A 55256-nucleotide genomic window follows, 5' to 3' on the forward strand; every position below is an offset into this window, starting at 1 on the left:
ATACTATTATTACGACCAGCTCGGTTCCGCCTACAGCGACCAGCCCGATCAACCGGCGCTGTGGGAATTGCCCCGCTTCGTCGAAGAAGTTGAACAGGTGCGCAAGGCGCTCGGTTTAAACAGCAGCAACTTTTATATTCTGGGTCACTCGTGGGGTGGCGTGCTCGCTGCCGAATATGCCCTTAAATATGGCAAGAACCTGAAAGGGATGGTCATCTCGAACATGATGATGAGCATTCCTGCTTACAACGCCTACGCCGACAAGGTATTGATGCCGGCGATGGACCAGAAAGCGCTGGCCGAGATCTTGCAAATGGAAAAGGACAACAAGACGGCCGAGCCACGCTATATGGAATTGCTGGCGCCGTATTACGAAAGCCATATCCTGCGCATGCCGCAGGCGCAGTGGCCGGAGCCGGTCAGCCGTGCGTTTGCCAAGATCAACCCGAAAGTCTATGTGCCGCTGCAGGGGCCCAGCGAAATGGGTTCGCACAACTCCAAGCTCGAGCACTGGGACCGGGTCGCCGATTTGCCGAAAATTAGCGTGCCGACGCTGGTCATTGCTGGGCAGTACGACACCATGGAACCGGCGCACATGAAGATGGTGGCGGCGAAGGTGCAGCGCGGGCGCTATCTGCTGTGCCCGAAGGGCGGGCACATGGCCATGTATGACGATCAGGCCGTGTATTTTGGTGGCTTGATCCGCTTTTTGAAGGATGTGGATAGTGGCAAGTTTTAAGGCAGGCAGGCAAAAGCGCTGAGGCTGGGGGGCATTCGGCCAGGCACCTGCGGTGCCAGTCCCCCCTGCGGCCGGCTTCGCTTATTTTTCGGGCGTCAGATCGACGCCGGGAGCGAGCACGATGGGCGACGCCGGCATGGCGTGGGCGCGTGTCCACAAGCCGGCCCAGCCGGGCGGCCAGCCGATTGGCGGCCCTGCATACGGCGGCAAGCCGGCGCGCACGCCGATCACCGGCACGGGCGGCACGTCCTTGAGGCCATCGGCGGTGGCCTTTTCCATGTCCAGACTGTACATATAGCCAGGCAGCAGGTGGCTGCAGACATCCTTGAACCAGGCCGTGTGGTCGTCATCGCGACCGAGTGCCTGCGCCAGGCCCTGCGGATCGAATTTGGCCAGCGCCGTCACCAGTTCATCGGTGCTGGCGCCCGGCGAATCGCCCCAGCCCATCACCGGATTGACGTTGTAGTCGGCGCCCGAACCATACCAGCCTTCGCGCCATGGCCGCTGCATCCACTGGCGCTGGCCGGTGAACAGGTGCCAGCGCCAGTGCAGACCGGACGGCTTGGGCCACGAATACAAATACAACTTCTGGTAGCCCGCTTCGTGCAGCGCCGCCACCATCGCCATCAGGCGCGCGTGCGGCATGCGGTCGGGTGGCGCGCGCCGAAACAGGATCGCTTCGCCATCGGCGTGCTGGACGTCGTCGGTCGACAGGTTCAGATCGAGCGTGCGTTGTTCACTGCCGAAACGGGCGCTGATCCAGCCGGTGAGCAGGTTGACATGGACAATCACCCCATAGCCGCGGTGGCGATGAAAAATGACGGTGCCGGGGGCAAGCGTTTTCATGGGTTATTCAATGGTTGAACGGTAGCGAAGCCAAACTGACAAACAAACTGACAAACAAACTGACGGAGATTTTAGCGCAGTCGGCGGCCAATTCAAGCGCCGCGCACTGTTTCGCTGCGGCCGTTGTTATGATGTGGCCTGCGATTTTTTTGAACTTTTGACACAACCATAAGCGACACCACCATGAGCTTGCGCATCATCGCCACCGGCGGCACTTTCGATAAACACTATGACGAACTGACGGGCACACTCGGTTTTGCCGACAGCCACTTGCCGGCAGCCTTGGCACGCAGCCGCATGACGATCGGCGTCGTCCTCGAACAATTGCCCCTGCTCGATTCCCTCGACATGCAGGACGCCCACCGCCAGCGCGTGCTGGCAGCCTGCCAGGCCGCGGCCGAGCAGGCCATCGTCATCGTCCACGGCACCGACACCATGAAAGAAACGGCGGCCGTGCTGGGCGCCGCCGCCCTCGGCAAGACCATCGTGCTAACCGGCGCCATGATTCCCTACGAAATCGCCAATTCCGATGCGCTGTTCAACCTTGGCTTTGCCGCCGGGGTGGCGCAAACCTTGCCGGCCGGCGTTTATGTCGGCATGAATGGCCAGGTGTTCGCCTGGGACAATGTGACCAAGAACCGCGCAGCCGGCGTCTTTCAACCACTGTAAGCGCCGGCTCCGACGGCATCGGCGTCGTTAGCACGCACTTACTTATTTGCCTTGGTTATGCGTTCGCTTCGCCGCCGAGTGCTTCGACGATGTCGGCCATCAGCTTGGCCAGTTCGCCCGTCATCAGCATCATGTCGTTGTCAAACCGTTCTTCGTCATTGCGGGTCGAGGTGTCTTTTTCGGTGATGACGTCGAGCGGCTTGATGCCCTTGATGGCCAGCGATTCGGTGAGCACAAAAGAAATCTTGTCGTCCCAGGTCATGGCCAGGCGGGTGCACTGCTTGCCGGCGGCGATGTGGCGGCGGATATCGTCCGCTTCCAGCGCGTGCTTGACGTAGCGCACGGCAGCCTTGCTGTCGCCGGTGGCGCGCAATTCGGTGTCCTGGTCGATGGTAAAGCCGACCGGCGCCTCATCCGTTTCCAGCCACGCCGTCATCACCGCGACGGGCGAGCGCTGCACGCGCAGGCTTTCCAGCGGCATCTTGTCGACCGCCTTGAGCAGCAACTTGATGACATCGTCGGCCTTGGCCGGGCTGGCCGCATCGACCACCAGCCAGCCGTTGACGGGATCGATCCAGGTCCACACATTGCTGCGGATGCTGAAGGCACGCGGCAGCAACTCGTCGGCCACGCGTTCTTTCAATTCTTTCATTGCCTTCTTGCCTGGCGCGAAACCCTGGGCTTCTTCCAGCTCGGCTGCCTTGGCCTTGGCGACCTGGTTGATGACCGAACTCGGCAACAGTTTCTTTTCCGTGCCCAGCAGAATCAGCATCTGTTTGTTGACGGTATGCACCAGCTGGCCATTGCCGCGTGGCGAATCCCAGCCCTGGCGCAGCAACTCATTGCTGGTGGCGGGAACAAAACTGCCCGGTTCAAGGGCTTTTTCGAGCTGCTCGGGGGTGAAATTCCACGGTGCCGGCAGGCGGTAAATCTGGAGATTCTTAAACCACATAATTGGTGTCCGATTGATTCAGGATAGGTACATTACTGCAGGAGGAACGCCATTCTACACGCTCGTCGCGGGCAAAAATGACGCGGTGAAAGAGATCAGCCATTTATGCCGGTGAACAGCGACAGCTGCTCCAGACTGGCTTCTTCGCCGAGGCGCACGCCCAGCCCCAGCAGGCGCACCGGCTTGTGGCGCCGCAGATAACCGGTCTCCAGCAGGTGGCCGAACTGCACCAGGTCGGGGGTGGTGCCGAGGCACTCGACGGTAGTTTGCTGAAAATCGCTGAATTTGATTTTGGCAAACAATTTATGGATATGGCGCCCCGCCTCGGCCCGCTCGATGCGGCCGAGCAAGCTGTCGAACAGTTCGGGCAGCAGGGCCAGGCAGGCGGGCAAATCGGGCACATCGACCGTATAGGTTTCTTCGACGCTCACCGATTTGCGTTCGCGCTCGCTCGACACCACGCGCTCGTCGATGCCGCGGCACAAATCGTGCAGGCGCGCGCCAAAGCTGCCGAACTGTTGCTGCAACTCAAGCATGCTCCAGCTGCGCAGGTCGGCACAGGTCTGCACCCCCAGGCCGTTCAATTTGGCCGCCGTCACCTTGCCCACCCCATGCAGTTTTTTGACGGGCAAGGCGGCGACAAAGGCGTCGACCTCGGCCGGGCGCACCAGAAACAGGCCATCGGGCTTGTTCCAGTCGCTGGCGATTTTTGCGACAAATTTGTTCGGGGCAATGCCGGCCGAAGCAGTGATGCCCACCGTATCGAAAATACGCTGGCGGATTTCCTGGGCAATCAGGGTGGCGCTGCCCTTGCAGTGGGACGAACCGGAAACATCGAGATAGGCCTCGTCCAGCGAGAGGGGCTCGACCAGCTCGGTGTAATGGCCATAAATGGCGAGGATCTGGCGTGAAGCCACCCGGTATTTTTCCATATTTGGCCGCACCACCACCAGCTGCGGACACAATTTGAGGGCTTGCGCGGTGGCCATGGCCGAATGGATGCCATAGCGGCGCGCCTCATAGTTGCAGGTGGCCACCACGCCGCGCTGATCGGCACGCCCGCCCACCGCCAGCGGCACTGCGCGCAGGGCAGGATTGTCGCGCATTTCGACCGAAGCATAAAAACAGTCGCAATCGCAATGGATGATTTTTCGGGCCGGGATATTCACGCGGGAAAATAGACTACTGTAAATCTATACAGTATATCAGAGCCTCGCTTGATGAAAGCCCTGGGCGGGGGTGAACTCGCCGGCGGCGCAGCCATCCAACCCAAAGTTGGCAGCCGCAGGGGGACTGGCACGCGGTGCCTGTCCCATATCCGCCCATCCACCACTTTCCGGAGCACCCCATGCCAAGATCCGCCCGCATCGACGTTGCCGGCACCGTCTACCACATCACCTGCCGCGGCGATCGCGGCGAGCCCATCTATCGCGACGACCACGACCGTCGCGGCTGGCTGCGTCTGTTAGGCGAAACCTGCGCGCAGCAGCGCTGGCGCATCCACGCCTTTTGCCAGATGGGCAATCATTTTCATTTGGTCACGAAAACTCTTGCGCCCAGTCTCAGCGCTGGCATGCGCGACTTGAACGGCGCTTATACCCAGCGCTTTAATGCGCGCCATACCACCCGCGGCCACGTTTTCCAGGGGCGACTTCACTGGGAGATCGTGCAACGGCAGTCGCACTTGCTGGAATTGATCCGCTACGTGATTCTCAACCCGGTGCGGGCAGGCTTGGTCGCAACACCTGGAGGCTGGCCGTGGAGCAGCTATGCGATGACGTGCGATGCAGCGCGCTGTCCGCCATGGCTGGAGACGGGGTGGCTGGCGCAGTTAGGCGAGCGGCGCGAAGAAGCGGTGGAAGCGCTCCGGCGCTTTATTGCTGATGGGGTTGATCAACATGGGGACCGGCACAGTGTGCCAGTCGCCCTGCTACAAATGTCGCAGCGCAACTAAAAAAGCCACGGTTCACACCGTGGCTTTCACTACAACGTCGAACGACTTAGCGTCGAACGGCTTAGAAGCTGCCCTTGAACTGCACGCCAAGCACGCGTGGCTCATTGGTAAAGCCGGTCAGGTTGTTGAAGTCGATGCCGCCGGTAACGCGACGGGTGTCGCCAATATTGCGACCGAAGGCAGCCACTTCATACTTGCCATTGCCGAAAATGTAGCCCACGCGCAAGCCCGTTTCGGTCAGCGATTTGCCAGTAAATTCAGCCGCTTCGTAGAGGAAGAAGTTGATCTGGCTGCGGTGCGAGACGTCGACCAGGGTGTACAGCTGGCCGTCGGCCAGGTTCCACTGGTAGCGGGCCGAGGCATTCATGGTGTATTTCGGCGCTTGCGGCAGCGGGTTACCGTCGATGACGACGCGGCCGGCGGCGTTGATCGGATCGGTGATCGTGCACTGCGCGCACTTGTTCACCGACAAAGACGCATCCTTGATCTCGGTGAAGTTGTAGCTGCCACCAGCGGTGACCTTGAAGTCGCTGGTAATAAACGCTTCGAAGTCGACTTCGGCGCCACGGCCTGCGGTCTTGGCGGCGTTGATCAGGCGATTGACGTTCGAATTGCCGCCGACCACGGTCAGCTGCTGGTTTTTGACGGTGAAGTCATAGACGCTGAAGGCGACGCGGCCGCGGCGCTGGAACAGGTCGGCCTTGATACCCGCTTCGTACGAAGTAATGGTTTCGGCATCGGCCACGGTGATCGGCACCGATGCCGAGGCGGCAGCGATACTCGGTGCGCGAAAGCCGGTGGCAACCCGCGCATAAACGTTGACGTCCTGGTTCAGCTTATAGGTGGTGCTCAGGTCCCAGTTGACCTTGTGCTTGCTCTCGTTGACCGAGGCGGCACCGATCTGCGCCACGTTGACGGCCGAAACGGTGTTGAAATCTTTTTCGTCATTGGTGTAACGCAAGCCGCCACGGACCGTCCACAGGTCCGAGATCGCATAGTTGACCGAACCGAAGGCCGCCCAGGCAGTGTTCTTCTGGTGGCTGGCCAGGTGCGAGGTCTGGAGGCCGCTGGTGCTGTCGAAGTTGTCGCTGTAACCGTTGGCATCTTCATTAAAGTAGTACAGGCCAGCCTGGTAGTTCAGCGGGCCGGCATCCTTCGATTCAACGCGCAGTTCCTGGGTGTATTGCTTGACGCCGGAAATGCCGCCTGCGGTTTCTACCTGGAAGGGAATGAAACCAGGACCGGCCAGGGCGCCGCCATCGATGTCACCGCGGCTGAGGTAGCGATTGACCTGTTCAAAACCGCTGATCGAGTACAGCTTGACGGCGCCCAGGTCCCACGACAGACGCACATTGGCGCCGGAGGTTTTGAGGTTCTGGTAGTTTTGCGCGTTCGACACCAGCTTGTCGAGGTCGACGCCGGCGGCGATGTCGTTCGTACCCTTGGTGATCAGGTTGGCGCGGAACAGGCGTGCGCTGCCGCTGGTGATGCGCTGGTGCACGTTGAACAGGGCATTGAAGGTGGTTGACGGCGTGTACAGAAACTGCAGGCGCTCGGCGTGTTCATTGTAGCCATCGAGTTCACCCCGTTTGACGGTGAAACCGGTATCGGCGTAATTGTCGACGTAGTTGTCACGATGCTGGCGCAGGGTCGAGAAGCGCATCGCCCATTCGCTCGACAGGGGCACGTTGACGGCGCCATCGACGTTGACGGTGTTATGCGAGGCGACGCTGGCGTTGTAGTAGCCCTCGATTTTCTTGCTGTTCGGCTTTTCTGATTCCAGCTTGACGACGCCGGCCGGGGTGTTGCGGCCGAACAAGGTGCCCTGCGGACCGCGCAGCACTTCGACGCTGGCGACGTCGAATATCGGGTAACCCTTGAGAATCGGGTTTTCCTGGACCACGTCGTCGTAGATCAGCGAGACCGGTTGCGAGGCGAAGGTGTTGAAATCGGTATTGCCGTAGCCGCGGATGTAAAAGCGCGGGAAGGTACGGCCGTTCGACGACTCGACGTTCAGGCTGGGCACCTTGGCGGCCAGCACGCGGATGTCTTCGCCACCGGAGACGATGGTGTCGAGACGTTCACCTTTAAGGGCGGTGACGGAGACCGGCACTTCCTTGATGTTTTCAGTACGACGCTGGGCCGTCACGGTAACCGACTGCAACTCGGGGGCGCCGGCCTGGGCGCTGGTGGTGGTTTGGGCGAAGGCAGCCGCTGGCAGCAGCGCGCTCAGGGCCAACGCGGCGCCGTGGGCGCGCAACACGCGCTGGTGCATCTTGGACAGCTTGATCATGTGATATTCCGCAAAAATGGTGAAAGGAGGGCAAATCGCCCCCATCGTATTGCAACGTCTGTCTCCGCCATTGTGGGCGCCTGCATCCTGGGGATGTCTGCCGGGGGCACCTCGTAAGAAGCGGGCATTCTCTTCCATTGCGCGTAAATCAAGCAAGGGCCAATTCAACGACCGTATATCGCTTACAACAAACTTGTCTTTTATTTACATTCGTAGGAACGGCGAATTCACAGCAGAAACGCTGGGTGAAAAAAAGCCCTTGCGCGGTGCGCTATTGTTGGATATGATTCGGGCCTCTTCAGACGTGGTGACAAACGTCGGATGCAGTCGAAATTGAAGTGTGCGGGCGCTTAGCTCAGCTGGTAGAGCGGAGCCCTTACAAGGCTTAGGTCGGGAGTTCGAGCCTCTCAGCGCCCACCAAATAACTGCATCATGATCAGCAACACCGATCAGAGTAATACGGAGTGGTAGTTCAGTTGGTTAGAATGCCGGCCTGTCACGTCGGAGGTCGCGGGTTCGAGTCCCGTCCGCTCCGCCAGCATCAAAGGAAAAGCCCCGCCTGTCGGGGCTTTTCCTTTATATACACGGGTCAGAGGACTTCCCCTGCGGAAAGTCCGGCTTGGGACTCGAAGCGATTCGCCTGCCAGCGAAGCGGCGGCCTGCAGGATGCAGGCGAGTCCCGTCCGCTCCGCCAGCATCAAGAGAAAAGCCCCGCTTAACTGAACGGCGCACCTACCTCAGACACCCCCCGCGGCGCTACTCCCCCACACTGACGCGGTTGCGCCCGCCCCGCTTGGACGCATACAGCGCCTGATCAGCCCGCGCCAGCGCGGTGTTGATCGCTTCGGCGCAGTCAATGGCCACCACTCCTATGCTAATGGTCATCGAATAGGCGCCGCTGGCCGTTACCAGCGACGACGCCGCCACACTGGTGCGCAAACGCTCGGCGGCCAGCATGGCGCCGTCCAGGTCGGTCGCGGGCAACACCAGCGCGAATTCTTCGCCGCCGAGGCGCCCCAGGATATCGTCATCGCGCAAGGTGGTGCGGGCGGTGGCCGCGAACAGCGCCAGCGCTTGATCGCCGATGGCATGGCCATGGCAATCGTTGATTTTTTTAAAATGATCAATGTCGATCATCAACAGGGCGAGCGGACGGCCACGCCGCGCGGCGCGTGCACGCTCGGCACGCTCAAAAAATGCCTGGCGATTGAACAAGCCCGTCAGGCAATCAATGGTGGCCAGCCGCACCATGCGCGCATCGTCTTTTTGCTTGCAGAGCAATAGAAAGCCGAAGCCGTTGACGATCATCATCAAATAGCCCACTGCAAAGGTGGCGTTGAGAACGACTCCGCCCGCCAGCAGGTACAGGTGCGGCGCGCTGATCCCGTGCACGGCGTGCGCCGCCAGCACCACGGCAAACACAGCGTTGTTCAGCCCGATCCAGCGCTGCATTACCGATACCCGCCCCCAGTCACGCAGCAAGAGCGCGGCCATGACCAGACTGAAGGCCCCGACCTCGGCCGCCACCAGCCGCAGCAATTGCGCCGGCGGCAGTTGCACTGCAAACATCAAACCGATGGCCGCCAGCGCCAGCACCGTACATGAGCACAACCGCGTACGCCATGCCGGCAATCCCAAAAAGATGCAATATGCCACCAGCTCTATCGCCGTGCCGCCGATCAACAGAGCGTAGCCCATGAGCGGCACGCCGCCCCACTCGATCTCCGGCCGTAGCCAGGCCACCAGGTGGGCGCTGCCCTTGAGCAAACGGGCAGCAGCCCAGGCACGCATTGCCGGATTGCATGCCTGACCGTCCGCATAGCCGGCCATCAGCACGCCCAGGCCGATGTTGCCGATCGCGAGCGCCAGCAAGAGAGTACGGATGTCGATCACTGCAGGTCCTTGGTGATACTGCCGGCGCCACGATGGTGGGGGAGCGCCGGCAATCCATCACGGCCGCGGGGGCAGCCATCGGTGCACGTTACTGCAATTATAATAAATATTACTTTTTAGCACTATAGTAACCGAAAAGAAGCTTGATGACGCAACTCGGTGGCGCTCGCTGACTACGCAAAAAGTTTCAGGTAAAAAAAAACAGCTTCCATGGGGAAGCTGTTTGTATCTCAAGCGGTGCGACTTGCTGGTCGCCTACTTGCGCCCGCTGCGCGCCTTGACAGCGACACTAGCCGCTTTCGGCCGCGTCTTGATGGTCGCAAGAATTGACGGCCGCACCTTCGATTCAGGCGCAATGAATGGCGCCGGCGCCGGCGCCCGCGCGGTGGCGCGCTTGGGTGCGGCGGCGAACTTGTCGAGGGTGCCGGCACCCGAGGTCTGGCGCTTGCGTTCGCCAGCAGCGAGACCGCCGTCTTCCGACGCTTGCCAGCTGGGCACGAGGTGACGGTCGCTGTTACCGATCAATTCGCCGCGGCCCATATTGACCAGGGTTTCGCGCAGGATCGGCCAGTTGGCCGGGTCCTGGTAGCGCAAGAATGCCTTGTGGGCACGTCGCACCTTGCCGCTGCGCGCCGTTTCCACCACTTCCGAATCGGCCGTGACCTTTTTCAGGGGATTCCTGCGCGAGTGGTACATGGTGGTGGCCATCGCCATCGGCGTCGGCATGAAGGTTTGCACCTGGTCGAGCTTGAAATTGTTTTTCTTCAACCACAGCGCCAGGTTCAGCATGTCTTCATCGGTGGTGCCGGGGTGGGCAGCGATGAAGTACGGGATCAGATACTGCTTCTTGCCCGCTTCCAGCGAAAACTTGTCAAACATGGCCTTGAACTCGTCATACGCGCCGATGCCCGGCTTCATCATTTTCGACAGCGTGCCCTCTTCCGTGTGTTCCGGTGCAATTTTCAGCAAGCCGCCCACGTGGTGGGTTACCAGTTCCTTGACGTACTCGGGCGAGCGCACTGCCAGGTCATAACGCAGGCCGGAACTGATCAGCACTTTCTTGATACCCGGAATGGCGCGGGCCTTGCGGTACAGGGAAATCAGCTTGCTGTGGTCGGTGCCCAGATTGACGCAGATGGTCGGAAACACGCACGACAGGCGACGGCACGATTCCTCGATCGTTTTTTCCTTGCACGCCAGCCGGTACATATTGGCGGTGGGGCCGCCCAGGTCGGAAATGGTGCCCGTAAAACCCTTGGTCTTGTCGCGGATATGTTCAATTTCGCGCAGGATCGACGGTTCGCTGCGGCTCTGGATGATGCGCCCTTCGTGCTCGGTAATTGAACAGAAGGTGCAGCCACCAAAGCAGCCGCGCATGATGTTGACGGAAAAACGGATCATGTCCCAGGCGGGAATCTTGGCCTTGCCGTAGCTCGGGTGCGGCGCGCGGGCGTAATTCATGTCGTAGACACCATCCATCTCGTCCATCGCCAGCGGCAGTGGCGGCGGATTGAGCCAGACGTCGCGCTCGCCGTGCGCCTGCACCATGGCGCGCGCATTGCCGGGATTCGATTCGAGGTGGAACACGCGCGAGGCGTGCGCATACATCACGGGGTCATCCTTGACAACGTCGTAAGCGGGCAGGCGCACCACGGTTTTATCGTGCTGTTCCTTGGCCAGCGCCAGCCGCTCTTCGCGGCTCATGATGCGGATCGGCTTGATGACGTCGGGCGCCACCGCATTGTTGTCGGTGGCGCAGGCGGCCTTGTCTTCCTGCGCCATGGCGTAGGGGTTCGGGTGGACGTCGACCTTGCCGGGCACATCGACGCGGCTCGAATTGGCCACCGACCAGTCGGGCGCTGGCAACCAGCCGCTGGGCACCATGAAGGCGGTGCCCCGTAAATCCTTGATGTCGCGGATCGCTTCGCCAGCGGCGAGGCGGTGGGTCAAATCGACCAGGGCGCGCTCGGCATTGCCGAACAACAGCAGATCGGCCTTCGAATCGGGTAGCACCGAACGGCGCACCTTGTCCGACCAGTAATCGTAGTGGGCGATGCGGCGCAGCGAGGCTTCGATCGAACCGATGATGACGGGCACATCCGGAAACGCTTCGCGCGCGCGCTGGGCGTACACGGTGACGGTGCGGTCGGGCCGCTTATTTGGTTCGCCGTTGGCGGTATACGCGTCGTCCGAGCGGATCTTGCGGTCGGCCGTGTAGCGATTGACCATCGAATCCATATTGCCGGCGGTGACGCCGAAATACAGGGTCGGCTTGCCGAGAATGCGGAAGGCGTCGGCCGAGTGCCAGTCGGGCTGGCTGATGATGCCGACTCTAAAACCCTGCGCTTCGAGCAGGCGACCGACCAGTGCCATGCCGAAGCTGGGGTGATCGATATAGGCGTCGCCGGTGACGAGGATGACGTCGCAGGCATCCCAGCCGAGGGCGTCCATTTCGGCGCGCGACATGGGTAAGAAGGGCGCAACAGCGGCGCGGCTAGACCGCTTGGGGACGGTAGCAAACAGATTGATTGGGGAGCTCATTGGGCAGCATTGTACCGGAAAACGCCCGCAATTAACGCCGGCCGGCCCGCCGAATCGGGTCCTGGCCGCCGAAAAAGCGCTTACATTTCAATAGCTTGTGTTGTTAATGCTACAAAATCAGGCAGCCCGGACGGCTAGATGCCCATGCTTGAGAGCATATTGCCCAGTTCGCGCAGGGCCGGTTCGAGGTGCGGATGCTTGACGGCAAAGCGCGCCGACAACTCCTGGCTGCGTTCGGCCAGCCCGTAGGTGGTGCTGGTCGGTTCAAGCGCACCGGCGTCGGGCGCCAGGCGGCGATCGAGCAGGGTCTTGATGTCGCCGTCGAGGCGGTGCAGTAAATCTTTGAGTTCAGGGTCGACTTCGCCCGTGCTGGCGATATCGGCATGCAGGGTTTGAAGGCGCTGTTGCAGCTGATCTGCGTGGTCGTTGGACATGATGGCCTCGTTACTGGGTGGGGGTGGTGAATCGGGTGTCGAGGTACAGCGCTTCGACCTTGTCGCGCGCCCACGGCGTCTTGCGCAAAAATTTCAGGCTCGATTTGATGCTGGGGTCGCTGATAAAACAGTTGATGTCGATGTGCTTGCCCAGCTGCTCCCAGCCGTAATGGTCGACCAGGCGCAGTAAAATCGCTTCCAGGGTGATGCCGTGTAAATCCTGGCTGCTCATGCTGCCCATCCTTGAAGTAGTTCAGAAAAAGTATATACCGCTTTGGCGGCGCTGCACGACACGATCGGCCACCTTGATGGGGGGCCGAGCCGTACGGGCCCGCCCCCATCGGTGAGCAAGTGTTTATTGTGTCGTCAAACCGCGCCGCTCGAGCAGCGGTCCAATGATGGCATCGCGGCCGCGGAAGCCGTGGAACATTTGCATGGCATCCATGGTGCCGCCGCGCGAGAGCAGCATCTTGCGGAAATAATCGCCATTCTTGCGCTGCAAGCCGCCGTTTTCCTTGAACCATTCGACGGTATCGGCGTCGAGCTTTTCGGCCCACAGGTAGCCGTAGTAGCCGGCCGAGTAGCCGTTCGAAAACACGTGGGAAAAGTAGCTGCTGCGATAGCGCGGCGGTACTGGCGCGAAATCGAGGCCCGCCTCTTTCAAGGCATTGGCTTCAAAGGCGACGACGTCGGTGGGGATTTGCGACGGGCTCAACTGGTGCCAGCGCTGGTCGATCAGCGACGCCTCGATGTACTCGGTGGTGATGAAGCCCTGATTAAATTTCTTGGCGGCGATAACCTTGTCCAGCAGATCCTTGGGGATGGCGGCGCCAGTCTTGTAGTGGCGCGCGTAGTTGCCCAGTATTTCCGGCCAGACGGCCCACATCTCATTAACCTGCGAGGGGAACTCGACGAAATCGCGCGGCACGTTGGTGCCGGAAAAACGCGGGTAGGTGACGTTCGAGAACATGCCGTGCAGGGCGTGGCCGAATTCATGGAAAGCCGTCTTGACTTCGTCGTAGGTCAGCAGGGTCGGTTCGCCCGCCGGTGGCTTGGGAATATTCAAATGATTCGCCACCACCGAGCGCGTGCCCAGCAGGCTCGACTGCGAGACGTATTCATTCATCCAGGCACCGCCCCGTTTATTACTGCGGGCGTACATATCGGCCAGGAAGATGGCCAGCTGTTTGCCGTTGGCATCGTAGACGTCGAACACGCGCACGTCGGGGTTGTACACCGGCAAGTCTTTGCGTTCCTTGAAGGTGATGCCGTACAACTTGGTGGCCGCGTAAAACACGCCATTGGTCAAGACGCTGTTCAATTCAAAGTAGGGCTTGAGCTGGTTTTCGTCAAAATTGAACTGGGCGGCCCGCACCTTGCTCGAATACAGGTCCCAGTCGGCAGCACCGACCTGGAAGCCGCCCTTGCCGGCATCGATGACTTTCTGGATTTCGGCCGCTTCCTTGCGGGCGTTGGCCACGGCCGGCTTGCCCAGCTCGGCGAGCAGGCCGTTGACGGCGGCGGTGGTCTTGGCGGTCTGGTCGTCGAGCGAGTAGGCGGCGTAGTTGGGGTAGCCCAGCAGCACAGCCTTGTCAGCGCGCAGCTTGGCCAGGCGCAGCACATTGTTGCGGTTATCGAATTCACCGCCGCGGCTGCCACGCGCGAGCGACAGCGCCATCAAGCGTTCGCGTACGGCGCGGTTGCTCAATTCCGCCAGCGGCGCCTGGCCGGTGGTGTTGCCGACAGCGACCACGAACTTGCCATCAATGCCCCGTTTTTTGCCTTCGGCGGCAGCGGCGTCGATGGCTGCCTCGCTCATACCGGCCAGCTCGGCGCGGCTGTCGACCACCAGTGCCGAGGCATTCTGTTCTTTCATGACGTTTTGGGTGAAGGCCGACTGCAGGGCGGCGATTTCGCCATTGAGCGCCTTCAGTTGCTCCTTGTCGGCGGCCGACAGCTTGGCGCCGGCGCGTTCAAAATCCTTGTTGTAGCGCTCGAGTAGATACAGCGCTTCGGCATTCAGGCGCAGGCTGGCGCGCTTGTCGTAAAGCGCTTTGACGCGCGCGTACAGTGCGGCGTTGAGGTAGATGGCGTCGTTGTGGGCGGCCAGCTTGGGCGACATGGCGGTGTCGATGGCGTCGAGCTGGTCGTTGGTATTGGTCGCCTGCAAATTGGAAAACGTTGCCGATACCCGCGCCAGCAGCTGGCCCGAGCGTTCCATCGCCACCACCGTGTTATCAAAGGTGGCGATCTTGCGGTTGTTGGCGATGCCATCGATCTCGCGCAACTGTTCGCGCATGCCGGCATCGAAGGCGGGGGTGAAATCGGCATCCTTGATCTTGTCGAAAGCCGGATAGTGGAGCGGCAGTGCGCTCTCTTTGGCGAAGGGGTTCGACGCCGGCAGCGGCGCGGCGATGGCGGCGACGGACGCGACGGGCGCGGCAATGGCAAGGTGGGGCATGGCAGCAGCGACAGCGACAGCGACGATCAGCAGGTGGGGACGGTTCATGGCATCTTTCACAGGCGAATTGGCCCGGGCCGCCGGGTCGGCAGCCAGGCATCAGCGCCCGATCATAGCAGCGCGCCGCACGCGCGTCGATGGCTGCAGGGTAGCGGGCGCACCGGCTGATGTCTGGTCCGTGTCAAGCGGGATCGTGCAATCTCCGCTCGATGCGGCGGTCCGGCACCAGCCACATGATGGCGACGACGACGTACAGCAGAAAGCCGATCAGCGGCAGGGGCAGCGACAGGGCGATGCCGGCGATATACAGCGCGATCGACAGCCAGCCTTTGCGGTCCATGCCGATGGCGTCGGCGAGCGCGCGGTTGGCCGGCTGGTGGCGGGTGAGCACGCGGGCGAGGATGAGGTAAGCAACCGCGCACATGAGTAGTATCGCGCCGTAGGCCGCCACCGGCGCCGCGGCGAACTGGTGTTCACCCATCCAGGCGCTGACAAAGGGAATCAGCGACAGCCAGAATAGCAGGTGCAGATTGGCCCACAGGGTGGCACCGCTGATGGTGTGTACCAGGTGCAGCATGTGGTGGTGGTTGTTCCAGTAGATGCCGACATAGATAAAACTGAGGACGTAGCTGCCGAACACCGGCAGCAGCGGGATGAGGTCGTCGAACGCGGCGCCGTGCGGCACTTTCAGTTCGAGCACCATGATGGTGATGATGATGGCGATGACACCGTCGCTGAAGGCTTCGAGCCTGCTTTTTCCCATTATTCACCTTCCGATTGAGGCAACCATACGGCAATTTTGGCACAGCGACACGCTAACATGTGGCATTTTCTCCGAAGCATAATTTGGTTGGAAGCAAGATTGCCCACCAATATCAAAGCGAGTATGGAACTCCCGCCATTACAGCGAAGGAGAACCAGCATGCCCTTTCGATACCTTGGAGACTTACGCGCTCTTGATGGACACGAACTGTTCGGCAGGGGTGAATGCGTGGATATCATGAAGGCGCTGGTGCCGGGGTTAATCGGCGTCAGCACTCAACGGTGGAAGGCAGGGGCGATGGTAAAAGATTTGCCGAGCTTAGCGCGTGGAACGGCCATCGCTACCTTCACTAATGGTCTATCCCCAGCGCGAACACGGGTCAACACGCCGCCATATTCGTCGCACACGCCAGCGCAGGCAACTGGGTCGTCGATCAGTACCGCGCTTTGCATAAGGTGAAGCTTCGTCACATGGACGTGCCGCGTGAGCGGGCGCAGCGCCCGGATGGGCCCTGGCCAACTTCGAGCCGCAACCCGTTAGCTTTCGCCGTGATTGAATTATGACCGCCACACGACTAGTCCCCCTGATAGCCGTGGTCTGGGCCGCTGCCGGGGCCTTTGCCGCTGATATGACGGCACAGTGTCCCGGGATTATCCCCGTAACTACCATCAAGCCCGACAAGGCCGTGGCGGGGTGGACCACTGTGGTGCCGGGACCGATGCATCTACGGGGTGCTGGAATGCTGTCGGGTGCTCCTGAAACGAAGCGGTATCTGGTTCCCGACAAGGATGCAAAGGGAATCCAGACCTACCGAGTTGCCAGGGGCGACGGCGAACGCTGGGTTTGGTGCGACTACGGCGCGGTGGAACTGGCCCGAAAGCTCGATGACAGTGCCACCAGCTGCGTCGTTACCACGAAGATCAAGACGGCGGAACGGTTCGTCTCGGCTGTGGTGGCATGCAAATAGATGCCGCTATAAAAAGTAACGTCGCCACCGTCGTTCACAGCCCCAGCTGTCCGCCACACCGGGCCGAGCCGTTTCTGCCCATGCGCGCTAGCAGCCTGTCGGGCTTAGGGAGTCAGAGCGAGAAAATAGCTGGGCGAGGACAGATTTTGACGATTTCGCAGTGTCAATAGCGAGCTATTGACCGAGAAAGCGGCGCAATATGGCCCGTCCCAGGTATTTTTGCAGCTGACGATCCTAAGTCCGACAGGCTGCTAGTGCTTGCCAGCGGCAACATCACGCACAGCAGTGCCCAGTACCCTCACCGCATCTTCTTCGCTGATCGCAGCGAGTGCCTGATCGATCACCAGCGAGCGATCAAGGGGCCGGTGTAATGCATGCGCCGTAAGAAGATTGCGTATCGCATAGTACGCAAACAGTGCCGCAATCAGTGCCACAAACAGTGCCTTCTCCGGCAGCGCGACCTCGTCATCCTGCAGGGCCGCCAATGGCTCGCGATACAGGGCATCGAATGCTTGACCGTCCTGACCCGATTGCACCACGCCTACGGCGGCGCCGTCTTTCTTCGCTGCTATTAAAATGCCAATCGGCAACAAGTAGGGGATGCGCTCACACAACTAAGACGATGCAAATGGCGCCGGCCTGATCACGCGGACGGCAGCGCCACAGCGTCAATAATGGGGCGGCACCTCATGCGCCCCCGCCCCCGGCGTCGTTTGCGCCGCATTGCGCATGTGTTCGGCGAGCGCATTGACCATCGATTCGAGGTGGTCGATGCGACGGGTCTGCTGGTAGACCACGTCATTGAGGGCGTCGACCAGGTCTTCCTGGTGGGCCAGCTTGATTTCAATGGCCATAAAACGCTCGTCTGTACTCATGCGACTCTCCAGCAAAAACCGCCATTATGCGCGATCGCCCGCTGTCGCTGCGCTGTTGCTTAATTGCTACTTATGCGAGGCAGCGCACGGACTGTAAAAAATTTCCACTGCAGAATGTGCCCATGGAAATTATATCGAGCTCTTCCGGCCCCATTCCGCCGGATTATTCAGGCAGCGCCTCGGCGGCGACACCGCAACCGGGCCGGCCCGACTATTTGACGGCCCAGAAGGTGGAAGTGGGCATTATTTTGCAAGCCATGCTGGGTACCCAGGCGGCCGTCGAATACATGGCCAGCAATGCCATTAATCACGGCGTGGCCGCGCGCGTGCTCAACCAGCCGGAGAAGCGGCGCGGTCGCCACGACCAGCACGGCGTGCGCGTCTAAGGTTTAGTTTACCGGCGGCAGCGGTTTCGAGGTCGCCAGCAAGGCTTTCAGACTGGCCAGCCTGTCCTTCGGCGAAATGATTTCTGTCTCCATGGGCGCCGCGTTGCCGACGTCGAGCGCCATTTCCTTGATGAAGCGCGAGGGGTCGCAATGGACTTGCTCGCCCGCGCGCTTTCGCTGCTTGCACCAGGTGATCTGCAAGGTGCGCTGGGCCCGGGTGATGCCGACGTACATCAGCCTTCTCTCTTCCTGCACGCGGGCACCGATGGTTTCGACCGAGGCGTCGGGATCGCCCTTGTGCGGCAAGATGCCCTCTTCGACGCCAACCAGAAATACATGTGGAAATTCGAGACCCTTGGAGGCGTGCAGGGTCGACATGCGCACCGCGTCCGGCTCTTCGTCCTTGCCTTCCAACATCGTCATCAGGGCCACCATCTGGGTCAGTTCCAGCAGGTTTTTTTCGTCTCCCGACTTGTCCTTGCCACCGCAACCGCGCTCCTTGAGCCAGTTGGTAAATTCCATCACGTTTTGCCACTTGCTGGCGGCGGCGCGGTCGTCGAACATATCGTACAGATACGACTCGTAACTGATTTCTTTCATCATGTCGTCGAGCACGGCGGCGGCATTCTCGCCGCTGCCGGACGGTCCCGGCCGGCTGGCGCGCGATTCAAGGTTGTTGATGAAATTGCAGAATTCACGCAGGGGAATCAGCTGACGATCGGCCAGTTTCGCTTCGATCCCGCCCTTCAAGGCCGCCTCGAACAGCGAGCAGTTCCACTGTTTGGAAAAGGCCCCCAGCACTTCCAGCGTGGCCATGCCGACACCGCGCTTCGGCGTGGTGACGGCGCGAATAAACGCCGGGTCGTCGCCCTCGTTGGCGATCAGGCGCAGGTAACTGATGATGTCCTTGATTTCGGCCTTGTCGAAAAAACTTTGGCCGCCAGAAATCGTGTAGGGGATGCGCTCGCGCCGCAGCGACTGTTCGATCACGCGCGCCTGGTGGTTGCCGCGATACAAAATGGCGTAATCGGACCACTTGTTTTTGCGTTGAAAGCGGTCGGCCGAAATCATGATGGCGATTTGCTCGGCTTCCTGGTCGTCGTTCTGCATGCCCAGCACGCGGATGGGTTCGCCCAGGCCGTGCTCGGACCACAGCTTTTTGTCGAAAATCTTCGGGTTGTTGCCAATCACCGCATTGGCCGCCTGCAAGATGCGGGTGGTCGAGCGGTAATTTTGTTCCAGCTTGATCACTTTCAGGTCGGGAAAATCGAGGCCCAGCGTTTTCAGATTTTCCACCGAAGCGCCGCGCCAGGCATAAATGGCCTGGTCGTCGTCGCCGACCGCGGTGAACATGGGCTTTTTGTTAATCCCGGTGACCAGCAGCTTGACCAGCTCGTACTGGCAGGTATTGGTGTCCTGGTATTCGTCCATCAGCAAATAGCGCAGGCGGCGCTGCCACTTGTCGCGGATCGGATCGTTGTTTCTAAATAATTCGACAGGCAGGCGGATCAAATCGTCGAAATCGACCGCCTGGTAAGCCGACAGGGTCGCCACATAACTGCGAAACACCCGCGCAGCCTGCGCTTCATCTTCGTCGACGGCGTTGCGAATGGCGTCATCGGGCTCGACCAGGCCGTTCTTCCACAGCGAGATCGCATTCTGGATGCGGCGGATCAGCTGCTTGTCGGTGGTGATCGCCAGGTCCTGCACCAGGCCAAAGCAGTCATCGCTGTCCATGATGGAAAAGCGGTCTTTCAGGCCGACGCCGGCTGCTTCCTGGCGCAGGATTTTCACCCCCAGCGAGTGGAAGGTCGACACCGTCAGCTGCTTGGCCTGGCGCGGCTGCTTGAGCAGCTTGGCGATGCGCTCCTGCATTTCCAGGGCCGCCTTGTTGGTAAACGTCAGCGCGGCGATGGTACGCGGGTCGTAGCCGCGGTCTTCCACCAGGTGGGCGATCTTTTGCGTGATGACGCGGGTTTTGCCCGAGCCGGCACCGGCCAGCACCAGGCAGGGGCCGTCGAGGTAGATCACGGCTTCGCTCTGGGGAACGTTCAGGCCGAACTGGGGTGCGGAGGACATCGGGGCGCGCTTTGCAGGAAGTCAGCCGGTCATTGTACAGCGCGCCTGGCCGTGGTTTTCGCCAGCGCGATTTACCCGCGGGCCCAGCGCTTGCGTTACCATTCGCCCCTGACGCCGGCACCGATACGAGACTTCCCCATGAAATTTGAACACCTGATTGAAATTAACGATCCCCTCAACCCGCTGATCGACAGCCTGACCCGCGAGCAGCTGTGGCGCGGACTGGTGCTGCACGCGCAGTCGCCCAAGCTGTTCGTCGCCCACCTCGACGACTGCGCAATCAGCGCGCAAACGGCGGACGGCTTTCAGCGGCGCCGCCGCTTCGGCCAGTTAAGCATCGACGACCAGGTGTTTTTGACGCCGCTCGAAGAAGTGCGCTACGAAGTCCATGCACAGGGCGAGATCAGCGCGTCGAGCCTGCGGGTGACCATCGAGGCGCCCGCCGAACAGCTGCTGTTCGTGCGTTTCAGGTACGACGACGGGCACGACGCTGCCACCGACCAGGCCAACGCCATGTACGACGAATTTAAAAAATCGGCCTACCAGGAAGCCGATATCGATGCCATCCGCATCGTGCGCGAGCTGGCGGCGGCTGGACGGCTCGACACCAGCTACCTCAATTAGGCAGCCATCAGGTACCGGCAGCGACGCTGGGCGCGGCGATGTCGGCGGCGTCCCTGGCCAGCTCCGCGTGCAGGTGGCGCAGGGCCGTGCGCAAGCCCTCTTCCACCACCGGGTGATAAAAGGGCATCTCGAGCATCTGGTCGACCGTCATGCGGGCCTGGCAGGCCCACCCCAGCAGGTGGCCGATATGCTCGGCGCGCGGCCCCACCATTTCGGCGCCAATAAACCGCCCGGTGCCATATTCGCCGTACACCCGCAGCATGCCGTGATTTTGCAGCATGACGCGGCTGCGCCCCTGGTTTTCGAACGACACCATGCCGAGCGCAAAGCGCGGCTTGCCGGTGGCGCACAAGGTGCGATAACTGGCCCCCACCGTCATGATCTGCGGTTCGGTGAACGCCACCGTCAACGGCGCGCGGCGCAAGCCCGGGCGCACGTCCGGATAGCGGCCGGCATTGTCGCCGGCGATGCGGCCCTGGTCGGCCGCTTCGGCCAGCAACGGCAGTTCGTCATCGGCGTCACCGGCGATGAAGATATGGCTGTCGCCGCACTGCATGGTGCAGCGGTCGAACACCGGCACCCCTTCGGCATCGAGCGCCAGGCCTGTCGTTTCGATGCCGATGTCGTTGACGTTGGGGGTGCGGCCGGCGGCCACCAAAATCGTCTCGAACTGCTCGACCAGCTCGGCCTCGTCTTCTCCCATACCGGCGGCGGCGCGCGTGGTCAGTGCCACACCGCCCGTCGCCAGCGGGGCGACGCCAACGATGCGCTGGTTAAAACGCACATCGAGGCGATCGCCAAACACGGTTTTGGCGTCGGCCAGCACGATGGGATCGGTCAGCTGCGCGAGATTGCCGCCGCGCGCATAAAAACGCACGCGCACGCCCAGCCGCGCCATCGCCTGGCCCAGTTCAAGGCCAATCACGCCGGTGCCGATGACGGCCATCGAGGCCGGCAGATCGTCCAGTTCAAAGATATCGTCGCTGCTGATGATGGCGGCGCCGCCGCCATCGAGCAGGGGCAGGCGGGTGGGAGTCGAACCGGTGGCGATGACGAAGCGGTCGGCGCGGACGATGGTGTGATCGTCGACCTGCAACGCGCGCGGCCCGGTGAACCTGGCGTGGCCGCGCAGCTTGTCGGCATCGGCGATGGCGTCGACGCTATCGATGACGAAGCCGACGAAGCGGTCGCGCTCGCGCCGCACGCGCGCCATCACGGCGGGACCGTCGATGCGCTTGACGCCCGCATGGACGCCGAAGGCGGGCGCCAGCTCGAGCATGTGGGCAGCGTCGGCGGCGGCGATCAGCAATTTGCTGGGCATGCAGCCGACGCGCGCGCAGGTGGTGCCGTACGGTCCCCGTTCGATCAGCAGGGCGCGCTGGCCATGCGAGACGGCAGCGCGGTAGGCCGACAGGCCGGCGGTGCCGGTGCCGATGATGGCGACGTCAACGTCGATGGTGCGCATGGTGGTTCCTGTGGTGAAGGCCGCGATGTCGCATTCTAGCGCGCCGGCAGTCTAGATATCGAGCGGATCGACTTCGAGCGACCATTTGACCCGGCTTTTCATCTCGCGCAGCAAAGCCAGCCACTGCTTCAGAAACGCCTGCAGCGCCGGCCGCGAGGGCGATTCGACCAGCAGCTGGGCGCGGTCGACGTTGTGCACGCGCGTCATGGTCATCGGGATCGGATCGTTGATGGTGATGGCCGGATCGGCCAGGCAGTCGCGCGCCTGCTGCAAAAAATCGATGGCGGTGGCCAGCTCGGGCGCCTCGGCGCGCAATAGCGCCTGGTACATATACGGCGGCAGCGCGGCCTGGCGGCGTTCGCTCAGCAGGCTGTCGGCAAAACGGTCGTAATCGTGGTTGACCACCGCCCCGTACAGCGGGTGGCTGGCGTAGCGGGTCTGGATCAGCACTTCGCTGGGACTGCCCCCTTCGAGGCGGGCGGCGCGGCCGGCGCGGCCGGCCACCTGCATCAACTGGGCGAACAGGCGCTCGCTGGCGCGGTAATCCTGCGAGAACAGGGCGGTATCGGGATTGAGAATGCCGACCAGGGTCAGTTTTTTAAAATCGTGGCCCTTCGCCACCATCTGGGTGCCGATCAGGATATCGACGTCGCCGCGGTGCACGCTGTCGAACGCTTCCTGGGCGCTGCCCTTCCTGCGGGTGGAATCGGCATCGATGCGCAGGATGCGCGCCGCGGGGAACAGCAGCTGTAACCCTTCTTCGACACGCTGGGTGCCGCGTCCCAGCGGCGCGATATCGACATTGCCGCAGGTGGGGCAGTTGCGCGGGATGCGCAGCTCCAGGCTGCAGTGGTGGCAGCGCAGCCGGTGCTCCGGCTTGTGCAGCACCATGAACGAGGTGCAGCGGGTGCATTCGCTGATCCAGCCGCACGCTTCGCAGGTAATCACCGGAGAGTAGCCGCGCCGGTTCAAAAACAGCAGTGACTGTTCGCCGCGATCGAGGCGCTGGCGCAGCGCTGCCACCAGGTGCGAGGTCAGGCCATCTTTCGGTTTGTCGCGTTCCATGTCGAGCACTTTGACGCGTGGCAGTACGGCGTCGCGCACGGCGCGCTGGCGCAGTTCGAGCTTGCGGTAGCGCCCCGAGCCGGCGTGGTGCCAGCTCTCGAGCGATGGCGTGGCCGAACCGAGCACAATGGGAATGGCCAGCTGGCGCGCGCGCCACACGGCCAGGTCGCGCGCCGAATAGCGCAGCCCTTCCTGCTGTTTATACGAAGGGTCGTGCTCTTCATCGATGACGATCAGGCGCAACTGCGGCAGCGACGCCAGAATCGCCAGGCGGGTGCCGAGGATGATGCGCGCGCGGCCCTGGTGTGCGGCCAGCCAGTGCAGCATGCGCTCGCCCTCGGCCAGGCTGCTGTGCAGGGTGGCCAGCAGCAGGCCGGGAAAGCGTGCCCGGATATTGCCTTCCAGTTGCGGCGTCAGGTTGATTTCCGGGACCAGGATGAGGATCTGGGCCTCCGGCTCGCGCGCCAGCACAGCGGCGCAGGCTTGCAGATACACCTCGGTCTTGCCGCTGCCGGTGACGCCGTACAGCAGCAGCGGGGTAAAGCCGATGGCGCCGCCGATGGCGTCGGCGGCCGCCTGCTGCTCGGCGTTGAGGGGCGGCGCCGCAAACGGCGTGGTGTCGGCGACGTCGACATTCTTGGCCAGCTTCTTGATGGCGCGGTCGAGCGCCACCGTGCTCGACAGGCGCAGATTTTTCGGCAGCCCGGGCAGCGCCACTTCGCCCAGCGGACGCTGATAGTAATCGGCGGCGAAGGCGGCCAGCGCCAGCCACGCCGGCGACAGCGGCCCGAGCTGGCTGCGCACGGCCAGCGCGTCCTTGAGTTTGGCGGCAGGGACGGCGCTGTGCTGGCCGATGCCGACGATCAGCCCGACCACTTCGCGGCGGCCAAACGGCACCAGCACCAGCTGGCCGACCAGCGCTTCGGTGGCGGACTCGCACGGCCAGCGGTAATCGAAGCAGCTCGACAGGGGCGTGTCGAGCGCAACGGTGAGAATGCAAAATGGCATCAACGCTGGCCCGCGCCGCCGGCACCGTGCTCGGGTGTGGACAACTTTGTGGACAAAGCGCTGATGGTACCAAAGGAAAGTTTGTTGTTAATCAATGCAGGACACCCAGCAGCCAAAGTCAAAGAAAATTTAATGAATGAAATCAATCACTTGAAAAAAAGGCTTCAGAAAACAGTTTCGTCACTCTGTCAAGTTCGCTTTGTGCATAACTCGGCGGTTGGCGACGCCTGGTCCGTGCAGCAAGCGGTGTTTAATATCATGCGATGCAACATGGAGTTAATGTAAACCCTCACCATTTACGCTAAGTCCCAGTAAACCAAGGGGTTTCCGTATTTATCCACATCGCCTGTGGATAACTTTGTGGACAATACTGGAAAAACCCTGTTTTCCCTATGAGAGTGAAGCAGTGAATCATCCATTTCCCGAAGGAAAATATTTTTTATACTGTTTAAAATCAGTGACTTATAAAAAAATTGGCTGAAACAAACTATCCACATACGAAAAAACTGCTTGACGGACAATTTGTGAATAAGTGTGATTGTCTGGCCATCCGGACGGCGCCCAGGGCGCCTCCGGCGCTGTCCTAGACAGCCCGCTGGGCGCGGCTGAAGCGGTGCACCGCCTCGATCATGGCGCTGACCGACTCGGGCGGCGTGAATTGTGAAATACCGTGACCGAGATTAAATACGTGGCCGCCGCCGGCGGCCGGCGTGCCGTAACACATGAGGGCGCGTTCGACTTCGACGCGGATCTGCTCGGGCGAAGCGAACAGGATGGCTGGATCGAGATTGCCCTGCAGGGCGACCTTGTCGCCGACCAGCGCGCGCGCCTGGCCGAGGTTGACCGTCCAGTCAAGGCCAACGGCATCGGCGCCGATGGCGGCGATCTGCTCGAGCCACAGGCCGCCGCCCTTGGTGAATACCACTGCCGGCACCCGCACGCCATCCTTGTCGCGCTTGAGCTGGTCCATCACCTGGCGCATGTAAGCGAGCGAAAACGTCTGGTAAGCGCCATCGGCCAGCGCGCCGCCCCATGAATCGAAGATCATCACGGCCTGGGCGCCGGCATCGATTTGCGCATTGAGGTAAGCGGCCACGGCGCGCGCATTGATCGACAGGATGTGGTGCATCAGGTCGGGCCGGCTGTAGGCCATTTTCTTGATCGTGTGCCATTCCTTCGAGCCGGCCCCTTCGACCATATAGCAGGCCAGCGTCCACGGGCTGCCGGAAAAACCGATCAATGGCACCCGACCGCCGAGCGCATGGCGAATCTGCGTGACTGCCTTGAAGACGTAATCGAGCGAGTCCAGATCGGGCGCGCGCAGTTTGAGCACCGCTTCTTCGCTGCGCAGGGGACGCTCGAATTTCGGCCCCTCGCCATCGGCAAAGTACAGGCCCAGGCCCATGGCGTCAGGCACCGTGAGGATGTCGGAGAACAGGATGGCGGCATCGAGCGGATAGCGGTCGACCGGCTGCAGCGTCACTTCGGTGGCGTAATCAGGGTTTTTCGCCAGGCCGAGGAAAGAGCCGGCGCGCGCGCGGGTGGCGCGGTACTCGGGCAAATAGCGGCCCGCCTGGCGCATCAGCCAGACCGGCGTGTAGTCGGTGGGCTGGCGCAGCAGCGCGCGCAGGAAGGTGTCGTTGGAAAGCGTGGCAAATGGGGACATGGCAGGCGGCGGGAAGCGGGACGAAGCCGCTATTATGGCACTGTCCGGGTGCGCGGCGACGGTTCTGCCGGTGCCCCGTGCGCGCTGGCGAAGGCAGTGTCAAACGTGGCATACTCGGCGTTTTACCGCCTGCCTTCGCCGCCCGCCGCCATGACATCATCGTCCCTTCCCCAGCCTGCCCAACCGGGCGCCTGGCCGTCGCCCATCAGCGCCGCCAGCGTCGCCGCCGGCGCCACCCCGCTGTCACAGACGGCCATCGATGGCGTGGACGTCTACTGGCTCGCTGGCCGTGCCGGCGAAGGCGGCCGCAACACCCTGCTGCGCCAGCGCGGCGCCGATGGCGCTGCGATCACTGAACTGACGCCGGCCGGCGCCACGCCCTTCAATGTGCGCAGCCGCGTCCATGAATATGGCGGCGGTGCGCTGCTGGTCGATGGCGGCCTGGTGGTGTTTTCCCATTTCGCCGACAACCGCCTGTATGTGCTGCGCGATGGCCAGCCGGCGCAGCCGCTGGGCGAGGCCGGCAGCCGCCGCTATGCCGATTTTGTCCTCGACCGCGCGCGCGCGCGCCTGATCAGCGTGGTCGAAGACCATGCCGGCGCTGGCGAACCAGCCAACACGCTGTGCGCCATCGGCCTCGATGGCCGGCACACGGTCCTCATGAGCGGCAGCGATTTTTACGCCGCTCCGCGCCTGTCTGCCGACGGCAGCCAGCTGGCCTGGCTCAGCTGGATGCATCCACGCATGCCGTGGCAGGGCAGCGAACTGTGGCTGGCCGAGATCGACGCCGCTGGCAAGCTTGCCAACGCCCGCCTGGTGGCCGGCGGCAGCGATGAAGCGATCTGCCAGCCCGAATGGTCGCCCGCCGGCGTGCTGCATTTTGTCTCAGACCGCAGCGGCTGGTGGAATCTGTACCGCTTCGATGGCCGCGCTAGCGTCGCGCTGTGCCCGCGCGAGGCCGAATTCGGCGCCCCGCAATGGACCTTTGGGAATGCCATGTACGGCTTTCGCAGCGAGCACGAGATCGTCTGCACGTATATCGAGAACGGCATCAGTTACCTGGCGCAGCTGTCGGTCAGCGATGGCCGCCTGCACCCTATCGCCACCGTCTACCAGGACATCCGCGAATTGCGGGTCGCTGGCGACAGCGTCGTCTTCCTCGGTGGCGCGCCCACCATTGCCACCGAGCTGGTGCGCATGGACCTGGCAAGCGCCAACAGCGCCGTGCTGGCCACCTCGATGGCGGCGCTGCCGGCAGGCGCCAGCCGCGCCGATCTGTCGGTGCCGCACAGCGTCAGTTATCCAACCAGCGGCGCTCGCACTGCGCACGCCTTTTATTATCCGCCGCAAAACGCCCGCTACCAGGCGCCGGCCGGCGTCAAGCCGCCGCTGATGGTGATCGGCCACGGCGGCCCCACCAGCATGGCCACCAACACCTTAAAACTGGCAACGCAGTACTGGACCAGCCGCGGCTTCGCCGTCCTCGATGTCAACTACGGCGGCAGCAGCGGCTTTGGCCGCGCCTACCGCGACGCCCTGCACGGCCAGTGGGGCGTGGTCGACGTCGATGACTGCGTCGCCGGCGCCCGCTACCTGGCAGCGCAAGCGCTGGTCGATGGCGACCGCCTGGTGATCCGCGGTGGCAGCGCCGGCGGCCTGACGGTGCTGTGCGCGCTGGCCTTCCACGATGTTTTCAAGGCCGGCGCCAGCTATTATGGCGTGTCCGACCTGGCCGGCCTGGACGCCGATTCGCACAAATTCGAATCGCACTACACCGATTACCTGATCGCTGCCCAACCGGCGGCGCAGGCGCTGTACCTGGCGCGCTCGCCGATCCACCATGCCGATAAACTGCGCAGCCCAATGATCTTCTTCCAGGGGCTCGACGACAAGGTGGTGCCGCCGTCACAATCGGAAGTGATGGTCGACGCCCTGCGGCGCGCCGGCGTGCCGGTCGCTTACCTGACCTTCGCTGGCGAAGGCCATGGCTTTCGCCAGCGCGACACCATCGTGCGCACGCTGGAAGCGGAACTGTATTTTTATCTGCGTATTTTTGGCGTCACCCCGGCCGAACCGCTGGCGGTGGTCGCCATCGACAACCTGGCGCCGCCCGTATGACGGCAGGCAGTTCACAGGCGCGCCATGCCGCGCTGTCGGAGTCGCAACAACTGATATGCGCCCTGCTGGCACTGGCCGGCGAGCCGATGGGCAAGAGCCGCATCACCCTGCACTTTGCCGAGATGGGCATCGTCATCCCCGCCCTCACCCTCGACGGCGACCTCGCCCTGCTGCGCCAGATGGCGCTGATCAGCGAAGTGATCGGCCGCGGCTTTACGCTGGCGGCCGACGCCGTCTGGCCGGCGATCCGCGCGGCGCTCGCTGCCGACATGCTGCCGGCGCTGCGTCACTCGTACCAGAGAATCCTGCCACTGCGCACCAACTGGGAGGGTAATGTGGTGCTGCGCAGTTACCGCCAGGGCGTGGCGCTGCTGCGCATGGCCTTGGTCGGTGGCGATGACGCCAGCACGGTCACGCCGCTGCTAGAGGCGTGCCTGGCCTGCCACGAAGCGGGCTACTTGCACCCGCTGGTCGACATCGCCGGCGCGCCGTTCGAGCCCGAGCTGATCGAGCACATCCACCCGTCGGTGCGCGACGACGTCGTCGCCGTGCTGCTCGCGCACAGCCAGCACGAGCCGGCCCACGCGCGCGCGATCCGCGCCTGCGCCGAAGCGCTGGCGGCGCAGGCACGCGCCTCGATGCTGCTGCGGGTGGCGCTGACCGCCAACCTGATCGTCTGCGGCCGCCTTGATGACGCCAGCGCGCTGCTGGGCGCACTGGACGCCTCCTACGGCGTCATGTTCGACGCTGCCATTTCGCTGCTGCGTGGCGACGACGCCGCCGCCCTCGTCAAGTTTGAAGAAGCGCTTAAGCTGCGCCGCCGCGAGAGCGGCAAACGCAAGGCGATTTTTAGTGGGCTGGCTGGCCACCTGTACGTCGTCGCTCTGCTCAAGAGCGGCGCGCCGCACCACCTGAAACAGGCCGAGGCCTACCTGGAGATCGCCAACCGCGCCGGCCAAAGCCATGACAGCGCCGTCTATCAACAATTGAGCATGCTGCGGCAGATCCGCGCCGGCACCGTCGACCCCGACGTGCTGCCCACGCGCGCGTGGGAAAAGCAGATGCAGCCGGCGCTGTTTCGCGCCCTGCTGCACTGGTGGCTGGGAGCGCCGCTGACGGACAAGCGCGCGCAGCTCGAGCAGCTGTGCGAGGCGGCCAGCGAAGCGGGCTTCGACCTGATCGCCGCCCAGCTGGGCGCCCTGCTGGGCCATTTGAACGGCGCCGGCGCCGTCGCCCATGAGCAGCAGGCGATCACCCTGCGCCAGCGCCACCGCATCACCGACATGACGAGCTGGTTCGCGCGCGAAGAAGCGTGGCAGCGCCAGCTCAATGCCTTGATCAACCTGCAGCCCGCGGTCAATGTGGAAACGGTGCGCGAGTCGCGCCTGGTGTGGCTGATCGGCTATGCCGCCGACTGGGGCATCAACAGCATCGAGCCGCGCGAACAAAAGCGCGACAGCCAGGGTGGCTGGAGCCGCGGCCGCGCGGTCTCGCTGAAACGGCTGGCCGACGAAGCGGCGCAGATGGATTTTTTGACGGCTCAGGATGTGACGGTGATCGGCGCCATCGAAGGCTTCAAATACTATAGCCAGAGCGGCAGCCGCTATGAACTCGATACCGACAAGGCGGTGGCAGCATTGATCGGCCACCCGCTGCTGTTCTGGGTCGATGCCGCCGGCACCCGCGTCGAACTGCTGCCGGGCGAGCCGGAACTGCTGGTCAAGGCCAGTGCCGGCCAGGTCACCATTACCCTGCGCCCGTCCACCGTCGGCGCAGACGATGTATGCATCAGCCGCGAAGGACCGAACCGCCTGCGCGTGGTGCGGCTCACCGCCGAGCACCGCCGCGTCGGCGCCATCATCGGCAATGGCCTGGTAGTGCCGCTGGCGGCCGAGAAGCAGGTACTCAAGGCGATCAGCGCCATTTCCGCGATCGTCACCGTGCAGTCGGACATCGGCGGCAGCGATGGCGACCTCGAACAGGTGGTGGCTGACGCCCGTTTGCACGTGCACTTGCTGCCCTACCAGCAGGGTTTGCGCATGCAGGTGCTGGTGCGGCCGCTGCCCGGTGCCGGCGCCTATTACGCCCCCGGCAGCGGCGCTGACAGCGTGATCGCCGACCTCAATGGCGTGCGGGTCGAAGCCAAGCGCGACCTGAACGCCGAGCGCGACGCCGAGCGCACCCTGATCGGCGCCTGCCACAGCCTCGACGACGCCGAGGCCGAACATGGCGAATGGCTGCTCGGCCAACCGATTGCCTGCCTCGAACTGCTGACCGAACTGCAGGAGGTCGACCCCGCCAAGGTGCTGGTGGCGTGGCCTGAAGGCGAATCGTTCAGGGTCAGCAAAAAAGTCGAGGCGAGCGCGCTGCGCCTGTCGATCAAGCGCGACAAGGACTGGTTCGCCGCCGATGGCGAAGTGCAGATCGATGAGGCGCGCATCGTCGATTTGCGCGCCCTGCTCGACATGCTGCGCAGCAGCCGCGGGCGCTTTGTCGAGCTGGGCAACAACCAGTTCATGGCGCTGTCGAGCGAACTGCACCGCCGCCTGATGGAACTGGGCGCGTATGGCGAAGCGACCGCCGACGGCGTACGGGTGCACCCGCTGGCCAGCTTCGTGCTGGAAGAACTGGCGCACGACGCTGGCGCGGTGCAGGCCGACCGGCAGTGGCAGGCGCATTTAAAACGGCTGGCGTCGAGCACCGCCTTGACGCCGGCGCTGCCCTCGACCCTGCGCGCCGAGTTACGCGACTATCAGCTCGAAGGCTACCAGTGGCTGGCGCGGCTGGCCCACTGGGGCGTCGGCGCCTGCCTGGCCGACGACATGGGTCTCGGTAAAACGGTGCAGACGCTGGCGCTGCTGCTGCTGCGCGCACCGAACGGCCCGGCGCTGGTGGTGGCGCCCACTTCGGTGTGCATGAACTGGATGGCGGAAGCGGAAAAATTCGCCCCGACCCTGCGCATCAAACTGTTTGGCGGCGGCGGCGCCGGCGAGCGCACCGCCCTGCTGGACGGCGTCGAAGCGTTCGACCTCGTCATCGTCAGCTACGGCTTGCTGCAGCTGGCGGCGGCGCAGTTTGCCAAGGTGCGCTGGCACAGCGTGGTGCTCGACGAAGCGCAGGCGATCAAGAACACCGCCACCAAGCGCTCGCAGGCCGTGATGGCGCTGCAGGCCGATTTCAAGATGGTCGCTACCGGCACCCCGCTGGAAAATCACTTGGGCGAATTGTGGAACCTGTTCAGGTTTATCAATCCAGGCTTGCTGGGCAGTGCCGACCAGTTCAATTTGCGCTTTGCGGGACCGATCGAAAAAGCCCAGGACAAGCGCGCCGAACAGGGTGCGCGCACGCGTTTAAAACGCCTGATCCAGCCTTTTATTTTGCGACGGACCAAGGCGCAGGTACTGGCCGAGCTGCCGCCGCGCACCGAGATCGTGCTGCCGGTCGATCTGACGGCGCCCGAGACGGCGCTGTACGAATCGCTGCGGCGCGATGCGCTGGCGCGGCTGGCCGCGCTGGAACAGCCGCAACAGCAAAAATCGATCGAGATCCTCGCCGAGATGATGAAGCTGCGGCGCGCCTGCTGCAATCCGAACCTGGTGGCGCCCGAACTGCAGCTGGAAAGCGCCAAGCTCACTGCATTTGCCCGCCTGGTCGACGAGCTGCTGGAAAACCGCCACAAGGTGCTGGTGTTCAGCCAGTTCGTCGATCACCTGACCCTGATCCGCCGCCACCTCGATGAACAGGGCATCCGTTACCAGTACCTCGATGGCTCGACCCCGATGGCCGAGCGCAAGCGGCGGGTCGACGCCTTCCAGGGCGGCGATGGCGACCTGTTCCTCATCAGTCTGAAAGCGGGCGGTGTCGGCATCAATTTGACGGCGGCCGATTACGTCATCCACATGGACCCGTGGTGGAATCCGGCAGTGGAAGACCAGGCCTCCGACCGCGCCCACCGCATGGGCCAGTTGCGGCCGGTGACCATCTACCGGCTGGTGGCGCGCCACACCATCGAGGAAGGCATCGTCGAACTGCACAAGCACAAGCGCGATCTGGCCGACAGCCTGCTCGAAGGGGCCGACCTGGCGGCGCGCCTGTCGCCCACGGACATGCTGCGCATGCTCGAACAGGGACTGGCGTCATGAGCACGCTGGAACAGGCCGGTACGGCGCAGGTGGTCGGCTATAAATCGTGGCTGGCCTACAGCGTCACGCTGGTGCTGGCGGCGCTGCTGTTTTTCGTCGCCGTGCCGCTGGCCTTTCGCTGGGGCGATCTGGCGGCCGCGCTGGTGCTGGCGCTGGCGGCGCTGCTGGTGGCGTATCGCCTGGCCAGCAGCCGCAGCGTGGTGCTGTATTACGACGATGCCGGCATCTGGGTCTATCGGGGGGTGCTGCCATGGCGGCGGCGCGTGCTCGGTCTGCCATGGGGCGAGGTGGGTCAAGCGTCGTTCGAAGCGGGCTTCTGGAGCTGGGTGACGCGCTCGTGGACGGTGCAGGTCAGCCACCGCCACAGTCGCGTCAATGTGATTTTTCTGACCCATATTGGCGGCGGCAAGCGCGCCGTGGCGACGCTCAATGGCCGTCACCAGCAATGGCTGCAGACCCACGGTCAAGCTGACGATGCGCCGCTGGCAGGCAGGTGAGTCCCGCAGTGCGCCCCCAATGCGCCCCCAATGCGTCCAATTGTTACCATCGCGCGCAAGCGCTGCGATTGGTGCTAACCTGACGGCCGTCGCCCGCCTGGGCGGCGCGTATTGACAATCACGAGGTCACACAGAATGAACAAAAAGGTCGGCAGCAGGAAGCTGTGCACCAGCCAATTCGCGCTGGCACTGGTGCTGGCGGCGTTCGCGCTGACACCAGCGGCGGCCAAGCCGAAGCAAGCCACGGCCCACGGCAGCCACCCGGTGGCCAAGGGCGCCAAGGCAGCCAAATCACATACGGGCAAACTGGCCAAGGGGGCAAAAGGTATAAATGGTATAAAGGGTATAAAAAGTGCCAAGGGTGCCAAGGCTGCAACGGTGGCGCCCGCGGTGGCCGCTGCTGCTGCGCCGCTGGCCATTGCCATCACCAGCACGGCCGGCGAAAAACGTTCGGACCGCACGCTCGACTACAACGCCCAACAGTTCCTCAATGGCTTGTGGAAGCTCGATCCGGAAGCGGCGATCAGCGTCGGCAAATTCGATGGCGCCGCCGCCATGTCGATTCCAAACGCCGCCCTGCGCGCCCAGCAGCTCAGTTTTGCCGACGACTGGCTGGCCAGATTCGGCAAGATCGATGCGCGCGCGCTGTCGCCGCGCCAGCGCACCGACCTGGCGCTGTTGATCAACAAGGTACGCGCCGACAAATTCGCCCTGACTTCGCTGCGCGAATGGGAATGGAATCCATCGCTCTACAATATCGCCGAGCCGCTCGACCTGATCCTGTCGACCGATTATGCCGCCAAACCGCAGCGCCTGCGCACCCTGCTCAAGCGGCTGGCGCTGGTGCCGGCGTATTACCAGGCGGCCCAGGCCAGCATCGTCAACCCCACCCGCGAGCACACCGCGCTGGCGATTGCCCAGGCGCCCGGCACCCTGGTGGTGCTGGCCGATCTGGGCAAAGCAGCGCAAGAATCGATCTTGACGCCGCAGGAGAAGGCGATTTTTGAGCAGCGCATCGCCAACGCCGGCAGCGCCCTGCTGGGCTATGTCGACTTCCTCAGCACGCTCGACAAACAGCAGCAGACCAGCCGCAGCGCCCGCTCGTTCCGCCTTGGCAAAGAGCTGTACGACGCCAAGTTCGCCTACGACATCGGTTCGGCCAGCAGCGCCGAACAGACTTACCAGAAGGCATTGACGGCGCGTGAAGAACTGTTGACGCGCATGAGCGGCCTGGCCGACGAGCTGTGGACCAAGACCATGGGCAGCGCCGCCCGGCCGGCCGACCGCTACGCCAAAATCGGCATGGTGATCGACAAGCTGTCGCTCAATCACGTCGCCCGTGAAAATTTCGTCGCCGAGATCGGCCGCCAGATCCCCGTGCTGCAAGCCTGGGTCAGTTCGCACGACCTGCTCACGCTGGACCCGCGCCGCCCTCTCGAAGTGCGCGAGACGCCGTTGTATAAGCGCGGTATCGCCGGCGCCAGCATCGACGCCCCCGGCCCGTATCGTCCGCAAGACCGCACCTGGTACAACGTCACCCCGCTGACAGCGATGACGGCGGCCGAGGCCGAGAGCAGCCTGCGCGAGTACAACAACTGGATGCTACAGATTCTCAATATCCATGAGGCGGTGCCGGGCCATTACGCCCAGCTGGTGTATGCCAACAAGTCGCCGTCGCTGGTCAAGTCACTGTTTGGCAATGGCGCCATGGTCGAAGGCTGGGCCGTCTACGCCGAGCGCATGATGCTCGAATCGGGCTATGGCGAGAATGCAGCGGAAATGTGGCTGATGTACTGCAAGTGGAATCTGCGCAGCGTCACCAATACCATTCTCGATTACAGCGTGCACGTCAATGGCATGACGCAGCCGCAGGCGCTCGACCTGCTGGTGCGCCAGGCGTTTCAGACACCGGCCGAAGCGAATGAAAAATGGCGCCGCGTGCAACTGTCATCGGTGCAGCTGACCAGCTATTTCAGCGGCTACAGCGACATCATGGAATTGCGCGAGCAGCGAAAGCAGGCGCTGGGAGCGGCCTTCAACCTGAAGCAGTTTCACGAGCAGTTTCTCAGCTATGGCAATGCGCCGGTGAAGACGATTCGCGAGTTGATGCAGTAAATCGGGCGTGCCTGCGCCGTTCGGTCAGGCAAACCTGGGACTGGCCCCCCGCTGCAGGGGCTCGGCCCCATTTGTCCTGCACTGAACTGCATAGCAAGCTTGCGCAAATGTTACACTCGGTCGACCATGGGCGCGCACCTCGCACGCCGTTTCAACCAGGACGACCCCGATGTCTCAAACAGCACCCGTCAAAGCCAACTCTCCCGGCACCGTCCTCTTCGCCAGCCTGATCGGCACCACCATCGAGTTCTTCGACTTTTATATTTACGCGACCGCCGCCGTGCTGGTCTTTCCCAAGCTGTTCTTTCCGGCATCCGACGCCGCCGCTGCCACCTTGCAGTCGCTGGCCACCTTTGCGCTGGCCTTCCTGGCGCGGCCGATCGGCTCGGCCGTGTTCGGCCACTTCGGCGACCGCGTCGGCCGCAAGGCGACGCTGGTGGCAGCGCTGCTGACGATGGGCGTGTCGACCGTCGTCATCGGCATGCTGCCCACCTATGCGGCCATCGGCATGCTCGCGCCCCTGCTGCTGGCGCTGTGCCGCTTCGGCCAGGGACTCGGCCTCGGTGGCGAATGGGGCGGCGCGGTGCTGCTGGCGACCGAAAACGCGCCACCGGGCAAGCGTGCCTGGTATGGCATGTTTCCGCAACTGGGGGCGCCGATCGGCTTCTTCCTCTCGGGCGGCACTTTTTTGCTGCTCACCCAGGTGCTCACCGAAGCGGAGTTTTTTGCGTACGGCTGGCGCATCCCTTTCCTGTCGAGCGCGTTACTCGTCATCGTCGGCATGGTGGTGCGCCTAAAATTGACGGAAACGCCCGATTTTGCCCGCGTGCTGGCGAAGAACGAGCGCGTCAAGATCCCGGTTGTCACCGTGCTGCGCGATCACACCCGCGTGCTGGTACTGGGCACCCTGATCGCCCTGGCCACCTTCGTGCTGTTTTATTTGATGACCGTATTTACCCTCAGCTGGGGCACCAGCAAGCTGGGTTTTTCGCGCAAGGATTTTCTTGAGCTGCAGCTGTTCGCCGTGCTGTTTTTCGGTCTGACCATTCCCCTGTCGGCAGTGCTGGCCGACAAAAACGGCAGCCGCGCCACCATGATCTGGGTGTCGGCGGCGATTGCCGTGTTCGGCCTGGTTCTGGCGCCCCTGTTCGGCTCCGGCAGCACCTATACGGTGGCGTTGTTCCTGGCGCTGGGCCTGGGCCTGATGGGCATGACCTACGGTCCGCTGGGCACCCTGCTGTCCGAACTGTTCCCGGCCGAGGTGCGCTATACCGGCGCTTCGCTGACGTTTAATCTGGCCGGCATCCTCGGCGCCTCGCTGGCGCCGTATGCAGCCACCTGGCTGGCGACCCATTATGGCCTGGCATACGTCGGCTACTATCTGAGTGCGGCTGCGCTGATCAGCCTGGTCGCGCTGCTGCTGACCAGGAACACGCTCTAACCATCGCGCCATCGATGAACAAGGCCAGCTCGCGAGCTGGCCTTGTTCATTGATGCACCCTGCAGTGGCAGGATTACTTCGGCATCAGCACGCTGTCGATGACGTTGATCACGCCGTTCGACTGGTAGACATCATAGGTGCTGATGCTGGCGTGGCCCCCCATTTCATCGGTGATGGCGATGTTGTGCATGCCATTCATCATGAAGCTCAGTTTGCCGCCAGCGACGGTCGCCAGTTCGGCCTTGCCGCCACCCTTCTTGATGGCGTTCGACAGTGCCATGAAGTCGTATTTGCCGGCCACCACGTGGTAGGTCAGGATCTTGGTGAGCGTCGGCTTGCTTTCCGGCTTGACCAGGGTGTCGACGGTGCCGGCCGGCAGTTTGGCGAAGGCCGCATTGGTGGGCGCGAACACGGTGAACGGGCCCTTGCCCTTGAGGGTATCGACCAGGCCGGCGGCCTTGACAGCCGCGACCAGGGTGGTGTGATCGGCCGAATTGACGGCATTGTCGACGATGTCGCGCGAGGCCATCATGGCCTGGCCGCCGACCATGACGTCAGCGGCGAAAGTAAATGGGGCGGCCATCAGGGCGCCGGCGACGAATGCTGCAGAAATGATGCGTTTCATGTGGATCCTTGATTAAAGTAAGCAATGATTGTCAGTGTCACAGGAAGATATACGGCGCAGCCGGCCGCGCGGATTCAATTATTTGACAATTGATTGTGTGCAGCCGATGGTGCGCCGCCGATGGCCATGTGCATCCGCGCACAGCGGGCGTGCTGGCGCGCACCTCGAACTGGGCCGTTGTGTGGACTAGAATCAAGACGTTACTTTTTGTGATCTTTTGATTGTTCCTCACGGCGCCCCCAGAGCGAAAAGCCAGCGGCGCTGCTTTTACCCCCCTATAACGGAGACACCGTCATGACCCCTTCCATTCAAGCCGCAGCCCGCCAGTTCACTGGCGCCCTGCTGCTACTGTCGGCCTGCGCAAGCGCCCACGCCCAGCTGCAAGCCGGCCCCGGCGCCTGGAGCGCGCAACAAACCTGGGACGCCGACAGCGTCAACGGCGGCAGCCTGACCGGTTACTTTTATTGGCCGGCCAGCCAGCCACTGCTGGCCGGCAAGCGCGCGCTGGTGCTGGCGCTGCACGGCTGCACGCAAACGGCCACGGCCGACGTCATCGACACCGGTGGCGGCTTTAACTGGAAGACGGCGGCCGACCAGTATGGCGCCGTGGTACTGGCGCCGAATGCCACCGGCAATGTCTATTCGAACCATTGCTGGGACTATGCCAGTACCAACCACAACCGCACGTCCGGCCACGACGCCATCTTGATCAAGCTGATCAACCGATTTCTGGCCGATCCCAAATACGCCATCGATCCCAAGCAGATTTATGTGGCCGGCCTGTCGTCGGGCGGCGGCGAGACCATGGCGCTGGCCTGCCTGGCGCCCGATATTTTTGCCGGCGTCGGCATCAATGCCGGGCCGCCCCCGGGCACCACCACGGCGCAAATTGGCTTTGTGCCGTCCGGCTACACGGCAACCACGGCGGCGAACAATTGCAAGGCGCTGGCCGGCACCAATCAGGCGCAGTTCGCCACCCAGATCGCCGGCGTGGTGTGGGGCACCACCGATTACACCGTGGCCCAGGCGTATGGACCGATGGATGCAGCGGCCATGCGGCTGGCGTACGGCGGCAGCTTTACCCAGCAGGCGGCGGTGACGGTGCCGACCGGCGGCAGCGACATCCGCTACAAGGATGCCAACGGCAAGCTGCGTACCTCGGAGATGACCATCACCGGCATGGCGCACGCATGGCCGGCCGGCAGCGGCGGCCAGAACACCAATTATGTCGACGCCAGCCACGTCAACTATCCGGCCTTTATCATGGATTTCTGGTTCAAGAACAATCTGCGGGTGGCTGCCGTGGCGGCGCCGACGGTGAGCGCCTGCGCCGCCAGCGTGGCCGGCAGCACCGCCACCATCAGCGCCAGCGGCCAGGACAGCGCCGGGACAATCTCCAGCTACCAGGTGGTGTTGACGGGAGCGACGGCCGTCAATGATGCCGCCGCCGGCGCCGGCAGCAGCTTGAGCAAGGCGTACGCGCTGGCCAATGGCTATTACACGGGCACCGTCAGCGCCAGCGACAGCGGCACCGGACAAACCTCGGCCCCCTGCGCCATCGGCCAGTTCCTGGTCGGCACCGCGCCCGTCCTCCAGCCACCGGCAACACTGACGGCCGGTACGATTACTGCCAGCAGCATCGCGCTGTCATGGTCGGCAGCGAGCAACGCCACTGGCTACAACGTCTATCGCAATGGCAGCAAGCTCACGGCAACGCCGCTGACCGCCACCAGCTACCTCGCCAGCGCACTGGCAGCCAGCACCAGCTACAACTTCCAGGTGTCGTCGACCGGCGCCAGCGGCGAGAGCGCCCTGTCGGGCGTGCTGACGGCCACCACCGCGAACGGTTTTGTTTGTACGGCAAGCACGGCGAGCAACTACGCCCACGTGCAGGCCGGACGCGCGCATGACAGCGGCGGCTATGCACTGGCCAATGGTTCCAATCAAAACATGGGACTCGACAACCTGTTTTATACGGCCACGCTGGCGCAGACGGCGGCCGGGTATTTTGTGATTGGTAACTGCCCCTGAACCGAGCCGCTTCAGTTAGGCACACATGGAACGGGCACCTTTTCGGTGCCCGTTCCATTTCTCCTTCACTGGACGCCATGCGCGACAGCGCCGTTTTTATTGGGCACGTGAACCGCTGGCTTGAGCCGACACAAGCTGATGCGAGGCGCCATGGCTACGATTGGTGGTCATCAAAATCAGACCGCATTTCACCACGCTCTCCACGCCAAAGGACGTTGTCATGAAAGTCACTCACCTCCCGCTCGTGCTGCTCCCCCTGTTATTGCATGGCTGCGCCAACATGACACCCACCATCGGCGACAGCAGCGCCAAGACCATCGCCACCGGCGCCGCTGGTGGCGCCACTGCCACCAATGCGAATGCCCAGCTCGAGCGCTGCAGCCAGACCCTGGGCACCTTGACCATCGTCGAACAGGCCAACCAGCCGTGGCTCTACCAGTTCACCCAGGAATACCACATGCAAAGCACGGTGCCCCTGCTGCGCCTGATTATTCAGCAGTCGAACTGTTTTGCCGTGGTCGAACGGGGCCGTGCCTTGAACAACATGAAAGGGGAACGCGAATTGATGGCAGCGGGAGAATTGCGCAAGACCAGCAACCTGGGCAAGGGCCAGATGGTAGCGGCCGATTACACCGTCACCCCCTCGATCAGCTTTAGCGCACGCGGCACTGGCGGCATCGGCGCGCTGGTGGGCGGCATGCTCGGCGCGGTCGGTTCGGCAATCGGCGGCTCGATCAAGTCGAACGAAGCGTCGACCATGCTGCTGCTCACCGACAACCGCTCCGGCTTGCAGCTGGCGGCGGCCGAAGGCAGCGCCAAGAACTGGGATTACGGCGCCGTCGGCGCCCTGTTCGGTGGCGGCGTTGCCGCCGGCAGCGGCTACAGCAATACGCCGCAGGGCAAGGTGCTGAACGCTTCTTTCATGGATTCATACAACCAGCTGGTGCGGGCAGTGCGCAACTACCAGGCCCAGTCAGTCGAAGGGGGCCTGGGCAACGGCGGCCTGCTCAACACCAACTAGGCGTAGGCATTCGGCAAGCGCGATCAGGCCGCTTCTTCCGGCGTCCTAGTCGCCCGGGCAAAGGCGGGCGCGGCCAGCAGGCCCAGTTCAAACAGCAGGCACATGGGAATGGCCAGCGACAGCTGGCTGACGACGTCGGGCGGCGTCACCACGGCGGCAATCACAAACGCCCCGACCACCGCGTAGGGGCGGATTTCCTTGAGCTTTTCGACGCTGACGATGTTCATCCGTACCAGGATCACCACCACCACGGGCACCTCGAAGGTGGCGCCAAAGGCCAGGCACATTGACATGACGAAATCGAGGTAATTTTCGATATCGGGCATGACGGCGATCGAGCTGGGCGCGAAGTTGCTGATAAAACTGAACACGCGGCCAAACACAAAGAAATAGCAAAACGCCACGCCGCCGATGAACAGCAGCGACGACGACACCACCAGCGGCAGCACCAGCTTTTTTTCGTGGGCATACAGGCCGGGGGCGACGAACGCCCACACCTGGTAAAACACCCACGGCAGCGAAATGATAAACGCGATCAACAGCGTCACCTTCATCGGCACCAGGAACGGCGCGATGACGCCGGTGGCGATCATTTTGGCGCCCACCGGCAGCGAAGCGATCATCGGACTGGCGATGAAATCATAGATGGCGGCAGGTCCCGGCCAGAAGAACAGGCCGGCGCAAACGATGGCCACGCCGATGACGGCCTTGATCAGGCGGTCGCGCAGTTCAAACAGGTGGGAGATGAAGGTTTCTTCGCCCTCGGCTTTGTCGGTCATTAGAAGAAGCTGGATGAGGTGGAAGCGGTGGTGGCGCGCGGGCGGTATTTTTTGACCCGTGCGGCGCCCGACATGAGGTGCATCTTGCCGCCGTTGCGTTGCTTGTACCAGCCGGGAATGGCCGAGTTGCGCGTCAGTTTCTTGCGGCGGAAGTCGCGCGCCTTGCGCTCGAGGTCGGCAACGCTGGCGGTGGGATTGCCAAACGTCGCCGGGTGCCCGCGCCAGGCCGCCTCGACATCGTCGACCGATGAGTGAATGGTACTTTGGACTTCAGTGCGGATCGCTTCGGCCGTATCGACGACTTCCTTGCGCAGACTGCGCAATTCTTCCAGTTCGATTTCGCGGCTCACTTCCGACTTGATGTCGTGCAGATAACGCTGGGCGCGGCCGTACAGGGTCCCGGCCATCCGCGCCACCTTGGGCAGCTTTTCGGGACCGATGACGATCAGCGCGACGACGCCGATGATGGCGATTTTAGAAAGACCGAGATCGATCATGGAGGGGCCGGTTCAGCCGATCCGGCCTGCAGGCACAGCACTGCAGGCGGCATCGTCAGAATTTCGACTTTTCCTTCGCTTCAACGTCGATGGTCGACTTGTCAGCAGCAACCTGGCTCACCGGTGCCGCCGCCGTCTTGTCTTCTTCGCCCTTGACGCCATCCTTGAAGCCCTTGACGGCCTTGCCGACGTCTGCACCCATATTGCCCAGCTTTTTGGTGCCGAACAGCAAAACTACCACCAACAGCACGATGACCCAGTGCCAGATACTCATTGAACCCATGTTGTTCTCCTTGCCGGCGCGAACGCCTTGAATTCGTGGAAATGTACAGGCGCAGTATATGCGATAGCCGCGATGTGCGCCTTAGCCTTATTAACGCTGACCAGCCCAGGGTTTGGGCCCGCCGATCACGTGTACATGCAGATGGTACACCTCCTGCCCGCCATCCGGCCCACTGTTGATGAGGGTCTTGTAACCGCCGCTGGCACCGTCCGCCCCGTGCTGCACGGCGCAGCCATGCTCAGCGGCAAGTTTCGGCGCCAGCGCCAGCAGCCGGCCCAGCATGGCCGTGTGTGCTGGCGTGCAATCGGACAGCGTCGCCACGTGCACCTTGGGGATCAACAGCAGGTGCACCGGTGCAGCCGGGTTGATGTCCTTGAAGGCGAGCAATTCGTCGTCTTCATAGACCACGCTGGCGGGGATTTTTTTGGCAGCAATTTTACAAAAGAGGCAATTGTCCACAAAGCGTCCTGAAAAAAGATTAAGCGTCGCTGCGCGACTGTTTTTCGGCGATGCCGGAGACGCCTTCGCGGCGCGCCAATTCATCGAGTACCTGCTGCGGCGTCAGATTGAACTGGGCCAGCAGCACCATCGAGTGGAACCACAGGTCGGCCACCTCGTAGAGCAGCTTGGAGGGATCGGCGCCGGCGCGCACATCCTTGGCGGCCATCACCGTTTCGGTGGCTTCTTCGCCGATCTTTTTGAGGATGGCGTCATCGCCCCTGGCCAGCAATTTGGCCACGTAAGAGGTGGCGGGGTCGCCGCCGTTGGCAGCTTTGCGCGACTCGATCACGGCCGCCACGCGTTGCAGGGTCACGCTCATGGTTGGTTCTTTTTCGGATTGCTGTAGATGGTGGCTGGATCGACCAGCACCGGCTCGACACTATGCCAGTCGCCGCTGGCGGCGTCGCCGTCGAAGCGTTGAAAAAAGCACGAGTGACGGCCCGTATGGCAGGCAATGCCGCCGGTCTGGGCGATTTTCAAGAGGATGACGTCTTCGTCGCAGTCGAGGCGAATTTCCAGCACCTTCTGGGTGTGGCCCGATTCTTCGCCCTTGTGCCACAGCTTTTTGCGCGAGCGCGACCAGTACACCGCTTCGCCCAGCTCGACCGTTTTGGCGAGCGCTTCGCGGTTCATCCAGGCGAACATCAAGACGTCGCCCGTGCTCGCTTCCTGGGCGATCACCGGCACCAGGCCGTGTTCGTCCCAGGCGACTTTTTTGAGCCACTTGGCGTTGGTGACAGAGGCCGCATGGGCGGGTGCGGTCGCCATTGCGTTTGTTGATGGGTTCGATGAAGTCATGGTCAATCCAGGCGCATGGGAATGCCTTGCGCGGCCATGAAGCGCTTGGCTTCTTCAACCGTGTGCTGGCCATAGTGAAAAATACTGGCGGCGAGGACGGCGTCCGCGCGGCCCAGCTTGATGCCGTCGGCCAGGTCTTGCAGGCTGCCGACGCCACCCGAGGCGATGACGGGAATGCCAACGGCGTCCGACACCGCGCGCGTCAGGCCGAGGTCGAAACCGGACCTGGTGCCGTCGCGGTCCATGCTGGTGAGCAGGATCTCGCCGGCGCCCAGCCGTTCCATGTTTTGCGCCCAGGCGACGGCGTCGAGGCCAGTGGCGTTGCGGCCACCGTGGGTGAACACTTGCCACTGGCCGTCGGCGACGCGCTTGGCGTCGATCGCCACCACGATGCACTGCGAGCCGTGCTTTTGCGAAGCGTCGAACACCAGCTGCGGGTTGGTGACCGCCGAGGTATTCATGCTGACCTTGTCGGCGCCGGCGTTGAGCAGGCGGCGCACGTCTTCGACGCGGCGCACGCCGCCGCCGACGGTCAGCGGAATGAACACGGTCGAGGCAACCGCTTCGATGATGTGCAGGATCAGGTCGCGGTCGTCGGACGACGCCGTGATGTCGAGAAAGGTGATTTCGTCGGCGCCCTGGCCGTCGTAGCGGCGGGCGATTTCAACCGGGTCGCCGGCGTCGCGCAGCTCGGTGAAATTGACGCCCTTGACGACGCGGCCACCGGTGACATCGAGGCAGGGAATGATGCGTTTGGCGAGCATGATAGGGCCCGGCTCAGGCCGCGCCGCCTTTCAGCAATGCGGCGCCCAGTGCAACGGTCAATTCATCAGCGCGCAGCTGGGCCGAGGTCAGATCGATGGTCCCTTCATAGATCGAGCGGCCGCAGATGACCCCTTCGATGCCTTCGTCCTGCACCGCGCACAGCGCTTCGACGTCGGCCAGGTTATGCAGGCCACCGGAGGCGATCACGGCAATCTTGACCGCTTGCGCCAGCTTGACGGTCGCTTCGATGTTGACGCCCCCCATCATGCCGTCGCGGCCGATGTCGGTGTAGACGATCGATTCGACGCCATACGCTTCGAATTTTTTGGCCAGGTCGATCACTTCGTGGCCGCTCATCTTGCTCCAGCCATCGGTGGCGACCTTGCCATCCTTGGCGTCGAGGCCGACGATAATGTGGCCGGGAAAGGCGCCGCAGGCATCGTGCAGGAAGCCGGGATTTTTGACGGCGGCGGTGCCGACGATGATGTAGCTGATGCCGTTGTCGAGGTAGCGCTCGATGGTGTCGAGGTCACGGATGCCGCCGCCGAGCTGCACGGGGATGGCATCGATGCCATTGTCGTCGGCGTACTCCTGCACCACTTGCAGGATCGATTTGATGGCCGCTTCGTTCTTCGGCTTGCCGGCAAAGGCGCCGTTGAGATCGACCAGGTGCAGGCGGCGCGCGCCTTTCTTGAGCCAGTGCAGCGCCATGTCGGCAGGATCTTCGGAGAAGACCGTGGCAAGGTTCATGTCGCCTTGTTGAAGACGCACGCAGTGACCGTCTTTGAGGTCGATGGCAGGAATGAGCAGCATGATAGTGGGCGTAAGTTGAACTGATTAGGGACGTAAATAAGGACGTAAATAAGGACGCAAATAAGGACGCAAACAAGACGACCGGCTTATGGATTCCAGTGTACGAAATTCTGGTACAGGCGCAGGCCCGCGGTCGCGCTTTTTTCCGGGTGAAACTGGGTGGCGACGATGTTTTCGCGCGCCACGGCGCAGCAAAAGGCGGAGCCGTAATCGGTCTCGCCGATGGCGTCTTCGCCATCGATGGGCTGGGCAAAATAACTGTGGACGAAATAAAAATAGGCGTCTTCGGCGATGCCATCCCAGATCGGGTGGCTGCGCACCTGGTGCACGCGGTTCCAGCCCATCTGCGGCACCTTGAAGCGCGAACCGTCCTGCTGCAGCATGCCATCGAGGCGGAATTTTACAACGCGGCCCGGCAGCAGGCCCAGGCCCGCCGTATCGGCTTCCTCGCTGCGGTCGAACAGCATTTGCTCGCCCACGCAGACGCCCATCAGCGGCTTGTTTTTGGAGGCGCGCAGCAGCGCTTCTTCGACACCCGACTCGCGCAGGCTCTGCATGCAGTCGCGCATGGCGCCCTGCCCCGGCAGCACGATGCGGTCGGCGCTGTCGATGTCGCGCGGGTCGCCGGAAATAAGGACATTCGCTTCGGGCGCCACCGCGCGCAGCGCTTGCGCCACCGATCGCAGATTGCCCATGCCGTAGTCGACTACAACGATTTTTTTCATGGTCGTGCTTACAGGCTGCCCTTGGTCGACGGAATCACACCGGCCGAGCGGGGATCGAGCTCGGTGGCCATGCGCAGCGCGCGGCCAAACGCTTTAAAGACGGTTTCGCACTGGTGGTGGGCATTCTCGCCACGCAGATTATCGATGTGCATCGATACCAGCGCGTGGTTGACAAACCCCTGGAAAAATTCGTGGGCCAGGTCGACATCGAAATTGCCGATCATGGCGCGCTTCCATGGCACATGCATTTCCAGCCCCGGGCGACCGGAAAAATCGATGACCACGCGCGAGAGCGCTTCATCGAGCGGCACGTAAGCGTGACCGTAGCGGCGGATGCCCTTCTTGTCGCCGATCGCCTTGGCGAACGCCATGCCGAGGGTGATGCCGGTGTCTTCGACCGAGTGGTGGGCGTCGATGTGCAGGTCACCAATGCACTCGACGTCGAGGTCGATCAAGCCGTGACGGGCGATCTGGTCGAGCATGTGGTCGAGGAAGGGCACGCCGGTGTTGAGCTTTTGCTGGCCGGTGCCGTCCAGATTGATGGCGACGCGAATCTTGGTCTCGTTGGTGTTGCGGATGATTTCGGCGGTGCGGTTCATGATGTCAATGCTTCAGTGAGGGCGGCAAGAAAGGCGGTATTTTCTTCTGGGGTACTGACCGTCACGCGGATGCAGTGTGCCAGCAGTGGATGCATTTTACCGAGATTTTTGACCAACACCTTAGCACTGGCCAGTTTGGCCGTGACGGCGTCCGCATCGGCGACCCGGAACAGCAGGAAATTGGCACTCGATTCGAACACCTGGACCCCCGGCAGCGCGGCCAGCGCGGCCGACAGGGTGGTGCGGGCGCCATTGAGGGTGTCGGCCTGGGCATCGAGAATATCGATGTGCTCGAGGGCGAATTCGGCCGCCACCTGGGTGAGCACATTGATGTTGTACGGCGGGCGCACCTTATCGAACTGCGCCAGCAGCGCCGGCGCTGCCGACATATAGCCAAGGCGGATACCGGCCAGCCCCAGTTTCGACAGCGTGCGCATGACGATCAGGTTGGGAAATTCCGGCAGGTGTTCCATGAAACTGGTCTGGGCAAACGGCTCGTACGCTTCATCGACCACCGCCAGCCCCTTGTCGCCCAGCAGGTCGATCAGCTCGGCCATATCGGCGGCGTCGTACAGATTGCCGGTCGGGTTGTTCGGATAGGCCAGGTACAGCACGCTCGGCTGGTGGCTGGCAATCGCCGCCCGCATGGCTGGCATGTCGAGAGCAAAGTCGGCCGTCAGCGGCACGCCAATGAACTCCATGCCGGCGAACTGGGCCGAGCGCTGGTACATGACGAAGGCCGGCACCGGGGCGAGCACCACCGAGCGCGCGCCCTGGCGGTCCTGGCTGGCGGTGGCCATGTCGATGATGGAAATGAGTTCGTCGGAGCCGTTGCCGAGGATGACGTCATAGCCTTCCGGTACACCGAGTTCTGCGCAGATGGCCGCTTTCAAGGTGGCGTAGGCAGGCAGCGGATAGCGGTTGAGGGCGGCGGCGGCAAGGCGCTGGCCCAGTTCGGCGTGCAGTGCGGGCGGCAGCTGGTACGGGTTTTCCATGGCGTCGAGCTTGATGTAGCCGCTCGAATCGGGCACGTTATAGCTGCTGACGGCGCGCACGTCGGCGCGGATGGTGTTGGCGATGAGGCGGTCGAGGGAGGTCATGGGGTCTTCACAAGTTGGTCGTCGGCGGCGGCGCTGGCAGTGGTTCTGGCGGTCCGCTTGAGCGCTTTTTTCTGGGCGATGGTGTCGGCGATCGGCGTCGTCAGGCGCTGTTCGATGATGGCGCAATAGTCGGCATTGAGTTCGAAACCGGCGAAATGGCGGCCGGTGCGGCGCGCCGCCAGGGCGGTGGTGCCGCTGCCCATGAACGGGTCGAGCACGATGCCGCCCGGCGGGCACGAGGCTTTCACCATCCGTTCGATGATTTCCAGGGGCTTCTGGGTGGGGTGCTCGGCGCGTTCGGGATGCTCGCGGTGCAGGCGCGAGACGCTCCACAGGTCTTTCGGGTTGTAGCCCAGTTCGAGCCACTTGGCGCCGACGAAAATGGCGCGGCTGCGGGCCTTCTTGGTGACGGCGTCGTACGGCACGCGGACGGCGTCGAGATCAAAATAATAGTCTTTGCGGCGGACGAAAAAACCGATGGTGTCGTGCACCGAACTGAAACTGCGCACGCTGCCGCCCATCGAGGGTACGCGGCGGTCCCAGATGATCTCGTTCATCATCGTCAATCGCTGCTTGAGCATGACGAAAATCTCGGGCGAGTAGCGCCAGGTGGCGAAGATATACAGGCTGCCATTGTCTTTCAGCTTGGGCAGTGCCAGGTCGATCCAGCGCGCCGTCCAGTCGAGGAAATCGGCTTCGCTCTGCTGGTCGGAGGCGTTGCCGTAGTCCTTGCCCAGGTTGTACGGTGGATCGGTGACGATCAGGTCGACCGCGCCATCGGGAATGCGAGACAGGCCGGTCAAGGCATCTTCGCAAAACACGCGGTCGAGCCACTCGTTCATGGTTGCTGCTGCATGCGCAATTCGGCGCTGCGCGCGTGCGCCTGCAAGCCTTCGCCATAGGCCAGTTCGGCGGCGACCGCGCCCAGCGTTTGCGCGCCGGCTTCGGAGACGAACAGCACCGACGAGCGCTTTTGAAAATCGTAGACGCCCAGCGGCGACGAAAAGCGCGCCGTGCGCGACGTTGGCAGCACGTGGTTGGGACCGCAGCAATAATCGCCCAGCGACTCGGACGAAAAGCGCCCCAAAAACATGGCGCCGGCGTGACGGATTTTATCGGCCCACTGCTGCGGCTCGAGCGCCGAGATTTCCAGGTGCTCGGCGGCGATGGCGTTGGCAATCGCGCACGCCTCACTCATGTCGCGGACCTTGATCAGGGCGCCGCGGTCGGTCAGCGAGGTGCGAATGGTGCTTTGACGCGGCATGGTCGGCAACAGCCGATCGATGCTGGCCTGGACGCGCCCGATGTAGGCGGCGTCAGGACAGAGCATGATGGCCTGGGCCAGCTCGTCGTGCTCGGCCTGCGAAAACAGGTCCATCGCCACCCAGTCGGGATCGGTGCTGCCGTCGCAGACGATCAGAATTTCGGAAGGGCCGGCGATCATGTCGATGCCGACCGTGCCGAACACGCGGCGCTTGGCGGCGGCCACATAGGCATTGCCGGGGCCGACGATCTTGTCGACGGCGGCAATCGTCTCGGTGCCATAGGCGAGCGCGGCGACCGCCTGGGCGCCGCCGATAGTGATCACGCGGGTAACGCCGGCAATCGCGGCAGCCGCCAGCACCATGGCATTTTTGACGCCATCAGGGGTCGGCACCACCATGATGATCTCGGCGACGCCGGCCACCTTGGCGGGAATGGCGTTCATCAGCACCGACGATGGGTACGCCGCCTTGCCACCGGGGACGTAGATGCCGACGCGGTCGAGCGGCGTGATGCGCTGGCCCAGCACGGTGCCATCCGGCTCGGTATACGTAAATCCTTTGAGTTCGTCGCGCTGGCGCTCGTGGAACACGCGGATCCGTTCGGCGGCCGTGTGCAGGGCGGCGCGCTGGGCGGGCGGCAGCGAATCGAGGGCGGCATCGAGTTCGGCCTGGCCAATATCAAAAGCGGCCATGCTGGCAGCGCCACCGGGAATGCGGTCGAAGCGGTTGGTGTACTCGAGCACGGCAGCGTCGCCGCGCCGCTTGACGTCGGCCAGGATGGTGGTGACCGCCCCTTCGATGGCGTCGTCGGTGGCCGTTTCAAAAGCCAGCAGTGCGGACAGGGTGGCGTCGAAACCGGCGGCGCTCGAATCGAGGGTGCGGATCTGGACGGGAGAAATCGGCATGTCGCTCATGGCATCAGGCATTCAGTAAAGAAGCGCGTTCGAAGGCAGCCAGGATCGGCTGCAAGCGGGCGCGCTTGAGTTTTAAGGCGGCCTGGTTGACCACCAGGCGCGAGGAGATCTGCATGATCTCTTCGACTTCCACCAGGTTGTTGGCACGCAGGGTGCTGCCGGTGGAGACGACGTCGACGATGGCATCGGACAGTCCCACCAGCGGCGCCAGCTCCATCGAGCCGTACAGTTTGATCAGGTCGACGTGCACACCCTTGGCGGCAAAGTGTTCGCGCGCGGTTTGCACGAACTTGGTGGCCACGCGCAGGCGCGCGCCCTGGCGCACGGCGGTGGCGTAATCAAAACCGGCGTGCACCGCCACTGACATGCGGCAACGGGCGATGTTCAAATCGATCGGCTGGTAGAGCCCTTCGCCGCCGTGTTCGAGCAACACATCCTTGCCGGCCACGCCGAAGTCGGCGGCGCCATACTGCACATAGGTGGGGACGTCGGAGGCGCGCACGATGATCACCCGCACATCGGGGTCATTGGTGGCCAGGATCAGCTTGCGCGAGGTTTCCGGATTGTCGAGCACCTCGATACCGGCGGCGCGCAGCAGCGGCAGGGTGTCGTCATAAATGCGCCCTTTCGACAGGGCCAGGATCAGCTGGCCCGTGGCCGGCGTGGCAAATGCGCTGGGATTCATGGCGTCCTTCACGACTTGATGCGGACGATATCGGCGCCCACCTGCGACAGCTTGTCTTCCATGCGGTCGTAGCCACGGTCGAGGTGGTAGATGCGGTCGATGATGGTGGTGCCTTCGGCCGCCATGGCCGCGATCACCAGCGACGCCGAGGCCCGCAGGTCGGTGGCCATCACCGGCGCACCGTGCAGGGCAGGCACGCCGGTGACGGTGGCCACCTTGCCATCGGTGCGGATGGCCGCGCCCAGGCGATTGAGTTCCTGCACGTGCATGAAACGGTTCTCGAAAATGTTTTCGGCGATGCGGCTGGCGCCATCGGCGATGGCATTGACGGCCATGAACTGCGCCTGCATATCGGTGGGAAAACCGGGATACTCGGTGGTCGAAAAACTCACTGGACGGGGACGCCCGTGCATGACGGCGCGGATGGTGCCGGCGCCGATCGTCATCTGCAGGCCCAGTTCGCGCAGCTTGACCAGCGCGGCGTCGAGAATGTCGGTGCGGGTGTTGGTGAGCACAATGTCGCCACCGGTGGCGGCCACCGCGCACAGGAAGGTGGCCGCTTCGATGCGGTCGGAAATGACCGCGTGTTTGGCGCCATGCAGAGAGGCGACGCCCTGGATCACCAGCCGGCCACTACCAATACCGTCGATCTTCGCGCCCATCGCCACCAGCAGGTGGGCCAGATCCGTCACTTCCGGTTCCTGGGCAGCGTTTTCGAGGATGGTCTCGCCTTCGGCCAGGGTGGCTGCCATCAACAGATTTTCGGTGCCGGTGACGGTGATCATGTCGGTGCGGATGCTGGCACCTTTTAATTTCGGGCAGCTCGCATAGATGTAGCCGCCATCGATACGAATGGTGGCGCCGAGCGCTTCCAGACCCTTGATGTGCTGGTCGACGGGGCGCGAGCCGATGGCGCAGCCACCGGGCAGCGACACCTTCGCTTCGCCGAAGCGGGCCAGCAGCGGACCGAGCACCAGGATCGAGGCGCGCATGGTTTTTACCAGTTCATACGGCGCTTCCAGGTGATCGATGGCGCTGCCGTTGAGGGTGACGTTTTCGCCATCCTGCTGCACCGCCAGGCCGGTCTTGGCCAGCAGTTTCAACATGGTCTTGACGTCGTGCAGGCGCGGCACATTGCTCAGTTCGAGGTCGCCGCTGGTCAGCAAGCCGGCGCACAGGATGGGCAAAGCGGCGTTCTTGGCGCCGGAAATCACGATGTTGCCGTCGAGGCGTTTTCCGCCGACAATTTTGAGCTGGTCCATGGCTTATCCTTGGTATTCGTCAGGCGTCAGGGTTTTCATCGACAGGGCGTGGATTTCTTCGCGCATGCGGTCGCCCAGCGCCGCGTACACCAGCTGGTGGCGCTGGATCAGGCGTTTGCCGACGAAGGCGTCGGAGACGATCACGGCAGTAAAGTGCTGGCCGTCACCATCGACTTCGAGGTGGGTGCAAGCCAGGCCGGCGGTGATATAGCTGTGAATCAGTTCAGGTGTGGTTGCCACAATCGTTGTCCTTGAAAGTTTTTTGTTTTTATGTGAATCGATAGAAAAGCCGGCGCTCAATGGCGCAGGTTGTAGCCGCGCCGCAGCAGGTTGACGGCAACGCTGGCCAGCACCACAAAAAACACACTGACCACGGCCAGGCTGGTCCACGGCGCAATGTCGGACTGGCCGAAAAAGCCGTAGCGAAAACCGTCGATCATGTAAAAGAAGGGATTGACGTGCGACACCGCCAGCCAGAATGGCGGCAGCGATTTAATCGAATAAAACACGCCAGCGAGAAAGGTGGCCGGCATGATCAGGAAATTCTGGAACATGGCCAGCTGGTCGAATTTTTCCGCCCACACGCCGGCGATCACGCCCATGGTGCCGAGAATGGCGGCGCCCAGCACGGCAAACACGATGATCCACAGGGGCGCCACAAAACTCAAGTGGGCGAACCAGGCGGTGATGACAAACACGCCGGCACCGACAGCCAGACCGCGCACCACCGAGGCGAGCACATAGGCCGAAATGATTTCCCAGTGCGACAGCGGCGGCAGCAGGATGAACACCAGGTTGCCGGTGATCTTCGACTGAATCAGCGACGACGAGGCATTGGCGAAGGCGTTTTGCAGCACGCTCATCATCACCAGGCCGGGAATCAGGAAGGCGGTATAGCTCACGCCCGGATAGACTTCGAGTTTGCCTTCGAGAACGTGGCCAAAAATCAGCAGATACAGCATGGCCGTCAGGATGGGGGCGGCGACGGTTTGCGTCGCTACTTTCCAGAAGCGCAAGGTTTCTTTATAAAACAGGGTCTGGAACCCCACCGAAAACATGTTCACAGCGAACCTCCATCCATGATCTGCAAGAAGATATCTTCCAGATCGGCTTGTTGCAACTGCATTTCGTCGATCACCACGCCGCCTTCGCGCAGGCGGGCCAGGATCTGTTCGACTTCGGCATACTCGTTGACCCGCAAGCTGACCTTGTTGCCGTCGCTGGAGGCATCCGACACCAGGTGGCGCAAGTCGTCCGGCAACACGCCGCTGCCGATGTGGACGATCAGCTGCGAACCGGAAATCCGGCGAATCAGGGACTTCATGGTGTCGAGCGCCACCACCTTGCCGCCGCGTAGCATGGCGACGCGGTTGCACATCGCTTGTGCTTCTTCCAGGTAGTGGGTGGTCAGCACCACCGTGTGGCCTTCGCGGTTCAGCCGTGAAATGAACTTCCACAAGCCCTGGCGCAGTTCGACGTCGACGCCGGCGGTCGGTTCGTCGAGCACGATCACCGGCGGCTTGTGCACCAGGGCCTGGGCCACCAGCACGCGCCGCTTCATGCCGCCCGACAAGGCGCGCATATTGGCGTCGGCCTTGCCGGTCAGATCGAGGTTTTCCATCACCTCGTCGATCCACTTGTCATTGTTTTTCAGGCCAAAATAACCGGACTGCAAGCGCAAGGTTTCACGGACGGTAAAAAACGGGTCGAACACCAGTTCCTGCGGCACCACGCCGAGGTTCTTGCGGGCATTTCTGAAATCGCTGACGACGTCATGGCCATGCACCGTGATACTGCCGGCGTCGGGCCGGATCAGGCCGGCGATGGTGGAAATGAGCGTGGTTTTGCCGGCGCCGTTGGGGCCGAGCAAGCCGAAAAATTCGCCCTGCTCGATGGTCAGGGAGACGCCACCCAAGGCTTTTAAGGCCTTGTAGTTTTTTTCGACCTGATTGATCTGGATCGCTGCTGTCATGCGGTTTTTCTGGTTGCGTTTTTACAGGGGGAACTGGCAATTATAGGGGAAATCGGCAGTCGGGCTTGCAGCAGCGGGGGGCTGCATGAAGATGGGGCCGCTTCCGAAGGAAAACGGCCCGGTATGGCAGGGTCAATGGTGGTGCAGATTGGCCGGGGAGGCCATCGGGGTGCCGGCAGAGTCGCTCAGCAGGTGATCGACGCCGTACAGGGTCAGCAGGCTTTTCAGGCTGACCGGCAGGTTCACGAAAGACAGGGCCTTGCCGCTGGCCCGACCTGCGCGCAGCAAGGCCAGCAACACCACCACGCCGGACGAATCGGACGACTTGAGGAAGGCCAGGTCGAACACGGTCTGGCCACCACGAATGGCGGCCAGACCGCGCTCGAGCGCCGACGCCGCCGTGGCGAAGGTCAGGTTCTCGAGCGCAGACTGGGCAGTATTGTCAGTCATGGGCTTATTTGCCTGGTGCCTTGAGGGGCTTGTTGGCCAGCTCTTTGTTGCGGTCCGCCAGCTTTTTGATCAAGCCATCGATGCCGCCCTTGCTGATCTCGGTGGAAAAGGTGCCGCGGTAGGTTTCCACCAGCCACGCGCCGAGCACATTGATGTCAAAAATTTTCCAGCCCGAATCACCCTTCGACAAGCGGTAATTCAGCTGAATCGGCTCGCCGCGCTGGACGTTGACCACCGATTTGACTTCCACTTCGGTATCGGCCGGGTCGGCGCGCAGGGGCTTGAATTCCACCGTTTCGTTCTTGATCTGCGACAGGGCACCCGAGTAGGTGTGGATCAGCAACTGGCGGAACTCATTCGACAGCGCGGTTTTTTGCTCGGGGGTGGCGTCACGCCAGTAGCGGCCGGCGGCCAGCGCCGTCATGCGCTGAAAATCGACGTACGGCAAAATCTTGGCATCGACCAGGGCAGTGACCTTGTTGATGTTGCCGGCCTGGATATCCTTGTCGGTCTTGGCAGTGTTGATGACGTCGTTGCTGATGCGCTTGACGAGCACGTCCGGCGCTTCGGCGGGGGCGGCCACGGCAAAGGCGGTGAACGCCAGGGTGCTCACGGCGATAAATTGTTTGATCAGTTTCATAAACCCTCTTCGGTAGTTACAGGTAAGTCAGTTGTCATGGAGCAGCAACGGTGTGCACGCACATGCGGCCAGCCGCGCCAATGACAAGGCCGACATATTATTTCTTTGTTTCCGGGCTCGTTTCCGGGCTTGCGGCGGGGGCCGGCGTCGACGTCGCAGCCGGCGTTGGTCCCGGATCATCCGGGTAGGCCGACTTGATGCTGCCGGCGGCCGGCGCCGCGCCGCCGGTCGGACCCGGATCGTCCGGATACGCCGACTTGATGCTGCCACCGGCTGGCACGCTGCCCGCTGCCGGTTCTTTGTTGAGCAACTGCATCAAGCGGGCCTTGCCGCCGCCATCCTGGATGCGGCTTTCGCGGCGCTGCAGGAAGCCGTCGCGGATGAATTCGTAGCGGTCGAGCGCAGCGTCTTCCATCAGGTTGGAGGCGTCGAGCACGGCGGCGCGCTGGTCGACCGCGCGCAGGGCGATGCCGCTGTTGCGGATGTACACCGGCTCCTTGTAGCCCAAGGGGTCGCCCTTGAAGTCGAGCGGCAGGGCGGCGGTGTCGCGCACCGTCGATGGTCCCAGCAGCGGCAACATCAGGTAGGGGCCGGACTTTACGCCCCAGGCGCCCAGGGTCTGGCCAAAGTCTTCATTGTGCTTTTGCAGGCCGACATCGGAACCGATATCAATCACGCCCAGCAAACCGAGGGTCGAATTGAGGCCGAAGCGGGCGAAGTCGGTCAAGCCGTCCTTGCCCTTGCCTTGCAGCAGGTTGTTAGTGCCGGTCCACAGATCAGCCAGGTTACCAAAGAAATTGTTGACACCCGTTTGCACCACGGATGGCAACACCTTCTTGTAGGCGGTGGCGGCTGGCTTGAGGGCGACCCGGTCGACCGTGTCGTTGAAGGTGAACATCTTGCGATTGAACGACTCGTAGGGGTCGCGCGGGTTGGGACCGGTGGCGCAGCCCGACAGCAGCGCGCTGGCGGCCACGGCCACCAGCACGGCGCTGCTGCGCAGGCGAGAAAATGCGGGTAAGCGGGGAGAAAGCGTCATCATTTAGCGGTGTCCTTTCCGTCCGCGGCCTTGCTGTATATAAACTGATTAATCAAGTCTTCCAGCACCGTGGCCGACTGGGTGCTGTTGATGCGGTCGCCCGGCGCCAGATTGACCATGTCGCCGCCCGGCACGATGCCGATGTACTGCTCGCCCAGCAAACCGGCGGTCAGAATTTTCAGCGAACTGTCTTTCGGAAACTGGTGACTGGCATCCATCTCGAGTGTGACCATGGCTTGAAAGCTTTTGTTATCGAAGCGGATATCGCCAACCCGTCCCACCACCACGCCAGCACTCTTGACCGGTGCCTGCGGTTTGAGGCCGCCGATATTGTCAAATTTGCCCGTGATGGCATACGTTTTGCTCAGCGACAAGGTGCTCATATTACCCGCCTTGAGGGCGAGGAACAGCAAGGCAGCCAAGCCCAACAGAACGAACAAGCCAACCCAGACGTCGATAGTTTTACGATGCATAATTTATACTCACTCTAATTGTTTCG

Annotated in this window: 53 protein-coding genes, 2 tRNA genes and 1 pseudogene (1 of these 56 only partly in view); 17 read left to right on the top strand and 39 right to left on the bottom strand. The window is 62.7% G+C overall.

Annotated features, from left to right (window positions below; translation table 11 throughout):
- Positions 1 to 739 carry the 3' portion of a proline iminopeptidase-family hydrolase gene (locus tag ACP7BZ_RS13195; protein WP_426113819.1) on the top strand. The gene continues 287 nt to the left of window position 1, outside the view, so the window shows 739 of its 1026 coding nt (coding positions 288-1026); the start codon falls outside the window, past its left edge; its stop codon occupies positions 737 to 739.
- 81 nt (positions 740 to 820) lie between these two features.
- Here ACP7BZ_RS13195 and ACP7BZ_RS13200 read toward each other — a convergent pair whose 3' ends face one another.
- Positions 821 to 1585, bottom strand: a complete 765-nt coding sequence (locus ACP7BZ_RS13200; RefSeq protein WP_426113821.1) for an L-asparaginase — start codon at positions 1583 to 1585, stop codon at positions 821 to 823.
- A 183-nt stretch (positions 1586 to 1768) separates the two neighbouring features.
- Here ACP7BZ_RS13200 and ACP7BZ_RS13205 point away from each other — a divergent pair, with 183 nt between their 5' ends.
- The gene (locus ACP7BZ_RS13205; protein ID WP_426113823.1) at positions 1769 to 2254 is read left to right on the top strand and encodes an asparaginase domain-containing protein; all 486 of its coding nucleotides are present in this window, start codon (positions 1769 to 1771) and stop codon (positions 2252 to 2254) included.
- Positions 2255 to 2309: 55 nt separating this feature from the next.
- Here the strand turns inward: ACP7BZ_RS13205 and ACP7BZ_RS13210 are convergent, their stop codons facing one another.
- Together ACP7BZ_RS13210 and dinB are read right to left on the bottom strand one after the other, a co-directional pair.
- A complete protein-coding gene (locus ACP7BZ_RS13210) occupies positions 2310 to 3206 on the bottom strand; it encodes a recombination-associated protein RdgC (RefSeq protein ID WP_426113825.1) in 897 nt (298 codons plus the stop codon).
- A 95-nt stretch (positions 3207 to 3301) separates the two neighbouring features.
- Positions 3302 to 4369 (bottom strand): DNA polymerase IV, encoded by a 1068-nt coding sequence (gene dinB / locus ACP7BZ_RS13215; protein WP_426114273.1) that lies wholly within the window; start codon positions 4367 to 4369, stop codon positions 3302 to 3304.
- A 185-nt stretch (positions 4370 to 4554) separates the two neighbouring features.
- Here dinB and ACP7BZ_RS13220 point away from each other — a divergent pair, with 185 nt between their 5' ends.
- Positions 4555 to 5160, top strand: a complete 606-nt coding sequence (locus tag ACP7BZ_RS13220; RefSeq protein ID WP_426113827.1) for a transposase — start codon at positions 4555 to 4557, stop codon at positions 5158 to 5160.
- Between the two features lie 61 nt (positions 5161 to 5221).
- Here ACP7BZ_RS13220 and ACP7BZ_RS13225 read toward each other — a convergent pair whose 3' ends face one another.
- Positions 5222 to 7453, bottom strand: a complete 2232-nt coding sequence (locus tag ACP7BZ_RS13225) for a TonB-dependent receptor (protein WP_426113829.1) — start codon at positions 7451 to 7453, stop codon at positions 5222 to 5224.
- Between the two features lie 344 nt (positions 7454 to 7797).
- Here ACP7BZ_RS13225 and ACP7BZ_RS13230 point away from each other — a divergent pair.
- A tRNA-Val gene (locus ACP7BZ_RS13230) sits at positions 7798 to 7873 on the top strand.
- A 41-nt stretch (positions 7874 to 7914) separates the two neighbouring features.
- Positions 7915 to 7991 (top strand) — tRNA-Asp (locus tag ACP7BZ_RS13235).
- Between the two features lie 218 nt (positions 7992 to 8209).
- Here the strand turns inward: ACP7BZ_RS13235 and ACP7BZ_RS13240 are convergent.
- From ACP7BZ_RS13240 to ACP7BZ_RS13265, 6 genes are all read right to left on the bottom strand, one after another.
- Entirely contained in the window at positions 8210 to 9346 is a 1137-nt protein-coding gene (locus tag ACP7BZ_RS13240) for a GGDEF domain-containing protein (protein WP_426113831.1), read from the bottom strand.
- A gap of 255 nt (positions 9347 to 9601) precedes the next feature.
- A complete protein-coding gene (locus tag ACP7BZ_RS13245) occupies positions 9602 to 11812 on the bottom strand; it encodes a YgiQ family radical SAM protein (RefSeq protein ID WP_426113833.1) in 2211 nt (736 codons plus the stop codon).
- Positions 11813 to 12021: 209 nt separating this feature from the next.
- Positions 12022 to 12321: a DUF4404 family protein gene (locus ACP7BZ_RS13250; protein ID WP_426113835.1), complete on the bottom strand. Its 300-nt coding sequence runs from the start codon at positions 12319 to 12321 to the stop codon at positions 12022 to 12024.
- A 10-nt stretch (positions 12322 to 12331) separates the two neighbouring features.
- On the bottom strand, positions 12332 to 12553 hold the full coding sequence (locus tag ACP7BZ_RS13255; RefSeq protein ID WP_426113837.1) for a VF530 family DNA-binding protein: 222 nt from the start codon (positions 12551 to 12553) through the stop codon (positions 12332 to 12334).
- 123 nt (positions 12554 to 12676) lie between these two features.
- A complete protein-coding gene (locus ACP7BZ_RS13260) occupies positions 12677 to 14830 on the bottom strand; it encodes a M3 family metallopeptidase (protein ID WP_426113839.1) in 2154 nt (717 codons plus the stop codon).
- Between the two features lie 133 nt (positions 14831 to 14963).
- Positions 14964 to 15545 (bottom strand): TMEM175 family protein, encoded by a 582-nt coding sequence (locus ACP7BZ_RS13265; RefSeq protein WP_426113841.1) that lies wholly within the window; start codon positions 15543 to 15545, stop codon positions 14964 to 14966.
- A gap of 159 nt (positions 15546 to 15704) precedes the next feature.
- Between ACP7BZ_RS13265 and ACP7BZ_RS13270 the strand changes: the two are divergent.
- Together ACP7BZ_RS13270 and ACP7BZ_RS13275 are read left to right on the top strand one after the other, a co-directional pair.
- Positions 15705 to 16108 (top strand): annotated as a pseudogene (locus ACP7BZ_RS13270) (BPSL0067 family protein).
- Positions 16105 to 16512: an STY0301 family protein gene (locus ACP7BZ_RS13275; protein WP_426113843.1), complete on the top strand. Its 408-nt coding sequence runs from the start codon at positions 16105 to 16107 to the stop codon at positions 16510 to 16512. Before ACP7BZ_RS13270 ends, ACP7BZ_RS13275 begins: the two are co-directional and overlap by 4 nt.
- A 251-nt stretch (positions 16513 to 16763) precedes the next feature.
- Here ACP7BZ_RS13275 and ACP7BZ_RS13280 read toward each other — a convergent pair whose 3' ends face one another.
- Together ACP7BZ_RS13280 and ACP7BZ_RS13285 are read right to left on the bottom strand one after the other, a co-directional pair.
- Positions 16764 to 17105 carry a hypothetical protein gene (locus ACP7BZ_RS13280; RefSeq protein WP_426113845.1) on the bottom strand — a complete coding sequence of 114 codons (342 nt, stop codon included), beginning with the start codon at positions 17103 to 17105 and terminating at the stop codon, positions 16764 to 16766.
- A 75-nt stretch (positions 17106 to 17180) separates the two neighbouring features.
- Positions 17181 to 17387 (bottom strand): SlyX family protein, encoded by a 207-nt coding sequence (locus ACP7BZ_RS13285; protein ID WP_426113847.1) that lies wholly within the window; start codon positions 17385 to 17387, stop codon positions 17181 to 17183.
- 122 nt (positions 17388 to 17509) lie between these two features.
- Between ACP7BZ_RS13285 and ACP7BZ_RS13290 the strand changes: the two genes are divergently transcribed.
- The gene (locus ACP7BZ_RS13290) at positions 17510 to 17773 is read left to right on the top strand and encodes a hypothetical protein (RefSeq protein ID WP_426113849.1); all 264 of its coding nucleotides are present in this window, start codon (positions 17510 to 17512) and stop codon (positions 17771 to 17773) included.
- A gap of 3 nt (positions 17774 to 17776) precedes the next feature.
- Here the strand turns inward: ACP7BZ_RS13290 and ACP7BZ_RS13295 are convergent, their stop codons facing one another.
- The gene (locus ACP7BZ_RS13295) at positions 17777 to 19852 is read right to left on the bottom strand and encodes a UvrD-helicase domain-containing protein (protein ID WP_426113851.1); all 2076 of its coding nucleotides are present in this window, start codon (positions 19850 to 19852) and stop codon (positions 17777 to 17779) included.
- Between the two features lie 138 nt (positions 19853 to 19990).
- On the opposite strand from ACP7BZ_RS13295, the gene ACP7BZ_RS13300 reads away from it, so the two are divergent.
- Entirely contained in the window at positions 19991 to 20476 is a 486-nt protein-coding gene (locus ACP7BZ_RS13300) for an AtaL-like protein (protein ID WP_426113853.1), read from the top strand.
- Between the two features lie 7 nt (positions 20477 to 20483).
- On the opposite strand, the gene ACP7BZ_RS13305 is transcribed toward ACP7BZ_RS13300, so the two are convergent.
- Both ACP7BZ_RS13305 and ACP7BZ_RS13310 read right to left on the bottom strand, forming a co-directional pair.
- Positions 20484 to 21941 carry a dihydrolipoyl dehydrogenase gene (locus ACP7BZ_RS13305; RefSeq protein WP_426113855.1) on the bottom strand — a complete coding sequence of 486 codons (1458 nt, stop codon included), beginning with the start codon at positions 21939 to 21941 and terminating at the stop codon, positions 20484 to 20486.
- Between the two features lie 51 nt (positions 21942 to 21992).
- A complete protein-coding gene (locus ACP7BZ_RS13310) occupies positions 21993 to 24014 on the bottom strand; it encodes a primosomal protein N' (protein ID WP_426113857.1) in 2022 nt (673 codons plus the stop codon).
- A gap of 48 nt (positions 24015 to 24062) precedes the next feature.
- On the opposite strand from ACP7BZ_RS13310, the gene ACP7BZ_RS13315 reads away from it, so the two are divergent.
- Entirely contained in the window at positions 24063 to 24299 is a 237-nt protein-coding gene (locus tag ACP7BZ_RS13315) for a hypothetical protein (protein ID WP_426113858.1), read from the top strand.
- Between the two features lie 298 nt (positions 24300 to 24597).
- On the opposite strand, the gene hemE is transcribed toward ACP7BZ_RS13315, so the two are convergent.
- On the bottom strand, positions 24598 to 25680 hold the full coding sequence (gene hemE, locus ACP7BZ_RS13320) for a uroporphyrinogen decarboxylase (RefSeq protein ID WP_426113860.1): 1083 nt from the start codon (positions 25678 to 25680) through the stop codon (positions 24598 to 24600).
- Between the two features lie 150 nt (positions 25681 to 25830).
- On the opposite strand from hemE, the gene ACP7BZ_RS13325 reads away from it, so the two are divergent.
- The 5 genes from ACP7BZ_RS13325 (at position 25831) to ACP7BZ_RS13345 (ending at position 35993) form a co-directional block, all read left to right on the top strand.
- Positions 25831 to 27798, top strand: coding sequence for a prolyl oligopeptidase family serine peptidase (locus tag ACP7BZ_RS13325; protein WP_426113862.1), 1968 nt, complete (start codon positions 25831 to 25833; stop codon positions 27796 to 27798).
- Positions 27795 to 31940 carry an SNF2-related protein gene (locus ACP7BZ_RS13330; protein WP_426113864.1) on the top strand — a complete coding sequence of 1382 codons (4146 nt, stop codon included), beginning with the start codon at positions 27795 to 27797 and terminating at the stop codon, positions 31938 to 31940. The genes ACP7BZ_RS13325 and ACP7BZ_RS13330 overlap by 4 nt, the downstream gene beginning before the upstream one ends.
- Positions 31937 to 32437 carry a hypothetical protein gene (locus tag ACP7BZ_RS13335; protein ID WP_426113866.1) on the top strand — a complete coding sequence of 167 codons (501 nt, stop codon included), beginning with the start codon at positions 31937 to 31939 and terminating at the stop codon, positions 32435 to 32437. The genes ACP7BZ_RS13330 and ACP7BZ_RS13335 overlap by 4 nt, the downstream gene beginning before the upstream one ends.
- A 135-nt stretch (positions 32438 to 32572) precedes the next feature.
- Positions 32573 to 34552 (top strand): DUF885 domain-containing protein, encoded by a 1980-nt coding sequence (locus tag ACP7BZ_RS13340; protein ID WP_426113868.1) that lies wholly within the window; start codon positions 32573 to 32575, stop codon positions 34550 to 34552.
- Positions 34553 to 34721: 169 nt separating this feature from the next.
- Positions 34722 to 35993, top strand: a complete 1272-nt coding sequence (locus ACP7BZ_RS13345) for an MFS transporter (protein ID WP_426113870.1) — start codon at positions 34722 to 34724, stop codon at positions 35991 to 35993.
- 73 nt (positions 35994 to 36066) lie between these two features.
- Here the strand turns inward: ACP7BZ_RS13345 and ACP7BZ_RS13350 are convergent, their stop codons facing one another.
- Positions 36067 to 36618 (bottom strand): fasciclin domain-containing protein, encoded by a 552-nt coding sequence (locus ACP7BZ_RS13350; RefSeq protein ID WP_426113871.1) that lies wholly within the window; start codon positions 36616 to 36618, stop codon positions 36067 to 36069.
- 294 nt (positions 36619 to 36912) lie between these two features.
- Between ACP7BZ_RS13350 and ACP7BZ_RS13355 the strand changes: the two genes are divergently transcribed.
- Entirely contained in the window at positions 36913 to 38649 is a 1737-nt protein-coding gene (locus ACP7BZ_RS13355) for an extracellular catalytic domain type 1 short-chain-length polyhydroxyalkanoate depolymerase (protein WP_426113873.1), read from the top strand.
- 220 nt (positions 38650 to 38869) lie between these two features.
- Positions 38870 to 39670, top strand: a complete 801-nt coding sequence (locus ACP7BZ_RS13360) for a CsgG/HfaB family protein (protein ID WP_426113875.1) — start codon at positions 38870 to 38872, stop codon at positions 39668 to 39670.
- Positions 39671 to 39693: 23 nt separating this feature from the next.
- Here ACP7BZ_RS13360 and tatC read toward each other — a convergent pair whose 3' ends face one another.
- From tatC to mlaD, 22 genes are all read right to left on the bottom strand, one after another.
- Positions 39694 to 40449, bottom strand: a complete 756-nt coding sequence (gene tatC / locus ACP7BZ_RS13365; protein WP_426113877.1) for a twin-arginine translocase subunit TatC — start codon at positions 40447 to 40449, stop codon at positions 39694 to 39696.
- Positions 40449 to 40946: a Sec-independent protein translocase protein TatB gene (tatB, locus tag ACP7BZ_RS13370; RefSeq protein ID WP_426113879.1), complete on the bottom strand. Its 498-nt coding sequence runs from the start codon at positions 40944 to 40946 to the stop codon at positions 40449 to 40451. The genes tatC and tatB overlap by 1 nt, the downstream gene beginning before the upstream one ends.
- A 55-nt stretch (positions 40947 to 41001) precedes the next feature.
- Positions 41002 to 41229 carry a Sec-independent protein translocase subunit TatA gene (gene tatA, locus ACP7BZ_RS13375; protein ID WP_426113881.1) on the bottom strand — a complete coding sequence of 76 codons (228 nt, stop codon included), beginning with the start codon at positions 41227 to 41229 and terminating at the stop codon, positions 41002 to 41004.
- A 90-nt stretch (positions 41230 to 41319) separates the two neighbouring features.
- Complete coding sequence (locus tag ACP7BZ_RS13380; RefSeq protein WP_426113882.1) at positions 41320 to 41688, bottom strand: histidine triad nucleotide-binding protein; 369 nt, start codon at positions 41686 to 41688, stop codon at positions 41320 to 41322.
- 19 nt (positions 41689 to 41707) lie between these two features.
- Complete coding sequence (locus ACP7BZ_RS13385) at positions 41708 to 42049, bottom strand: phosphoribosyl-ATP diphosphatase (RefSeq protein ID WP_426113884.1); 342 nt, start codon at positions 42047 to 42049, stop codon at positions 41708 to 41710.
- Positions 42046 to 42498, bottom strand: coding sequence for a phosphoribosyl-AMP cyclohydrolase (hisI, locus tag ACP7BZ_RS13390; RefSeq protein ID WP_426113886.1), 453 nt, complete (start codon positions 42496 to 42498; stop codon positions 42046 to 42048). Before hisI ends, ACP7BZ_RS13385 begins: the two co-directional genes overlap by 4 nt.
- Positions 42499 to 42530: 32 nt before the next feature.
- A complete protein-coding gene (gene hisF / locus ACP7BZ_RS13395; protein ID WP_426113888.1) occupies positions 42531 to 43292 on the bottom strand; it encodes an imidazole glycerol phosphate synthase subunit HisF in 762 nt (253 codons plus the stop codon).
- A 13-nt stretch (positions 43293 to 43305) separates the two neighbouring features.
- Entirely contained in the window at positions 43306 to 44106 is an 801-nt protein-coding gene (gene hisA, locus ACP7BZ_RS13400) for a 1-(5-phosphoribosyl)-5-[(5-phosphoribosylamino)methylideneamino]imidazole-4-carboxamide isomerase (RefSeq protein WP_426113890.1), read from the bottom strand.
- A gap of 86 nt (positions 44107 to 44192) precedes the next feature.
- A complete protein-coding gene (gene hisH / locus ACP7BZ_RS13405; protein WP_426113892.1) occupies positions 44193 to 44831 on the bottom strand; it encodes an imidazole glycerol phosphate synthase subunit HisH in 639 nt (212 codons plus the stop codon).
- Between the two features lie 8 nt (positions 44832 to 44839).
- Complete coding sequence (gene hisB / locus ACP7BZ_RS13410) at positions 44840 to 45430, bottom strand: imidazoleglycerol-phosphate dehydratase HisB (protein ID WP_426113894.1); 591 nt, start codon at positions 45428 to 45430, stop codon at positions 44840 to 44842.
- Positions 45427 to 46530 (bottom strand): histidinol-phosphate transaminase, encoded by a 1104-nt coding sequence (hisC, locus tag ACP7BZ_RS13415; protein ID WP_426113896.1) that lies wholly within the window; start codon positions 46528 to 46530, stop codon positions 45427 to 45429. The genes hisB and hisC overlap by 4 nt, the downstream gene beginning before the upstream one ends.
- Positions 46527 to 47372, bottom strand: coding sequence for a DNA-methyltransferase (locus ACP7BZ_RS13420; protein WP_426113898.1), 846 nt, complete (start codon positions 47370 to 47372; stop codon positions 46527 to 46529). Before ACP7BZ_RS13420 ends, hisC begins: the two co-directional genes overlap by 4 nt.
- Complete coding sequence (gene hisD, locus ACP7BZ_RS13425) at positions 47369 to 48709, bottom strand: histidinol dehydrogenase (RefSeq protein WP_426113900.1); 1341 nt, start codon at positions 48707 to 48709, stop codon at positions 47369 to 47371. The genes ACP7BZ_RS13420 and hisD overlap by 4 nt, the downstream gene beginning before the upstream one ends.
- A gap of 4 nt (positions 48710 to 48713) precedes the next feature.
- Positions 48714 to 49394 (bottom strand): ATP phosphoribosyltransferase, encoded by a 681-nt coding sequence (gene hisG, locus ACP7BZ_RS13430; protein ID WP_426113902.1) that lies wholly within the window; start codon positions 49392 to 49394, stop codon positions 48714 to 48716.
- 8 nt (positions 49395 to 49402) lie between these two features.
- Complete coding sequence (gene murA / locus ACP7BZ_RS13435) at positions 49403 to 50656, bottom strand: UDP-N-acetylglucosamine 1-carboxyvinyltransferase (protein ID WP_426113904.1); 1254 nt, start codon at positions 50654 to 50656, stop codon at positions 49403 to 49405.
- A 3-nt stretch (positions 50657 to 50659) separates the two neighbouring features.
- Positions 50660 to 50896: a BolA family protein gene (locus ACP7BZ_RS13440; protein ID WP_426113906.1), complete on the bottom strand. Its 237-nt coding sequence runs from the start codon at positions 50894 to 50896 to the stop codon at positions 50660 to 50662.
- Between the two features lie 56 nt (positions 50897 to 50952).
- Complete coding sequence (locus ACP7BZ_RS13445; RefSeq protein WP_426114275.1) at positions 50953 to 51714, bottom strand: ABC transporter permease; 762 nt, start codon at positions 51712 to 51714, stop codon at positions 50953 to 50955.
- A gap of 2 nt (positions 51715 to 51716) precedes the next feature.
- Positions 51717 to 52628 (bottom strand): ABC transporter ATP-binding protein, encoded by a 912-nt coding sequence (locus tag ACP7BZ_RS13450; RefSeq protein WP_426113908.1) that lies wholly within the window; start codon positions 52626 to 52628, stop codon positions 51717 to 51719.
- Positions 52629 to 52760: 132 nt separating this feature from the next.
- Positions 52761 to 53078 carry an STAS domain-containing protein gene (locus ACP7BZ_RS13455; protein ID WP_426113910.1) on the bottom strand — a complete coding sequence of 106 codons (318 nt, stop codon included), beginning with the start codon at positions 53076 to 53078 and terminating at the stop codon, positions 52761 to 52763.
- Positions 53079 to 53082: 4 nt separating this feature from the next.
- Positions 53083 to 53718: an MlaC/ttg2D family ABC transporter substrate-binding protein gene (locus ACP7BZ_RS13460; protein WP_426113912.1), complete on the bottom strand. Its 636-nt coding sequence runs from the start codon at positions 53716 to 53718 to the stop codon at positions 53083 to 53085.
- A gap of 97 nt (positions 53719 to 53815) precedes the next feature.
- Positions 53816 to 54760, bottom strand: coding sequence for an MlaA family lipoprotein (locus ACP7BZ_RS13465; protein ID WP_426113914.1), 945 nt, complete (start codon positions 54758 to 54760; stop codon positions 53816 to 53818).
- Entirely contained in the window at positions 54757 to 55230 is a 474-nt protein-coding gene (gene mlaD / locus ACP7BZ_RS13470; protein ID WP_426113916.1) for an outer membrane lipid asymmetry maintenance protein MlaD, read from the bottom strand. Before mlaD ends, ACP7BZ_RS13465 begins: the two co-directional genes overlap by 4 nt.
- Between the last annotated feature and the right edge of the window lie 26 nt (positions 55231 to 55256).

The sequence above is a fragment of the Massilia sp. PWRC2 genome (assembly GCF_049896725.1).
Taxonomy (GTDB): Bacteria; Pseudomonadota; Gammaproteobacteria; order Burkholderiales; family Burkholderiaceae_D; genus JAFCUW01.

Excerpts from the sequence above, each read along its gene's own strand:
- ACP7BZ_RS13200 (WP_426113821.1), bottom strand. The coding sequence starts at position 1,585 with ATGAAAACGCTTGCCCCCGGCACCGTCATTTTTCATCGCCACCGCGGC.
- ACP7BZ_RS13205 (WP_426113823.1), top strand. The coding sequence starts at position 1,769 with ATGAGCTTGCGCATCATCGCCACCGGCGGCACTTTCGATAAACACTAT.
- ACP7BZ_RS13210 (WP_426113825.1), bottom strand. The coding sequence starts at position 3,206 with ATGTGGTTTAAGAATCTCCAGATTTACCGCCTGCCGGCACCGTGGAAT.
- ACP7BZ_RS13220 (WP_426113827.1), top strand. The coding sequence starts at position 4,555 with ATGCCAAGATCCGCCCGCATCGACGTTGCCGGCACCGTCTACCACATC.
- ACP7BZ_RS13225 (WP_426113829.1), bottom strand. The coding sequence starts at position 7,453 with ATGATCAAGCTGTCCAAGATGCACCAGCGCGTGTTGCGCGCCCACGGC.
- ACP7BZ_RS13245 (WP_426113833.1), bottom strand. The coding sequence starts at position 11,812 with ATGTCGCGCGCCGAAATGGACGCCCTCGGCTGGGATGCCTGCGACGTC.
- ACP7BZ_RS13250 (WP_426113835.1), bottom strand. The coding sequence starts at position 12,321 with ATGTCCAACGACCACGCAGATCAGCTGCAACAGCGCCTTCAAACCCTG.
- ACP7BZ_RS13255 (WP_426113837.1), bottom strand. The coding sequence starts at position 12,553 with ATGAGCAGCCAGGATTTACACGGCATCACCCTGGAAGCGATTTTACTG.
- ACP7BZ_RS13260 (WP_426113839.1), bottom strand. The coding sequence starts at position 14,830 with ATGAACCGTCCCCACCTGCTGATCGTCGCTGTCGCTGTCGCTGCTGCC.
- ACP7BZ_RS13265 (WP_426113841.1), bottom strand. The coding sequence starts at position 15,545 with ATGGGAAAAAGCAGGCTCGAAGCCTTCAGCGACGGTGTCATCGCCATC.
- ACP7BZ_RS13275 (WP_426113843.1), top strand. The coding sequence starts at position 16,105 with ATGACCGCCACACGACTAGTCCCCCTGATAGCCGTGGTCTGGGCCGCT.
- ACP7BZ_RS13285 (WP_426113847.1), bottom strand. The coding sequence starts at position 17,387 with ATGAGTACAGACGAGCGTTTTATGGCCATTGAAATCAAGCTGGCCCAC.
- ACP7BZ_RS13290 (WP_426113849.1), top strand. The coding sequence starts at position 17,510 with ATGGAAATTATATCGAGCTCTTCCGGCCCCATTCCGCCGGATTATTCA.
- ACP7BZ_RS13295 (WP_426113851.1), bottom strand. The coding sequence starts at position 19,852 with ATGTCCTCCGCACCCCAGTTCGGCCTGAACGTTCCCCAGAGCGAAGCC.
- ACP7BZ_RS13300 (WP_426113853.1), top strand. The coding sequence starts at position 19,991 with ATGAAATTTGAACACCTGATTGAAATTAACGATCCCCTCAACCCGCTG.
- ACP7BZ_RS13305 (WP_426113855.1), bottom strand. The coding sequence starts at position 21,941 with ATGCGCACCATCGACGTTGACGTCGCCATCATCGGCACCGGCACCGCC.
- ACP7BZ_RS13310 (WP_426113857.1), bottom strand. The coding sequence starts at position 24,014 with ATGCCATTTTGCATTCTCACCGTTGCGCTCGACACGCCCCTGTCGAGC.
- hemE (WP_426113860.1), bottom strand. The coding sequence starts at position 25,680 with ATGTCCCCATTTGCCACGCTTTCCAACGACACCTTCCTGCGCGCGCTG.
- ACP7BZ_RS13325 (WP_426113862.1), top strand. The coding sequence starts at position 25,831 with ATGACATCATCGTCCCTTCCCCAGCCTGCCCAACCGGGCGCCTGGCCG.
- ACP7BZ_RS13330 (WP_426113864.1), top strand. The coding sequence starts at position 27,795 with ATGACGGCAGGCAGTTCACAGGCGCGCCATGCCGCGCTGTCGGAGTCG.
- ACP7BZ_RS13335 (WP_426113866.1), top strand. The coding sequence starts at position 31,937 with ATGAGCACGCTGGAACAGGCCGGTACGGCGCAGGTGGTCGGCTATAAA.
- ACP7BZ_RS13340 (WP_426113868.1), top strand. The coding sequence starts at position 32,573 with ATGAACAAAAAGGTCGGCAGCAGGAAGCTGTGCACCAGCCAATTCGCG.
- ACP7BZ_RS13345 (WP_426113870.1), top strand. The coding sequence starts at position 34,722 with ATGTCTCAAACAGCACCCGTCAAAGCCAACTCTCCCGGCACCGTCCTC.
- ACP7BZ_RS13350 (WP_426113871.1), bottom strand. The coding sequence starts at position 36,618 with ATGAAACGCATCATTTCTGCAGCATTCGTCGCCGGCGCCCTGATGGCC.
- ACP7BZ_RS13355 (WP_426113873.1), top strand. The coding sequence starts at position 36,913 with ATGACCCCTTCCATTCAAGCCGCAGCCCGCCAGTTCACTGGCGCCCTG.
- ACP7BZ_RS13360 (WP_426113875.1), top strand. The coding sequence starts at position 38,870 with ATGAAAGTCACTCACCTCCCGCTCGTGCTGCTCCCCCTGTTATTGCAT.
- tatC (WP_426113877.1), bottom strand. The coding sequence starts at position 40,449 with ATGACCGACAAAGCCGAGGGCGAAGAAACCTTCATCTCCCACCTGTTT.
- tatB (WP_426113879.1), bottom strand. The coding sequence starts at position 40,946 with ATGATCGATCTCGGTCTTTCTAAAATCGCCATCATCGGCGTCGTCGCG.
- tatA (WP_426113881.1), bottom strand. The coding sequence starts at position 41,229 with ATGGGTTCAATGAGTATCTGGCACTGGGTCATCGTGCTGTTGGTGGTA.
- ACP7BZ_RS13385 (WP_426113884.1), bottom strand. The coding sequence starts at position 42,049 with ATGAGCGTGACCCTGCAACGCGTGGCGGCCGTGATCGAGTCGCGCAAA.
- hisI (WP_426113886.1), bottom strand. The coding sequence starts at position 42,498 with ATGGCGACCGCACCCGCCCATGCGGCCTCTGTCACCAACGCCAAGTGG.
- hisF (WP_426113888.1), bottom strand. The coding sequence starts at position 43,292 with ATGCTCGCCAAACGCATCATTCCCTGCCTCGATGTCACCGGTGGCCGC.
- hisA (WP_426113890.1), bottom strand. The coding sequence starts at position 44,106 with ATGCTGCTCATTCCTGCCATCGACCTCAAAGACGGTCACTGCGTGCGT.
- hisH (WP_426113892.1), bottom strand. The coding sequence starts at position 44,831 with ATGAAAAAAATCGTTGTAGTCGACTACGGCATGGGCAATCTGCGATCG.
- hisB (WP_426113894.1), bottom strand. The coding sequence starts at position 45,430 with ATGAACCGCACCGCCGAAATCATCCGCAACACCAACGAGACCAAGATT.
- hisC (WP_426113896.1), bottom strand. The coding sequence starts at position 46,530 with ATGACCTCCCTCGACCGCCTCATCGCCAACACCATCCGCGCCGACGTG.
- ACP7BZ_RS13420 (WP_426113898.1), bottom strand. The coding sequence starts at position 47,372 with ATGAACGAGTGGCTCGACCGCGTGTTTTGCGAAGATGCCTTGACCGGC.
- hisD (WP_426113900.1), bottom strand. The coding sequence starts at position 48,709 with ATGAGCGACATGCCGATTTCTCCCGTCCAGATCCGCACCCTCGATTCG.
- hisG (WP_426113902.1), bottom strand. The coding sequence starts at position 49,394 with ATGAATCCCAGCGCATTTGCCACGCCGGCCACGGGCCAGCTGATCCTG.
- murA (WP_426113904.1), bottom strand. The coding sequence starts at position 50,656 with ATGGACCAGCTCAAAATTGTCGGCGGAAAACGCCTCGACGGCAACATC.
- ACP7BZ_RS13445 (WP_426114275.1), bottom strand. The coding sequence starts at position 51,714 with ATGTTTTCGGTGGGGTTCCAGACCCTGTTTTATAAAGAAACCTTGCGC.
- ACP7BZ_RS13450 (WP_426113908.1), bottom strand. The coding sequence starts at position 52,628 with ATGACAGCAGCGATCCAGATCAATCAGGTCGAAAAAAACTACAAGGCC.
- ACP7BZ_RS13455 (WP_426113910.1), bottom strand. The coding sequence starts at position 53,078 with ATGACTGACAATACTGCCCAGTCTGCGCTCGAGAACCTGACCTTCGCC.
- ACP7BZ_RS13460 (WP_426113912.1), bottom strand. The coding sequence starts at position 53,718 with ATGAAACTGATCAAACAATTTATCGCCGTGAGCACCCTGGCGTTCACC.
- ACP7BZ_RS13465 (WP_426113914.1), bottom strand. The coding sequence starts at position 54,760 with ATGATGACGCTTTCTCCCCGCTTACCCGCATTTTCTCGCCTGCGCAGC.
- mlaD (WP_426113916.1), bottom strand. The coding sequence starts at position 55,230 with ATGCATCGTAAAACTATCGACGTCTGGGTTGGCTTGTTCGTTCTGTTG.